This window comes from Candidatus Bathyarchaeia archaeon (assembly GCA_038882715.1).
GTDB lineage: Archaea > Thermoproteota > Bathyarchaeia > Bathyarchaeales > DTEX01 > DTEX01.
On record JAVZNR010000001.1, the window covers coordinates 1 to 57,671 of the forward strand.

Genomic DNA, 57,671 nt, shown 5'->3' on the forward strand with positions numbered 1-57,671 from the left:
AATTGCTGGCGCGATTACCGGGAAAGCTATCAGTTTTGCCTCAGCGGTCTTAGAACCATATAAAGAAAGAGCTGTAATTCCCAATGACTCTTTAATTCTCATTCCGTTTAACAATAAAGAAGAGGCGTATTATGTGGCAGGCATATTAAACTCCTCCGTTTCTCTACTAACAATAGCATCATACACATATGAATTAAGGCAAGAAACACATATAACACAATACATAAGAATTCCTAAATTCGATAAAAACAATGATAAGCACGTAAGGATCTCCGATTTATCTGAGAAAGCCCATATATTAGAAAGACAAATTCGCGAAGGCGCACGAAAAGATTTAAGGGAAAGCTTACGACAGGTTGAAGAGGAAATTGATAAATTAGTTTCTATATTATATGGCATTACTGATGAAGAATTAAGCGCGATTAAAGAATGCTTAGAAATCTTAAAGGAAGGCGAATTAGAAGAAGAAATAGAGGAAGAAACACTAGAACCTATAAATTTGGAGCCAGACGTATCCTTGGATAATCCCGTCATACAAGAAAACACGCCATCAAAACTTGTTATCGTGGTTAAAAATCCATTAGATGAAGCAATTAGCAATGTTAGATTGAAAGTTCAAGCGCTGAGTGAAAAACATGAGTATCTATTCGATAAAATTGAAAAGCAAGAGATATGTGAACTGCAATTGGCCGGGCTAAAGGCTGGAAAATATGAGTTTAGGGTATCAATGGACTATTTTATAAGAGGAGAAAACAAAAAGATTGAGAAAACCTTAACTTTATTCGTGAAAAGTTCGGGTGAAAAGAGGGCTGTTGAAAGGGGAGGAATAGATGATCTTTTCTAGGTGAGCCAAAATGAGTAATATGGATAATGTAAGCGCTAAGCTCAAATACATATATGATCAGGCTGTGGTGAAAAAGGATTTAATTCTCCACGGCCATATCGGAAGGCTCCCAAGATTCATAGCGGAATACTTGATTGCAAAGGTCTGTGGAGACCAAATCACTCCTGAGGGCCTCAAAAAAGTATCGGAACTAGTGGAAAAATACTATAGAGAGCCCCAAGAGAAAGATAGAGTGAAATTCGACCTTGTCAAAAATGGAAAGGTGGACCTTATAGCTGAGCTCAAGGTGGAGAAAGATATTGAGACGGGACTTAACTTTGCAAACCTTCTAAATATCCCAATAGAAGACCCAATAGTAATCCCGGACCATATTGTCGAAGAATATCCTAGGCTCCTAGAAATGGGATTATGGGGGAAAGTCTCGATAGAATATAATCCAAGTCGCGCAATAAAGATGCAGGTCACAGACTTCAAGCCATTCCAAATAGCGAATGTAGACCTAGAAGAATTTGCGAAAGGAAGAAGAGAATTCACAACGCAAGAATGGATAAATATTCTCATAAGCACCATAGGATATAATCCCACAGTTCTACCACAGAGAAAGAAGATAGTAATCTTAACAAGGTTACTCCCACTAGTTGAAGAAAACTTAAATATGATGGAGCTAGGCCCCAGAAACACTGGCAAAACATATGTCTTCAGCAACTCCTCATTTTACGTGAGAATATTCTCTGGCGGAAAGGTGAGCCCAGCGGTACTAATATGGAATCTCCAAAGAGATACGCCCGGGGAAATACCCACAAGGGACTGTGTAGTTTTTGATGAGGTAAGCAAAATAGAATTCATGAATGCGGCGGAAATGATGGGAAAGCTTAAGCATTTTATGGCCTCAGGAGAATATGAAAGAGGGAAGAGAAAAGGAAGCAGCGGCTGCTCACTAGCCTTCCTTGGAAACGTCGACGTGAGCGGAGAGAGACCAATAGAAGAATTCACCTATGTTCTGCCAGAAGATATGAGGGACTCAGCCTTCATAGACAGGCTTCATGGATTTATTCCCGGATGGGAAGTCCCAAAAGTCGGAAGAGCCGACGTATATCTCTCCAGATATTACGGTTTCGCTACAGACTACTTCTCAGAGATAATGCATCAGCTGAGAAAGAAACATGAATTTACAGCCTACATAAGCAGCCGGGTAGAATTACAGAATGTAGACCGGAGGGATCAAATAGCGATAGAACGAGTGGCAAGCGGAATGCTTAAGCTACTGGCGCCTCATGGCGACATAGCCGATGAAGAACTAAAAATTGCCCTAGATATTGCCATCGAATATAGGCAACGCATAGCTGAATGGCTCCATTACATGGCTCCAGGAGAATACCCAATGAAGAAGATAGGCTACAAGGTAAGAGGATGAGACTAAGAATATACACAAATCTAACCCCTGAAAAACCTATTGATAATCCAGCTGATCTTTCTGAGAAAATATTCAACTATCTCGGCCCATCAGTAATAGACTTCACTGGATGGGGGCTACTAAGGCCCGGCCTGCTAAGCAAGCATCTAATAACAGAAGTATGTAGGATCTGGAGAGCTGAAAGAAGGAGAGAATTGATGATCTACGAGAGACCGCAGATGCGTGGAGAGTGGCTATTCTTTGACTATTTATTCTCAAAACCAACGGCCGTAAACCCTATAATAAAGTGCTTAACGGCAGCAGGACTAGCAAAATATGGGGAAACAAAACTAACTAATACCTACCTGACCACAATAGGACTAAATTATAAGCATGGATTGATGCTAATGTTATACCATGGCAAAAACGTTGAAACTCAGCTAGACGATCTAGCATACGTAATATCCCATATTCTTGGATCAGCCAAACCTAAAGTTGCCGAAATAAATAGCCCGCTACTCATTGGCATGGCATCCCATTTAGTGGAATCCCCAAGGTGGCAACTAAGAGGTTGGGTCTCAAAGGAGGGCAGAACAATTGAACTCGACTTAGTGCAGCAGAACCGAGAAGAATATTTAAACAAACTAAAGCGAGGGGAATGGCAGTCCCTCCTCTTCCAAAACAAATACTCAAAGGTTAAACTAACAGTGGGACCTAGGGTAAAAACAATCGACGTGACAATAAAAAAGAAGTACTATACTCCTGGGCCAAAAAGAGATCTAAGACCAATCTTTGAGGAACTTGCAAAAGCAATAAAACCCAACAAATTTAGCGATGCTACGCCAAGCAGTAACGATGAGGCAGGCATATTAAGGGCATACACGGAAAGGAGGGGAATAATAGCCGCCATAAAAATCGAGAGAGAAAAATATGGAAGAGAAGCCATCGACGTCTCCTACAACTTCCAAGGCTACGACATAAAATCAGAAAACCTACTAATCGAGGTTAAAGCCTTCAGAGACACCTCCTATAAACCCATACAGCTAACAGAAAACGAATACCAAACCCTCATCAACGAAGAAAACTACCAAATCTACGTAGTCGAAGAAGCATGGGACAAAATACCAAAAATAAACATAATAGAAAACCCAAAAGAAATACTCTTCATAAAACAAAACAAAGACATTATTGAAACAAAAATATCAACCCAAGAATACTATGAATGCGAAGAGGACAAATGGAGGAATAAAACTACGAAAATAGATCATATAGAACTTATATAGTAGAATCTTCTTGGAAAGAAGCATTCTCACCAAGTCAATACATAATCAGATGCAGATGAGGCTAAAGGTTGAGGGTTAAATAAAAAGTAATTTTATTATGACATGTACTCTGATGAAGTGTTGTTAATTGGAAAAGAAAGAGGAAGAAATGCGTCCCAAACCAAAGATACATAAGCACCATTAAAATGCAAATAAATCCTCGGAAGACGTCATACTCAAAACCGATAAGATATCGAAAAAGTTGATGCCAAGAAGTTTAAAAATAACTTTCCCTTTAGCATATAAAGGGCCCAATTATATATAGATCAATGCGCTCACTACTGGATTGTTTAACGCTACATTTATTTATCACGTAGAAAGGAGATAGACTTAATAATGTTTCTGAGAAACTCACTCTATCGTGCTTATAGCATTACTTTCATTTAAGACTTTAAGAATAAATCTGACGGTTTCCGGTTCAACTTCACTTTTTCCTTGACGCGTCCATATTTTTCCATCAGAAGATAACATCATAACTCTTTCTTCAATGGTTACTCCAAAATAATTTATCCTTCCAGATATTTCGGCATCCCGAACATATTTCTGGTACTCTTCACTTAATTCTAGTAAAATGCCTCTGAGACTTGCAGCATGAACATATATATCTTTAATTTCTTTGACACTGATTTCTCTAATGTTGGAGAAATATTTATTTAACTCATTCTCTTTTCCTTTCAATTTAAAAGTCAGCTTAAGGAGCGGGGAAAACATTATTACCGAGCTTGGAAGACGCCCCTCCTGTCGTCCTTTCTCAGAAATTATCACTTTAAGGGCATATGTTAAAACTGGAACTTTATAACTAGAACCGAAAACAGCTAAAAAATTCGATAAATCTTCTTTCTCGAATAAGCAAACTTTGAATGGAACCGTCTCTTTTATAGTTATAGAGCCTTCCTCTCTATTGGAGACTGTTCTCGGGCAATCTACACAAACATCGATCATTTTTGCCCATTCATCAAAAGTATCTTGAATCTTATCAATGTAAAGAAAAAGATTCTTGCTATCAACCCTACCATATTTATAGCTTCCTACTTTCAGAATGACACTTTTCACTAAATCATCGTATTTGGGATTTACTTTAAAAACTCTACATGTCCAAAACACCAAGCCTCTTCCCTCACACTATAATGTCTATTATCGATCTTAACACCTCAAAATCTCTGAGCGACACTATAATTTGACCAATTTGTTCATTTCCTCTTAAGATTTGTGAAAAATGTATATATGGATTATATGGTAGCTTTAATTTTATGATCTTCTTGAGTAGTTTCATATGAAACTTTTGTGCAAAAGGTAGGTCAGTTTCTATACATATTAGCCTTATGGCTGAGCGAACTTTTAATATAGTTGCGAGATCTTCATCTTCATTTAAGCGCTTCATGATTTCCTCTAATAACCTAAACCCAGATAGGAAAATTTGTTCGATTTCCTTCTTACCATGGCTTTCTTTGTGAAACTGAGGAAAAAACAAAATCTCAAGCAAGGAAATGTATTGTTTAGAGAGCATATATTCGGGTTCAAAGGCTTCAACATCGTTCTCTGTAAAATCTTCGCCTACGAAATCTTCAAGTTCAAAATAAACATTGTAATTGAATATTACATCATCAATTTTTAGCGAATTCGCACCATGCTTAAATTTTAAGATGCAACTTTCTATGGAAGATATTGCATCATCAAACAGTGGATATTCATAAAAAGTGAGCACTAATCCAAATTTTACAAAGATCTTTTGTTTTCTCCTAAAAACCCTCTCTAAAATTATGGGCGCTGTTTCGCTCACAATTTTTTCTATAAAAAATTTTGCAGTCTCTCCGAGAATCGTTTCCATTGTTTTTTATCACACTAATAATAACGATTATTAGTTGCATTTAAAAACTTATCTATACCTCTTGACGGCATCTTTTAGCTCACCAAAGAGCCGGTATCTTTCGGAATATGGAATTCGAATAAATGCCGTAACATTCAACTATTTTAGAAATGGGGACCGAGAATTCATAGCCAGAGTTATGTTAATTCCCAAAAGCGCCGAAGAAGTGCGAAAAACCAAGAGAAGATACTATCTAATGGAGGGAGAATTAAGAAAAATAGCTGAAGACAATGGCGTAGGCGACCTGTATTCTATTCTAACGGGTGGTCTTACATCCCTATTCGACTCGAAAGTAACGACCCTAAGCTCAATCGCTTTTATCGGGAAACAAGATGGAAAGATGAATACTATATTTAGCATAGTGCCGGGCCAAAGCAGTCAGCAGGATGGATTAAAATTCCAAGTATACTTGAAGAGGTTTGCAAAATACTTCAATATATCTGAGACTGAAGCTGAAACTATATTGCCTCAAGCCAAAAAGGAATGGAAATATACCAAAAACGCTCCACCAGAATATACAGGGTATGAAGGCTTCTTCAAAAATAAAGAAGAAGTCGAAAAATTCCTTAAAAAATTACAAGAACTAAAAGCAAAGATTAAGGCCTAGATAAGATATAATACAAAAACTCAATTCTGTCCTCTATACCGAAAAACCGTAAAAGGCTTCCTAACGATTCTTTGAGAACTTTCACCCAGCATAGCAACTAGTTCCCAAAGAGTGTGAAGAAGCGTCTTGAAAGATTGTTGATAACATTAGGCCTGAAAGTGTAAGCGTTATAAGTTATTTCATGACCTATTCCAAAGAATCTAAAAAGAACTCTTGCCAGGGATCTGCGACGTAAAACGGCAGCTTAGATTAATCCGCATATACGGTTCTTAGATAGCATTAACCTTTAATTATTGGGACGACTAAAATATTACTAAGGTGTCCAGATATGAGTAGTAAGTCCATTAGTGAGATGAAGGGCACCAGAACTAGGGGTTCGAATCCCGGCGGCCGCACCAAGACCTTTTTCTTGTCCGTTTTCACCGGTTAAGACTTTTATGAGCCGATTTATGAGTTTATAAAGGTTTTGGCCTTCCGCGGGTACTGTACCATTGGGTTATTAACATAGGAATATGTTTTTGGTTAGACGCTGCTATACGAGCCTACCCTCCTTCCCCCTCTTCCGTAATGGAATGGCTGTGTCTTCATCGCTTTCTTATAGAAATGGGCAGGTTTTCTATCCTTTGAATCAGAGCGGATCTGTTTTCTATCGTTGGGAACTGATGTTTTTGGACATATTTTTCATCCATTGCCCGTAAAAGCGCTCGTATCTTTAAGGCGCCAGCCCCCTCTAAGATTCAGCAAAGGCTGGAGGCCTCATGAAGTAGTGGTTTCTAAATGATGGATAGGAAAATTGTTCATTCGCCCCTGCTTCATAGAAGCCCTTGAACGGTGCTTCGAGTATTTTAGTTAAAAACAGATTTTATGCCAATATGCCTAAAGGGGCTAATCTTAAAAGTTTCTGTTAAAGCGAGCCCTATGCTCAAGAGTAAATAGTAGGGCTGATAGGATTAGCGTGGAGGCCGAGAGCGCGGCGAAAATTATCATGAATGGGATTTTCGGGTTTAGGCTGAATAAGTATCCGACGATTGTTGGGGTTGACAGGTTTACGAGTGAGGATAATGTTACAGATAGCGATAGGGTTTTAGCCTTAGCCCTATCGTCAACTGAGTCGATTTGGTTCACTAGAAATGTTCTGGAGACGGAGAAAGCCGATATTGAGTAGAAGCCGAGTAGGGCTGCTGATAGCATTGCTAGGGGCAAAAATCTTTTAGGCGAATTTATGAAGAGGAATATGGCTAGGGCGCCTAAGCCATGCCCCAATATAAGCGTCTTTAAGCAATCATCTCTAGATCTAAGTTTTGAGACAACGGTCATGGATAACGTTAGGGAAACTATTGAAGAAGCGAATGGAATTAACGAAGCTATATTCTCGTTTAATCCAAGCCCATCCTCATGAATCAAATATAGCGAAAAATAAGCGTAAGAAGAGCTGTAGAATCCGGCTACAATTATTATTATGAGCATGACAAGAATTGCGCGGTCTCTTCTAACTATTGAGAGAGAGCGCAAGTATCCTTTGATCCCCGAGAAGGGGCTCTCCCTCGTAAACCTCCATGTGAGGTTAGGCTCCTGGAGATATATCTGCCTAATTATGAATGCGGGTATTAGGGAGAAGAAAGCTAGCATAAAGAGGGTTCTGCATCCGGCGTCAAGCCCGTAGATCCCTATAATGTATCCGGCGACCGGGGTCATTAATGATCCAATAGTCCAAATTGCCGATATGGAGCCATAAATAATCGATCTAAACTCGTGGTCAGTATCTTCGACAAGTAAACACTCCCAAACAGAGTAGATTGTTGAGACGCAGCTCTCAATAATGTAGGCTAAAACTACGTGCCAAATATTTCGGCTAAAAGCCCATATAATCAGGGATGTCAGCCAGCAGACGCTGTCAAAAAGCATTAAAACGATTTTTCTGCCAAACCTGTCAGCTAAATATCCGCCTAGTAGAGGCATGATGGATGCTAGGGAGTTAAAAATAGTTATTAGGAGCCCTATCTCGGTGGAGGAAAGCCCGATAACTATGCTCAGAAACATGGGTCTATAGAAGAAAACCCAGTTCATGGGTATGCTCCATAATGGCTCAGTTGCTATAAGCACTCTAGCGTTCTTACCGATTTTTCTGTAAACCCTATTTAACATAGTGTTTTAGTTCTCCTTCTCCGTTAAAGTATTATAGCTCATGGACATTAGGGATATTAAAGCATATCTCGCCTAAAGATCTCCATGGAAAACTGCAGGAAAACCGAAGAATATACGCTCCCGGTTGAAAGCGAAGCATTTACTAGTTCCGGAGCTTGGCTCATGGTCACGACTGTACCTGGCTTAGAAGACATAGTTGTAAAGGAAGCGTTTGAAAAGCTCAGCGTTCTTAAGGCTGAGGAAAGATTCTGCAATGTTGGTGGTAGAGTACTATTAAATGTTCCGTCAGATCAAGTTGACAAAGCATTCACTCTAAGAAGCATAGAACACATTATCCATTTAATTAGGGTTTTTGAGGTTGAAAGAGGGGAAAACGGGCTGAATCAAATATATAATGGGGTTTACGGCTGCGAGATCCCTTTAGGCTCAACCTTCAGGGTTACATGCGAGAGAATTGGGGAACACGTGTACACGAGCCTAGATGTACAGAAGGTGGCTGGGCAGGCGATAGTGGACAAGTATCGTCGAAAAGTCGACCTCAAAAATCCAGAGACCATTATTAGGGTTGACGTCGCCCATAACCTCTGCATTGTGGGCATACAGAGAACAAGAACCTCACTTAGGATCCGTTACCCAAGGGCTTTCCAACACTGCTCGGCGTTAAATCCCGTGATTGCTTACGCAATGCTTAGAATAGCGGATGTTAAACCGGGCGATAGGGTTCTAGACGCGTTTTGCGGTGGGGGAACAATAATAATTGAGGCGGCTCAAGCGTGGGATAGCAGCTTAGACCTATTAGGGATCGATATAAGTCCAAAAAGCATTGAGGGAGCTTGGAGGAACGCTGAGGCGGCGGCCGTTAAAGATAAAGTTAAGTTTATTGTGGGCGACGCGCGAAGGCTTGAGAAGATTCTTCCCGCAGATTGGAAGATCGATAAGGCTGTTTCAAACCTTCCCTTCGGTATTAGGAGCGGTAGAATGAAGGCTATACCAAAGATCTACGCTGATTTTTTGAAGTCGCTTAAACAGTTTATGAGGGAAGATTCTAGGGTCTGCTTACTTACGGTTCACAAAGATCTTTTAGAGGGTATTAGTAGAAGCCTAAATCTTAAGGTTGTCAGCAGCAGGCAGATATTTTATGGTGGGCTGCAGGCATGGATAGTCTTATTAAGCCCGGCTTAAATGGTTTTTATTTTGAGGGTTTAATTTAAGCTCATCGTTAAGTGATGGAAAGGTGTAGGACGAATTGAAGATCATAGGTAGAGTTGCCGATGGGGCAACCGAGATAAAAGCCAGGCTTATTTTACTTAAGGGGATGGAGAACAACGTTGTAGCGGAGGAACTTGTCTTAATCAAGAATGGGGGGGAGGATAAACCGGTTAATCAGATACTGGGCGTTCTAAGGGAGGGTTTGGGCAAAAACGAGTTTTTGAGCTATACGTCGTATAGGCCTGAAGTGGCGTACCTAAGGCATGGCGGCGAGCCGTCAGGCGTTAGGGAGGTTTACTCTTTCGCAATAGAAACTATAGGTATCGTGACCGATGGGGGCATAGAGCCCAACAGGATGATAATCCAGCCTAGGTCTCCGGTCTATCTGCTTGAGGATGAAGATAATCCGCTTGAATGGGTTGCCAGGGGGCATGACGTAATATGGTCTGACGCATATGTGGAAGGGCATCCATCATGGAAGGTTCCCTTCGATAAGACATTTCTACCCTATCACGTAGGTGTCTACGGGAGCACCGGGTGTGGAAAATCATGGTTTACTAGGTATATCCTCATACCGCTCTATAGGAGCGCTGGCTACAAGGTAATTGTGCTCGACTGGAGCGGAACCGACTACGCGCCCTTATTGGAAGACAACAAGGTTATTAGGTTAGCTGAGGTAGCCCTCGATGAAGAATCCATATTAAGCTACTTTCATGATAAAACATTTGGGTTTGCTAGAAACGATGTTATTAAAGACTGCTTTGACGAGTTTTTAGAGGGATGGACAACTAAGGTTAAGGAGGCGTACACAGACTCTGAGAACCCAGCCGAATACCTCTATCAGAAATTGAGGACTCATGTTGAGGGCGCAATATCCAGTATAGAGCGAAAAGACTCTAAGGCTGCGGCTCAAAGAGCGTATAGAAGGATATTTAGGAGGCTTAAGCCCTCAGACCTCTACCCGGTTATGGGAGTCATAACAATAGAGGAGCTCTTCCAAGAGCTTGAGCGGAAGGGCATACTGGCGATCGACATGGGCGGAGCGCTAACAGAGGCTAAGCTCGGCTTCTTTCTATCACTATCAAAGCACCTCTACAGCCTAATGGAGACCGGAAGAAACCTTGGCATAGCGCTCATAATAGATGAGGCGCCGCAGTACGCCCCATGGGACGCTCGCGGAATACAAGCAGAAACATGCGAAATGATCAAGAACTTGGCTGCGCTAGGCAGAAAAAGAATGCTGAATCTTACGCTTATAGCTCAGGGCATAAAAGGCGAGATAGGCGTAAACGCGGCTGTCAGAAGAAACCTTAACACCCATTTCTTCGGCAGGATACATCCGCTGGACGCTAGCGGTGAGGGCGGCGCCTCAGAGTGGCTGTCGCCTTACGGTATATCTGCAAGCCATCTGCTTCAGCTTAAGCCGGGAAGATTTTATTTCGCCGGAGCCATGAACCCTTCGCCAGTGCCCTTGCTGATAACATATAGTCCGCCGGGAAGGTGAAGCAGGTTATGGCTAGCGCCGAGGAGCTGCCGGAGTGGATTAAGCTTCCAGTAGATTTGCAGCACGGCTTCTTCCAGCTGGCGGAAAAAGAGGCTAAAGAATTAACGGACACTGTTAACAGAATTAATGGCATATTAAAGATTCTTGAAGCTGAGATATCCCCGCATTTCCACGCTTTTCCAGAGCAGAATAGGAGGTCGATTATCGCGGCGGTCGATAGCTCTAGGTCACCTAGGCTAAGCGAAAGGCTCGGCATAAGATATGGGGTTTACGCTACCGGTGTAGTCTACTTGAGGGGAGCTGAGAGGCTACATGAAAAATTTGAGCCGGGAGCCTTCAGGTGCAGGCAGGCTTTCTCCCGGGAGAACAGCAAGATTCTCTTTGACCTCGAAACATTACTCTCTGAAAGAAGGGTTGCGTTGGAAGCCTTAGATGAATGCGACATACTCTTTATAGACGGAAGCTTCTACAGCTTTGTTTATCAAGCACTAGATCTAAAAAAGAGCGGTCGATGGGAGAAGAGGGAGGAGAATCTCATCAACGAAGTCTTTGATATTACTGAGAGGCTTAGGGAAAGCGGTAAGGTCTTAGGGGTAATCAAGAGGAGCCGCTCTAGGGCTTTAGGAGGCTTCATGTTCAGGGAGTATGGCAATAAAGAGTTCGTGAACCTGCTGGATAAACATATACTCTCTCTAATCATGCCTGAGAAAAACTTCCTTGAGTATAAGGATATTTTGGGTGGTCGGCCAGCATCATTCTACACGAAGATCGCTTATCTGGTTTCCATTGGGCAGTTTAGCGAGGACCCACAGAACTTGGAGAAGATGGCTGAGAGGGGGGTATATGAGCCGTTCGATAAGCTGGGCTTATATAGGGAAGGCTTCAACGACATGAGGAGGGCGCAGATCAGACTCAGCGGTGAAGCCCCTCCCTGCGAAATAGAATACCCATCTAAGATCGATGTTAAGGACGTGCTTTCAGAGGAGGGCTTGTTTAACGAGGACACAAATCTACCCATAGCCCTAGACCTAGTGGATAGCCTAGTGAACATATCATCAAAGTTCACCGAGGAGTTCGTGTCGGAGATTGAGGGAAGAGTGCTGGAAAACATAATTAAGGATGGCGGAAACCTAAAGTCTATAAAGGCGTTCTTCACGTTTTTAAACCCGCAGAAACCATTTTAGCGAAACCATCGTTTTCAGAAAAGCATTATATTGGAAAAGCGTTGTAGCATTATTTTGCGGAGGAGTTTCAATGGATGTCTTTAAAATAATATCGGAGAGAAGAAGTATACGAAAATATAGGAAGGATCCTATACCGGAGGAGATTCTAGAAAGAGTTCTAGAGGCTGGCAGGCTTGCTCCATCAGCAGCCAACAGGCAACCATGGTACTTCATAGTGGTTAAAGACGAAGATACTAAAAGCAGATTAGTTGACGCTTGCAGAGGGCAGAAATTCGTGGGTGAGGCTGGGGCGGTTATAGCTATTTTAGGCGACCCTAACGCCTCAAGGTGGTATAGGCAAGACCCCTTCATAGCGGCAAGCTTCATGACGCTTGAAGCCTATGAGGAGGGGCTGGGCGTATGCTGGATAGGTGCATTCGAGGAGGATAAGGTTAAGCAGATCTTAAGGATTCCCGAAAACCTTTCGGTAATAATACTTTTGACAATAGGTTTCCCAGATGAGAAGCCGCCTCCGAGACCTAGAAAGCCTAGGGAAGAAATATTCTTCCTAGACGCTTACGGCAAGACATATCCATTCAAAACCTAACCGTGAGAAACTAAGCCTTACGCACCCCTCTTCTTTTTAGGAACTCTGATTTTAAGATCCGCTTCCATCTAAGGTATCTTAACATCCGCTTTTCATTTACGCTGAGTCTATTATAGGATCCCCGCAAGCTCTTTCACCTTCATCAGGTTTTCTAGGTCGCTCCTAACACTATTTTTTGGGGTTTCAAGTATTAATGGTAGGCTTGCAAACTTGCTGCGCAGTATACTCCTAAAGCCTTTCTCCCCAATCTTCCCTAAACCTATATGTTCATGGCGATCTATGCGTGAATTTAGGTCGCCGCGAGAATCGTTCAAATGGACTAGTTTGAGTTTAGTGAAGCCTACTGTTCCATCTATCTCCCTTATAACCACCTCTATCTTCTCTTCTGTTCTAAGATCGTAGCCCGCTGCGAAGGCATGGCATGTATCAAAACATATTCCAATTTTATCCGGGTAGGATGAGCGCTCAATTATATATTGGAGGTCGCTTAATCTTCCACCCACACTATTCCTTGATCCAGCCGTATTCTCTAGAAGCAGCATAACTCTTCCGCCAAAGGATGAAAAGGCTTCATCTATGGCTTTAACTATTCTCTCTAAACCTTTTCTGGCGCCCCGCCCAAGGTGGCTTCCCAAATGCGTCACTAAATATGGAATTTTAAGCCTCTCGCATCTACCCATCTCAGTTATGAGCGTTTCAATGGACTTAGTGTAAATCTCGTTTCTGGGGGATGCTAGATTCGACAGGTACGGCATATGGCTAAAAACAGGCCTAATATCGTTTCTTTCAACTTTAATTATAAATGCTTTAATTTCCTCCTCCCTGAGCGGCCTAGCAGTCCAGCCGCGTGGGTTCCTTGTGAATATTTGGAGGGTATTACATCCGATTTCGAGCGCTCTATCGACGGCTTTGTCAACAGAACCATATATCGACATATGAAAACCTATTCTCATCCAGATACGCCTTAAAGACTAAGATTGCCCAGCTGCCTCTTAAAGGGCACGTTGTTTTCAGAAAAAGTTAAGGGAAGTAATGGGCAATAAATCTTTAGTCAATACAGTGCTAATGCCGAGAGGAAACCATATGAAGCTACTCGTTGGAACAGATTTCCACGGTTTTAAACCAGCGTTCGAATTTTTGGCTAAAGAAGCGGATAAGCAGGGCGCTGACGCCATAATTGTATGTGGCGACATAACGAATTTCGGCACATTTGAAAACGCTAAAAGCCTCCTATCCACACTGGCTAACGCAAATATACCGGTCTTCTTCGTCCCGGGGAACTGTGACCCCCCATCAATCACATCTCTAAACCTCGATAACCTGAGATGTATACATGGTGTAGGAGCATCTTTCAGAGATCTGCTACTCTTAGGCGTTGGTGGGAGCCCGATAACGCCTTTCAACACATTTTTCGAGATGAGTGAAGAGGAAATATATAGAGTCTTGCAAACATGTTTAAGCAGCATTGATGATAAAACCAGGCTCTATCATGAAATGCTTATAGTGTCCCATTCGCCTCCGAAAAACACTAGGCTTGATAAAACCGTTTTCGGGCTTCATGTTGGAAGCGAAAGCCTAAGAAAATTCATCGAGGAATATGAACCTCTAGCGGTATTATGCGGCCACATACATGAAGCGAAAGGAGAAGACACCCTCGGCAAAACGCTCATAATTAACCCCGGACCCGCTAGGCACGGCAACTACGCTATCCTACATGCCGAAAAAAATAACGTTAAAGCTGCTTTTCTCGCAATAAAACCTTAACACTCAGATTAAGCAAAACCTTAATAAACAGGTTTATCATTGATGGTTTTAATTCTCCGCTGAGGTGTCTGCTTGCCATTTGAGAAAGGAGACTTCGTACTGATAGATTATGTTGCTAGGGTTGCCGAGACCGGTGAGGTCTTTGACACAACGATCGAGGAGGTTTCACGCAAAGAGGGAATTTATCAGGAAGGCGCGATATATGAGCCTAAGCTCGTCGTGATAGGGGAAGGGTGGATTTTAAAGGCTCTGGAAGAAGCGCTGCTAAACCTTGATGTGGAGAAAACCGCGACAATAGAGATCCCGCCGGAAAAAGGTTTTGGAAACAGGGATCCGGAGAAAATCAAAATGTATCCATTAAGAAAATTCATAGCTCAAGGGATAACTCCGAAGGTCGGCATGAAGGTTGAGGTTAACGGAAAGGTGGCTACTATACGTGCAATAGGCGCTGGAAGAGTTCAATTAGACTTCAATCCTCCATTAGCCGGTAAAACCCTCATATATGAGGTCACCGTGAGAAAGAAGCTCGAAACCATCGAGGAGAAGATTAAGGCGCTGATTCATCGTAGAATCCCGCAGGTAGACATTGAAAAATTCTTGATTGAAATAGGCGAAGACTATGTCTCAATAAATATACCGGAAGAAGCATTCTACGTGGAGGGTTTACAGCTCATTAAGCGCGGGATCTTTATGGACATACAAAAATTCTATCCAGATAAGAAAATTGTACGGTTCGTAGAGGTCTTTAAGAGGGAGGCGCCCTCCTCAGCAGCACCTTCCTCAGCTGTAAATCCTTAGGGCACCCAATGGCCCCGTAAACCTCAACAATTTCGCAGCGATCCCCATCTTTTAAGTATTCTGGCGAACAAAACTCGTAGCTTTCGCAGCCCTGTTTATCGCATTCTTGCGAATGGAAGGTTATTAATGCGCCTACAATTGCCTGTTTAGATGGAATGGCTGCTAAAACCTCCGCTTCGACAACTTCAACTACACGCATTTCAATATCGTAGGCTTCGCATTTTAAAACTTTGTCACGTAAACCAACAACCCTATATATTCGGCCGCACTCCAAGTTTTTAACACAAACATTAAGGTATCTGCATTCACGACATTTTGCGCTAAAACCTTTATGTACAAATAATTCTCCCACTCTAGCTTGGCCTACACCTACCAGAGTGATTATGGGCTTCATGCGCTTCCCGTTTTCTCCGCTCATTTGCCTAATCTATCACCCCGGTTTCTTTAGCTAAAGCCCATGCATCCTTATAATCCAGTTTTTTCTCGCTGAGAATCGTGTACCTTTCAGGTCGGATTTTAGGCGCCATCACTAGAGCCTCAACTATGTATTTTGGCTCTATGCCTATTTCCTCAGCGGTAACAGGGGCCCCAATCTTTTGCAGTGTGCGCCTAATAAGATTCCAGTCTAATCCATGTAGGGAAGCCATCATTATGGTTCCAATGCCACACTGCTCTCCGTGAAGCGCTGGCTTAGGTGCTATCAAGTCTAATGCGTGACTAAATAAGTGTTCTGATCCACTGCACGGTTTGCTGCTTCCAGCTATGCTCATAGCTATGCCGCAGCTGACGAGCGCCTCTAGAAGTATCCTTAACCCTTCCTCAGAGTTAGGTTTAATTAAGTGGGCATTCTCAACAACGTGTTTGGCGCTCATTAATGCGAGGCTAGCCGTATACTGCGCGTAATACTCTTTTATTCTCTCGTGAGCCAGCTTCCAATCGCATGTTGATGTAAACTTCGCTATAACGTCTCCACAGCCGCTCGCAATAAATCGATAGGGCGCCTTCATTATTATCTCCGTGTCAGCTATTACCGCTATTGGAGGCTGAGCCATAACTGAGTACGGCCTATTCAGGCCTTTCAGGGAGGCGAAGGGGCTGGCTATGCCATCGTGAGAGGCCGTTGTTGGAACGCTTATGAACGGTATGCCCTGCCTAGCGGAGCTTAGCTTCGCGATGTCAATTTTCGTTCCTCCACCTACGCCGAGAACAACATGAGGCTTAAGCTTCTTTATCTTCTCCTCAGATAAATCCACGTCTCTAACCGTTGGCACGCTGGAGGATACTATATGCTCCTCAACCTTTAGCCCGCCGCTTTCGAGAATCTCTTTAACCCTCCGCCCAGCCGTTTCAAAGGTTTTCTCCCCAGCAATTATCAGAGCCTTGCCGGTGAAACCCAAATCGCCGCATATTGAGCCAATAGTCTCTAGACTCCCGCTTCCAATGATTATCTCTCTGGGCAACCTCATTCGATGAACTTTAAATTCCAATCCCATCAACCCAGAAGCTAACATTATTTTCCGCCAAACTTCTAGAGATTCCCTTTAATATTTTTCGAACAGTTTAAATCTCAGATCATCACAATAATATTTTAAGTAAATATGCCCCTAATATAAGCGTTTAAATACGAAAGGGCTGTGATAAATTCGTTTGATTGTTAATTATTGCTCAATAATAAGTTTTAAACATGAGGAAATAAGGAAAAGAGGAAGGAGATTTAAAATTGCCGTCGATTGAAAAAAGTAAGGCTGAACTGAGACAAATAATACTAGAGAATATTCCGAAGGAGGCTGAAATAACACGTATAGAGTTTGAAGGGCCAGCGCTAGCCATCTACGCGAGGAAACCTGAAATACTAATAGAGCAAGAGCATATTGTAACAAACATAGTTAACATAATAAAGAAGAGGATAGTGCCGCGCTCAGACCCGTCTGTTAGGCTCCCTGAGAAGGAAGCTGAGAAAATAATATATGAAATAGTGCCCAAGGAGGCTGAAATAACTAACATAACCTTTGACCCCCCGCTAGGTGAAGTGATAATAGAGGCTAAGAAGCCCGGCCTCGTTATAGGTAAGAACGGGTCAACCCTTCAGGAGATAATACTTAGAACTAAATGGAGACCGCGCACCGTGAGGAGACCGCCGAAACAATCAAAGATAATGATGCATTTACAGCACTTATTGTACGCTAGCAGTAAAGAGCGGGAAAGAATTCTCCGCAATGTTGGCGAGAGAATATTTAGACCCATGCTATATGAGGTGGGCGACGTCAGGATAACTATGCTTGGCTCAGCTAGGGAGGTTGGCCGCTCAGCTATCCTCGTCCAAACCAGGGAGAGCCAAATCCTGCTGGATTGCGGAATAAATCCCGGGTCAACAAAGCCTTTTGAAGCGTTCCCGAGACTGGATGCGCCGCAGTTCGATATTGAGTCTTTAGATGCTGTTGTGATAAGCCACGCTCACCTAGACCATTGTGGCTTCTTACCTTACCTGTTTAAGTACGGTTATGATGGGCCGGTTTACTGCTCGGTTCCAAATGTAGGTTTAATGACGTTGCTGCAGCTCGATTACCTAGATGTCTTATCTAGGCAGGGGGCTCCGCTCCCATACGATCAGAAAGATGTTCGTGAAGTGGCATTACACGCTATACCGCTACGATATGGTGTTGTCACGGATATAGCGCCAGACGTGAGATTAACTTTACATAATGCTGGGCACATACTTGGATCATCAATTGTGCATCTGCATGTCGGTGAAGGCTACCATAACATAGTTTACACGGGGGACTTCAAGTATGGTAGAACCATGCTCTTAGAGGCGGCTGCCACAGAGTTCCCAAGGGTTGAAACCATCATAACCGAGAATACGTATAGCGCCCCAACGGACGTTATGCCTTCTAGAGCTGAAGCGGAGAAGAACCTTGTATCGGTGATAAACAGGACGCTTGAAAGGGGTGGAAAAGCTATGATCCCTGTACCGGCGGTCGGCAGAGCTCAGGAGATAATGCTCGTCATAGACGAGTACATGAGGCGCGGTGAGCTTAAGGAGGCTCCGGTATTCATTGAAGGCATGATATCCGAGTCAACGGCGATACATATGGCTTACCCAGAATACCTGTCAAGGGAGGTGCGCAATAAAATAATTAACGAGGGGATAAACCCGTTCGAGTCAGAGTACTTCACAATAGTTGAGCATCCAAGCGCTAGAAGCGAGATAATTGAGGGTGAGCCATGCATAATATTGGCAACATCGGGAATGCTTGAGGGCGGACCTATAATAGACTACTTCCAGAACCTCGCCCACGACGAGCGGAATTCACTGATATTTGTCAGCTACCAGATCGAGGGAACATTAGGCCGAAGAATTCAGAAGGGTGCACGCGAAGTGTCCATTATAGATCAGGATGGGAAGATCAGGGTTATAAAAGTTGGCTTAGAGACTCATACTGTAGAGGGTTTCTCTGGGCATTCCGATAGGCGGCAGATAATAAATTACTTGCGTAGAATAGCGCCGAAACCGGAGAACATAATCATATGCCATGGAGAGAGGAGTAAATGCTTATCTCTTGTAGAGTTCCTTCGAAGAAGATACAAGGTTAATGCTATGGCGCCGGATATACTGGAAACCGTTAAGCTCAGATAGAAGAAGCGTCGGACGCTACCGTCCTCTCCTTCCATATACGAACGTTCTGCGGCGTTAACACTATTCTCTCCTCCCCTAACCGAGCTATATCGCCACCTATAGACTCAATGAATTCGCCTAATTCGCCAATGGCGCGCTTAACATCTTCAACGTTTTTCTCCAGCAGGGGAGTAATCTTAACTATCAATATATTTCCGGATTTAATCTCGCTCTTAATCTTCTCTAGGTCGTTGAGTGAGTGTAAGGATAACGCCTTAAGATATATTATACTTGGTTCTTTCTGAGAAGCCTCTTCGGCTTTAATCTCCCTCTCCTCTTTCTCCTCCACTTCCTCCCTCTTCTCCTTACCAACGATTTTCTCAATCATCTTTCTCAGGTCTGATTTAGCCAAAACTATCCCCTCAAGGATTAGCAGGATAACCTAGCTAAAAATCCACCTTTTAAGTCTTAACTCTTTCGTTTCTGAAAAATATCCATTATCACCCTCCAAGCGGTATCCCCAACATAATGCAAATTCTTCAAAACTTTCCCACTCTCAACTGTTTTCAAACTCCTTGAGTCTAGCAGGGCTCTGGTCACAGCTATCACCCTACCGTGCTTTTCATCCAGAACTAGCACCAGATCACCCTCTCTAAATTCTCCCTCAACCCTAACTATGCCCGGCGCCATTACATCAGCGCCATTGCATATGTGGGGGACAGCGCCCATGTCAACGACAACCTTCGGAAGCCGGTGAATTAAATCCTCGAAAACTAAAGTTGGTATAAACATGCCCTTAGATTCCAATAAAAGTGGCTTACTGTTAACTGCAAAGATTTTACCTTCGGATACCTCTATAACTTCAACCTTAGGCTTAGACCCGAAAAGGCTCTCGTGATTGATGCCGAATTTTCCAGAGACCTCTCTTAAAAACTCTTTTCTCTCGCTTTCCCTTAAAAGGTATCTGCGCTTAACGTGGCTCATATAATCTTAAATTTCAGCATAATACATATAAATTTGCGCTGCATCATAAGGAGATTAGTTAGGTTAACAGATTGGTAAGGCAGGGTTGTTGAGTAAATGGCGACGCAAATACTTGAGGAAAGTCTTGGAAAGATTGTTCTAATAAAGCTTAGGGGCGGAAGGAGCATAAGAGGGCGGCTCCAAGGCTTCGACCAACACCTTAATTTAGTCCTTGAGAAAGCTGAGGATGTCACAGACGCTGAAAACATCAAGGAGTTAGGTCTAATAATAGTTAGAGGAGATAATGTCATAATGATTTCACCACCCCCAAGGTGAAGGATGAATGACGAAGGGTACGGCTTCGTTTGGGAAAAGATCTGGGAAGACGGTTCACATAAGATGTAGAAGATGCGGCCGCAGATCATATCATGTTAGAAAGAAGAGGTGCGCTGCTTGCGGCTACCCGGATCCGAGGATAAGAAGATACTCTTGGCAGACTAAAAGCCTCCAGAGAGAACGATTAATTTAACATGTCTATCGCCATTGAGAGAAAAGAATTTAAATGTGTAGTCTTGAAGAATAAGGAGACTGCGAGGGCGTACACTTGGTAAGAAAAGCTAGAATAAAGCTTACAAGCACGGATTACAGTAAGCTTGATGAGATATGCAGGGAACTTAAGACCATAGCTGAAAAATCAGGGGTGAAGGTTTCAGGCCCGGTTCCACTACCAACAAAAAGGCTTAAGGTGCCCGTGCTCAGAACGCCTTGCGGTGAGGGGACGAAAACATGGGATAGGTGGGAGATGCGGATACATAGGCGTCTAATAGATGTGGATGCCGATGACCGCGTTATGCGTAGAATTATGCGAATGAGGGTTCCGGAAGAAGTTTACATAAGCATAGAATTAATATAGGATTATTAGGTTGACAGCAACCAACATTAATGATGCTAAAAACGTTACAGCCCAAAAGTACTTATTCCACCACAAAATTTTAGCCCCATCTAAAACGCCGAAAGGTATTAAGTTAAATGAAGCCACAAAAGCGTTAATTATGGAACCTTGAGCGAAAACTATCTCAAGCAGCTTGACGCTTGAAACGCTACTTAAAGCCAAGAAGACTACTGCAAGACCCACATTCACCAAAGGCCCAGACAACGATACTTTGCCAATGGTTTTTCGGGTAGCCTCACCTGAAATTATGACCGCTCCTGGGGAGACGATTTTTATCGGGGATAATATTGAGATCAAAGTTATTATTACGCCTATAAGGGATAGTCTGAATTCGGCCCATAAACCATAATATTTGGCTGTAAATTTATGCGCAAGCTCATGTGGTATGAACGCTGAGACAAGTATAAGGGCAAAGAATAATATTGACTGTAAGCTCGGGGAGCCGGCTTCATTTATCGCTATGGATAAGCCGACCAATACCACCATTAATGTGCCTAGAAAAATGTGAATTAGCTCCGTAGAACCGAACAAATTACGAAAACTTTCGAAAAACCTCGAAAAATTCCCTTTGACATGCTTTACCCTAACGCCCTCATCAAATCTCCCCCTCATAAAGTATTCAGGGGGAGAAGCGCCCCTTCTCATGCCTTGGCAAGCATGAAACTCCGGCAACCGGTGGTCGGCGCAAAAATATCCGCCGCAGAAGGGGCATCTAAATGGGAGATCGACATTTAAGCCACAATACTGGCACTTCAACTCTGATCATCTTCCTTTTTTATCGTTAAAGATAATTGGGAAAGAAAATCATAAATCTTATTAAAGAATTATTCAAGATGAACTAGATTGATGCCGCGTAGCCGGGGTGGCCGAGTGGATAAGGCGCAGGCCTTGAGCACTAGGCGTCTAGAAAGCCTGTGGCCCATTATGGGCCGCATGGGTTCGAGTCCCATCCCCGGCGCCAAACCTTTAACGTGAATCCACTATGGTGGATGGCGGCGAAGGGAATCTGGACTCTATTCTATACCTCGATGAGTCCCTCAGATGGTATGAAGATTTTATACCATTTTTCCAGAATCCCCTCGGTGATCACATGTAGCTCCTCATAAATATATGGAATAAGCCCCCTCAAACCTAGCCACATAACGCAACTTATCTTCATCTTTAATGAGAGATTGCAGACTAGGATTTAGCTTCATTAGCTCCCTTATGAGGCGTCTAAGGGAATGCGTCCTCAGGTAAGATCCTACTTTACCAGCAATTTAATACTAAAGACTGATAGATCCCATTCACCCTTCTCAAGTAAATGTTCCGCGTTTCTCAGAAAAGCCTCAGCCCTACGCCTAATAACTTCAGCTTCCTCAAAGGACGTCTTTAACCACCACGCATATCGCATCCTAAGACTAAGAGATACTTCAAAAGCGTGTCCATCTAGATGTCTCTAATTAATGGCGGCGTTTCAAAGCGATCCTCTGTATTCTGTTAAACCTTTTACCACCACATTTTCTTGAGGGGCATTGCTAATATCTCTCTGATTTCAAGCCTCTTGGATTTGTCTCTGCTAAACATGTCGCTGGTCTTGCAGGCTCTGACCACTATGGCTGTATCTGAGCCCCTGCCTGTACCAGCAACGGCTATAACATCTTCCCCGGGGTTTAATGCGCCTAAATCCGAGGCTATTAAAACTATTTCCACGCAGACCTTGAAGCCTTGCCCCAACGTGTAGAAGCTATTTCTAACAGCGTCCATTCCACGCGCATGTAGAGGTAGATGAGTTTTATCTAACGGTTTACCGCCAAGCCTTGAGATCTCCTCCCTATATTCCCGCCTCATTTCCTCATGGGAGACAACTACAACGTTGCATAATCCTTTAAGGGCTTTCGTAAACTTAACCCCTGTCTCTCCGGACGTGCTCGCAACAACAACGGTTTTAATGTCGCCCTCTCTAACCCTCCTATGAACGCAGTCTAGAACAGCGTCGGTGTTCTCCGGCCCCGGCTCCCTAAAATACGTGATCTGTTTTACCACGCTCATAGAGATACGTTGATTCTCCGGCCTTAAAAAGATTTTTCCCCATGCATGTTCTTTAAAGCCTTTTATGCGCGTCTGCAGCATCTTATATTTGGTGAGAACCTTTTATGGATAGGGATGTCTTCAAGATTGCGGAAAACGTTTACTGGGTTGGTGTGAGGGACTGGAACCGTAGGCTATTTGACGCGTTAATTCCTCTGTCTAGGGGAACATCCTACAACGCCTATCTTATCGCGGGCGATGGTGGAAAAGCTTTGATAGACACCGTGAACCCCGGCTTTGAGAAGGATCTCGAAGAGAAGATTCACACCGTTACAGGCCTAGAGGAAATAGATTATGTTGTCATGAACCATGCGGAGCCGGATCATGCTGGCGCAATCCCCTACATAATGGAGAGAGCACCTAAAGCGAAGCTTGTAACCACTAGTAGAGGAGCTAGGATGGCGCAGGTCTACTACCGTGTTCCACAGGAAAGAATAAGGGTTGTTAGCGACAATGAAGCCATAAACCTAGGCGATAAGACTCTCCTCTTCATAGAGGCGCCCATGCTCCATTGGCCTGAAACAATGTTCACATACCTAAAAGAGGACGGCATCCTTTTTCCATGCGACTTCTTCGGCGCCCACTTAGCCGACGGCGTCTACAGCGATGAGGTTGAGGACTATATTGTTCACGCTCAGAGATACTGGGGTGAAATAATGATGCCCTTTAGACTTATGGCGCAGAGAGCTCTCGATAAAATCGCTAATCTAGATATCCGCATTATGGCGCCCAGCCACGGCCCAATCCATAGGAAACCCGAATTCATCTTAAACGCCTATAAGAGGTGGGCTGCTGGTGAAACCCGCCGAAAAGCCGTTATAGCTTATGTGAGCATGTGGGGAAGCACCGATATGATGGTGAAACGGATAGCTGAGACATTAATGGCTGAGGGTGTTGAACTCGCCTTCCACAACCTCGCTGTAGCGGGCGCAGGCGACCTAGCAAAAGACCTCGTAGATTCAAGAGCCATAATTTTAGGCGCGCCAGCAGTCCTAGGAGGGGCTCATCCTCTATCAGTCTACGCCGCTTATCTCTTTAAGGCGCTTCGCCCACCAACAAGGTGGGCTGCCATTTTAAGCTCCTATGGTTGGGGCGGAGGCGCCGTGAAACAGATTCAGGAAATATTTAAAGACTTTAAGATTGAAGTCGTCGGCACATTTGAGATTAATGGTCCGCCAAGAGAGGAAGACATGAAGAAGATCGCTGAGTTGGGCAGATCCCTAGCCGACAAAATTAAGGGGTGAAGCTCAACGGTATACGAAAACTCTCATGTATGGGAGGACGCGCCTTATGGAAGGGAACTATTACGATGTGATAATTGTTGGCGGCGGGCCATCAGGGTTAACCGCCGCAATATATGCTTCCAGAATGGTGTTAAAAACACTTGTTCTAGAAGAGAACATGCCTGGCGGAAGAGCTCTGGAAGCACCGTTAATAGAGAACTTTCCCGGCTTTCCAGATGGGATATCTGGCGCTGAACTTGTTGAGAGAATGCTTAAGCAGGCTGAGCGCTTCGGCGCAGAGATACGGTTTCCGGAAGAGGTTCTCGACATGGATCTTTCGGGGCTGATTAAAAGCGTGGTTACCAGACATAGCAGATATTATGGCTACAGTGTTATAATTGCGACTGGAACGCAGAGAAAAAAGCTAACCGTCCCCGGGGAGGTAGAGTTTCTTGGCCGCGGCGTCTCGTACTGCGCTGTCTGCGATGCGCCATTCTTTAGAGACAGGGTTGTGGCCGTGGTCGGCTTCAATAATGAGGCGCTGGAAGACGCATTGTATATATTGGGCTTCGCAAGTAGAGTTATCATGGTATCTCATGGAGAGAAGACCGCTGTTGAGTGGGCTTTGCTCCAGCAAGCCCGCGAAAAGCGGAATATAGAGTTTATTGATGCAAAAGTTAAATCAATAAATGGCGACGTATATGTTAACTCTATAACCGTAATGGATCAAAAAGGAATTGTGGATATCCCTGTTAACGGGGTCTTCATAGTTTTAGGAAGTGTCCCAGTTACAAGCATCGTTAAGAAAGCCGGCATTATGGTCGATGAGAGGGGATGCATAAAAGTTGATAGAAGCCAATCAACTAACATTGAGGGTGTCTTCGCGGCTGGCGACTGCACATGTGGCGGAATGCAGGTGGCAACAGCCGTGGGCGAAGGGGCAATGGCAGCTTTACAGGCATATAGATATATCAAAAGGGTAAAAATGAAGGGAACGTAAGAAGATACGTCAGCGGTTTAATAGAAAACTTCTGTCCGCTAGATGGAGCTGAAAGATCTATTAATAAGTGGGCGCGGGTCTATAGATTATTAAGGTGGAGGATGGAGCTGCCTCGGACGATATTTCAATTCCATCAGTAAGCTGCTTGCCTGTTGCTTGACACGTCTTCCGATTTAGCTGTTCATCAACTATTTCAATAAGATAACGAGTTGTCTCCGATAATCCGCGTAATTTTAAATAAATTGATGGGTAACCGCATTCGCTTCTTCGAAACGCTAAGACAACGCCAGCACTAAGATCTGGGTCATGAAATTGATAAGTCATCCATGCATCATCAGCGGTGCTGTATGGCGTCAATGGATAGAAATCGCCAAAAAAGAATCGACATATCTCCTTGAACTCCTCGATGAGCGCTTTTGCAAAATCAACGTCGATAGGTTTGTCCGCTCTCCAATCCACATAACGGGGTAGATAACGACTATAGATCTCGTGTGATGCGTTAGGCGACCAAGGAACCCATAAGTTAACACCGCTATTCGCAGCACTCCTAAGCAGATACGCCTTAGGATAGCCGCATCCAGTAGCCGTTGTTGGGAGCCAAAGACTGATACCATACGTATGGCACTGCTGCCCAACCGGTTCAAAATACTGGTAATCGCTACGCCAAAGCACAATACTTCTTGAAATAGTCTCAAGATCAATTCGTCTGCCGCCAGATGCGCAATTATCAATTAGCAGGCCTGGATGCCTCCGCAAAAGCTCGTCCCAAAACTCATATAGTCCCTCAATGTAACGTATCTCCGTGATCCCCTGCCTATCCGGTGGATCGGCGGCACGCCAGAAGGGCAGCGGATCAATGTTAAAGTCATGCCGATAAATACTGATGCCTTCACTCTCAATCATCGCTGAGATATGTTCCGTCAGCCATTTCCGGGCGCTTTCATTACCAAGATTAAGCAGACCATTTGGGTTATCAGGGAGGCGTAAAACCCAGTCTGGATGCTCTCGGTCTATCCATGTGCCTTGAAAAACACGCTCGGGCTCAAACCATAAGATCATCCCTTTCATACCCATCCTTTTCACAGCGTCTGAAATGGGGCGAAGACCATTTGGGAAACCATCCTTACGCGGAAACCAGTTACCGACACCATTAGGCCAGCGCCCCTCAAACCAACCTGCATCAAGCCAAAAATATTCGACGCCATAACGGACAAACTGTGATGCGAAATTAATTTGATTCTGCTCAGTTGCTTGATTCGCTTCATCTGGCGGCCCGCATGATGAGCAGGAGAGAGGAAGCATAACAGATTTGCCATCCTGCTTAGGTGATCGATGCTTGAGAATGAAGCGGCGGAACATGTTTTGCCCGATAAGAAAATCATTGCCGCGCCAGAAGAGTAGCAATACGCGTGGAGTGCGGATCTCTTCGCCGCTATAAAGGCTTAAGCGAGTTAACTCCATACCAGCTTGGACTTTGACGCCATCTCCTTCATGCGTGAATAGTGACGACCATTGGCCAGACCAACCTATTGCAATTATGACTCCGCCCTCATCGGTGGCTTCAAGATTAAAGAAGGGCGATGCAGTTGTGTTTGATGAGCGCCCGCCAATTGGAGCAAAACTAAGTGTGGTGTTTTGTTTTATCTCTTCATGTATCGGCGCGAAATCATTTCGCTGAGCACTACTGCCGAGAGAACGATGGAGAATGAAGCCTTTACTTGACTGAGATATGAATTTCAGATCAAGCGTTTGAATATCCTCGATCAGCGGCGACTTATTGGCGGCACCTTTAAGAAAATTAAACCTTAGGACCCACTCAACAGCTGGGAAATCTGAGAATAATGTGCATTCGCATTTCAATTCAAGGTTTGTTTGCGGGTCACCCCAAGTGAAAAGGCATAGGGATCTTTCATCATCAATTTGTTTCTGCTCGCTCGCAAAATCCCATGAATGAATAAAATACGATGAAGGCTTACCGGCGTAAGTAAATGAGAATGGCGGTATAGTGTTTTGAGCGAAAATCCGCATTACCCAGGTTTTAACCTCTACAGAATCCGCGAGAGACCAAACGAGGGGGAACATGACTGGATATATGGATAAATAGTGTCATAAATCTTTTTAGCGGTGGCTTTAGAGGCGTAAGGAGACACTAAAGAAAAAGTGAATTTAAAGTGACGCTAGATTTGATGCTAAAGTTGCTGGCAAAGATATGCGAGATTTCATTTGTTTTCATTTCAATTTTTCTTCAAGCCTTCTATTAACTTCGTCCCAGTTGACTATGTTCCAGAAGGCTTCGACGAAGTCCGCTCTCCTATTCTTGTAGTCTATGTAGTAGGCGTGTTCGAAGACGTCTAGGACCATTAGGATTGGGAAGGTCGGATATATGTTAGTATTATGCTTCTCTATCTGCATAATTATTAGGCGTCCGGTCTGCCCGCATATTGTCAGCGCAGCCCAACCGGAACCCTCAACGCTGACAGCAGCCTGAGTAAACTCCTTCCTAAACCTCTCAAAGCTCCCGAACTCGCCCTCGATGAGACTGGCTAGTTTTCCGCCAGGTTTGCCGCCGCCCTTACCTGGAGGAGCAAGGTTCCTCCAGAACAACGAGTGCAGCAAGTGCCCTCCAATGTTCCATGAGAACTCCTTTAAAGCCGCCTTCACATCTATATCCGCGTTCTCTCTTCGGGCGCTGTCCAGCCTCCTAAGTATAGCATTAGCCCCATTAACATAGGCTTGGTGATGAACCGTGTGATGAACTCGCAGCTGCTCCTCAGACATATATGGCGCTAAATCACCATAACCGTAGGGCAGCTGAGGCAAAACATATAATTTAGCGGTCTCCAACAAGAAACCTCCCTAAACAATATATTCTTTATTACGACATTTATATTTATTTTAACCTATTCTCCTGAACATGTTTTTTGAGGCCCCGCATATTGGGCAAACCCAGTTGTCCGGCAACTCCTTGAATGGTGTTCCCGGCGCTATATTTTGGGTTGAGTCGCCTATCTCTGGGTCGTAGATGTAGCCGCAGATCCGGCACTCCCACTTATCCAATTTTCAGCCCCCAATCTAGGTTATAACATGCTTTAGAATTTCTTTATTTTATCCCTAGTGGCGCCGCATATTGGGCATCTGTCAAGTTCTTCTTCCGACGTGTAGCCGCACACGCTACATATGTATATTGCTTCCAGCGATATGTCTTTGCCGCTTTCAACGGATTGCTTAGCCCTCTGATACATTGCCGCATGGATCTTCTCCGCCTGCAGAGCCCACTTAGTCGTCCTCTGGGCGCCCCTCTCATCCTGTAGCTTAGCAACAGCGTTATACGCCGGATACATTTCGTTAACCTCATAGGTTTCTCCGTTTATAGCCTCCTGAAGGTTATCCGCTGTACTGCGAATCATTCCCAAAACACTGTAATGGTTAGCGGCGTGAACCTGCTCAGCGTACGCTATGGCCCTAAATAGCCTAGCAACATTCCTAAACCCATCTTCCTCAGCCTTCTCTGCGAAAATCAGGTAACGCATATGCGCTTGGCTTTCCCCGGCGAAAGCGCTCTTTAAATTATCTTCAGTCATCTTTCTCATGTATATAATTCCTCCATAACCTCACAATAAATTTATTATTCTGTATTAAATTTAAAAGTTTTATGTGTGTTTTTCGGATAAAAAATAGTTAAATAATGAATTAAGGTGAAGGAAAGTATGGTGGATAATACTGATTTAGCAATCCTAAAGATCTTGCAGAAAGATGCTAGCGTATCTTTCACTGAGATTGCTCATCAGCTTAAGGTAAGTGAGTCCACTGTTAGAAAGAGAGTGGAGAAGATGAGGCAGGAAGGTGTTATAAAGAGGTTCACGGTTATAGTTGAGCCCTCTAAGATAGGTTTTAACGTTATTGCGATAGTTGGCATAGACGTTGAGCCTTCAAAGATTCTAGAGGTGTCCCAGAAGCTATGTGAGCTGCCCGAGACAAGATATGTGGCTACTTCCACAGGAGACCACATGATTATGGTTGAGGTGTGGGCTAAAGATACAAGGGATTTAATGAGAATAATATCGGAGCGAATAGGCGCAATAGACGGCGTTAAAAGAGTTTGCCCCTCAATAATATCGGAGAAACTTAAAGAATAGTTAGCGGAACGCTAATATTGTAGTCTAAGACTCTATTATTGTTTATCGTCCCGTAGCGGAGGACAGTTGGTGGAAAATTTGACCGTGAAAGATGATTTGCTGGATTTTATTAGGAAACAGATCACTGTTGAGAATGAAATTGTGAAGTCTCTCAACGAAGCCCTACAGGATATGCAAAACCCGGCCGTTAAAGGGGTTTTGAGGGGGATATCCCTAGACTCCGCTAAGCACACAGACATGTATGCCTCAGCCCTAACGCTTTTAACAACAGCGCCGCAGGCCCTTTCGCAGGAGCAGCTTGATAGGCATAGAATGGTTGTGGAGAAGCATATACGGATAGAGGCCGAGCTAATAGAGAAGATTAACAGCATTCTACCTACTGTGGAGAACGAGAAGGTTAAGCTACTCCTAACAGCTATATTAGAGGATGAGAAAAGGCATCACGCACTCCTAAAACAGGTTCTGGAGATCATTGTTCGCGGAGAAACAATAACTGAAGACGAGTGGTGGGATATAGTGTGGAAAAGCACACCATTTCATGGAGCCCCCGGAGGATAGGATGAAAATAATCCGGGAGTTGATGTAAAGTATTTAAGCGAATACATAAATATATTTAAGGTAAAGGAGGTAAAAATTTGGCTTCCAAAGAACTTCTGGATTTATTGAATGATGCTATAGCGCGCGAACTTCAGGTATCCATACAATACATATGGCAGCACGTCCAGTGGAGCGGCGTTAAGGGCTTCGCCGTCCAAGAGGAGTTGAAGAAGATAGCCATAACCGAGATGAAGCATGCTGAAGCTATAGCGGAAAGGCTTGTCTATTTAGGCGGCACCCCAACAACTAAGCCTTCAGAAATATTTGTGGGGAAGACGCTGAAAGAGATGATTGAGCGGGACGTGAAAGACGAGGAGAACGCGATAAAACTCTATAAAATAATAATAGAGAAGGCTCGCAAAGAAAACGATGTAACAACGGCAGTTCTATTCGAAGGAATACTAAAGGATGAAGAAGAACACCACGACTTCTTCACAACACTCCTAGAAGAAATCTAAAATAGATTCCCGTCAAACTCAATCCAATTTTTTCCTCTTATTCTCAAAATTATTGTAAGGCTTAAATTAACAGTTTTCCTTAAAAGGTATTGTGGTGAAATTATGGCGAGCGTGCTGGATGTTGATGCTGAGGACTGGGAAAGAGAGGTTTTACAGTCCGACATATTAACCGTTGTGGATTTCTGGCATGAGAGGTGCCCATGGTGCATTAGGCTGAACCCGGTCTTCGAGGAGGTTGCTGAGGAGTATAGGGATAGGGCAAAATTCGTGAGATTCAACGTGCTTAAGAGCCCTAGGAATAGGGATATAGCGATTAGAAACGGCGTTATGGGTACGCCCACAATCGCCTTCTACTGCAGCGGCAGACATATCAGCTCAATAGTCGGCTTTGTTCCAAAAGCCCACCTAAAACATGTTATTGAGGATATAATGGAGCGCTATAGAGAATGCGTCAAACAAAGCACGAAACTAGAGTAACTTGATACGACTCCTATAACATTAGCCTTTTTTTATTGATGAGATGGAAACCATGATGTATCTCCCAGACGCGCTATCTAAGCTATTATTGCAGAAATAGTTTCGTGATTAATTTTAATGGATACAAAAGCATCAACATGACGCTGCGCTGTTAAGAGAGGCTGCTGTTCATCTCATAAACCTTTTCATAATGGTCTCTAATATTTTCTCGGCGCATTCCTCTGGGCTGATCTTATCCGAGTCAACCGTGACCTCCGGGTCTAACGGCTCCTCATATGGTGCCCCTAACCCCGGAACAGTTTTGCTCTCGCCCTTAAAGGCTTTAGCGTAAACCTCTCTAGGCGCTCCATAGGCGTCCGCTTTACGCTTAGACTCCCTCTCAATGCAGACCTCTAGGGGGCATCTTAAGTAGGCTTCCATAAATGATGGTATCTGGCGCCTAGCGTTATCGCGGTACCTACGCCTATTGCCAGTAGCATCAATAATAACGTTCACACCGTTCTCCGTTAGAATCTTAGCGATGTAGACGAGCGCGCCGTAAACAATGTCGCGTTCCTCCTCAGTGTATTTGGGGTTAGGCGTTATAACCCTACGTAGAGCATCCGAAGAAAGAACATAAGCGTGTACGCCCATTGCCTTAAGCTTATCGGCCAATAGATGTGCGACAGTGGACTTGCCGCTGCCGGGCAAACCGGTAACCCAAACGCACCAGCCACTGTTAAACATTTTCACCCTTTCCTTCGGCGCGTAACTATTAGTCCATATATCCCATGATAGCCTATTAGTAGACCCGCAAATGATGACGTGAACGCGGCTATCGATAGAACATACGATTTCTCTAGAATCCCGATGACCATGAGAAACGATATTAAGAAGCTTACTACTAGCATTATTCCCCCGATGATTATTTCAATATGTTCTTTTCGCATGTTAACCATAAAGCCAACACTTCACATAATGCCCTCTACTGGCTTCTATTAATGGGGGCTCCTTAACGTCACATACCCCTTTCATGAAGTTTGGGCATCTTGGATTAAAGCGGCAGCCTGTCGGCGGATTTATTAGGTTGGGTGGTTCACCCACCGGCACATCTCTAATTATAAGGCGGTTTGCCGGGTCAGGATCCGGTATAACGTTCAGTAAAGCTTTAGTATACGGATGTAACGGGTTGACCAATATTTCCCTTGTTTCAGCAACCTCAAAAATATGGGCTGCATACATTATACAAATTTTCTCCGAGAAGTATTTTGTGGTGGAAAGGTCGTGTGTTATATATATTATGCTCAGACTATATTTCTGCTGCAATTCTTGGAGCAGATTTAAAATCTCTATTCTAACTGATGCATCTAGCATGGAGACGGGCTCATCGGCAACTATCATCCTTGGCTCTAGGATTGTAGCTCTGGCTATAACCAGCCTCTGCTGCTGCCCCCCACTCAACATATGCGGATACTTATTGATGAAGTCTTCAACTGGTATCAGCTTAACCCTCTCTAAGGCCCTATAAATTCTCTCTTCTTTATCCTTCTTACTTTCTATTCCATTAATTATCAGCGGCTCCTCCAATATCCTCTTCACGGTCATGAATGGCGGTAACGCACCAAAAGGATCCTGCTGGACTAAGCCTGTCTCACGTCTATACCACTTTAAATCTTTCCACTTTAAATGAGTTATATCTTTTCCATCAAATATTATTCTTCCATCGGTTGGCTCATACAGCCTAAGTATTGTTTTGCCGAGAGTTGTCTTTCCACAGCCGCTCTCACCGACCACCGCGACAGCTTCCCCTCTATTTAATGTTAGGTTCACATTATCGACAGCCTTTAGATAGAGTTTCCTGCCGAATAAACCTCTTTTTATCTCAAAATACTTTTTCAGGTTTTCGACCATCAATAATGGTGTGCTCATACTCCTACTCCTTCGCATAAAGCCAACATTTAACATAAAAATCTTCATTCAAATAGGTTATAGGAGGATCCTCAATGCATTTACCGAAGGCAAATGGGCATCTTTCAGCGAACCTACATCCCCTAGGCGGATTTAAGAGGCTAGGCGGCGAGCCGGGTATGAAACCTAGCTTCTTATCGGTTCTAAGCGTCGGGACGCTCTCCATTAACTTTTGGGAGTATGGGTGCTTCGGATCGCCATAAAATTTTTCCGTCGTATTAAACTCAACTATTTGGCCAGCGTACATCACCGCAATTTTATCCGCTAATTCGCTTGAGAGCCCGATGTCATGGGTTATAAATATCATACTTAACCCTACATCTCTCTTAATGCTCTTTAAAAGGTTCATGATGCTAGCTTGAGTTAACACGTCCAGGGAGGAGGTAGGCTCATCTAGAATCATCAGTTCCGGGTTTGTAAGGAGAGCCATCGCTATTATTATTCGCTGCTTCATTCCACCGCTTAACTCAAATGGATAGCACTCTATGAAGCTTTCACTTATGCCAACTTTTCTTAATGCTTCAACAGCCTTCTTAAGTGCTTCCCTTTTATCCATCTTATGGATTAGGATGAGGGGCTCTATCATCTGCTCTCCAACCTTAACTACAGGGTTCAAGGAATTCAGCGCTGCCTGCGGGACATACGTAATCTTACTCCATCTAATTCTCTTCCTGAATTCTTCTTCGTCTAAACCCGCTATGTTTGTGCCGTTAAACATGATCACACCCTTGTATACAGAAACATTTCTGGGCAGCAACCTTATTATTGACTTTGCTAGTGAACTCTTTCCGCAGCCAGATTCACCTATTATGGCGATCGTTTCCCCTTTAGATAATGAAAAGGACACGTCATCGACCGCTCTAACTTCGCCCCTCATCGTCCTGTAATACATCACTAAATTCTTTACGTTCAAGTGTTCCCCGACCATTTACATCTCCTTTAACCTTGGATTAAATATTTTATCTAGTGCGAAGCCCAGCATCGCGAAGCTTAGCGAGGTCAAAGCTAACATTACTGACGGTTGTAAAACCCAGTAATATAACCCTTTATATAATGCTCCCTGCGTATATGCGTCATCAATTATTTTCCCCCATGTAGGGGCTAACGGGTCACCTAAGCCAAGTATCGCCAACGCGGCCTCAAGGAAGACGAAGTCTGCAACCGAGATAACTATTGATGGAATCATTGTTGGGAGAACCTTCGGGATCAAATAAAACATTATTATTCTAAGGTTACCAGCCCCGTAGGCTCTAGCAGCCTCCACGTATGGAAATTCCTTGACCTGTAGGAAAATTGCTCTATAATTTTTAACACCACTGCCGAACACCGTGAGCGCTATGACAACTGCTAAAAGAACCCATATATTGAACTTATAGAACGTGGATATCATTATTAGTAGCGGTAGGAATGGAAGAATCATAAAGACTTCGGTAACCCTTTGTAGAACAGTATCCGCCTTCCCTCCAAACCAGGCGCTAATGGCTCCGATAAACATCTGTATTAAAGCTATTGTGACCGAAGCGGTTACGCCGAAGGAGAGCGCTATAGGCGTGCCCCATAAGAGCGCTATGCTTAGATCCCTTCTATAATGATCTGTACCAGCCAATCCATAAACCTTGCCATACACTACTAATTTAGCATTCAGATCCGCATTAGACTCGAAGGCGATACCATCTATTAGAAGCTCATATGTTCCCTTCATAACTTTAACCGTGTCAGGGTTCAAAATACTGGCATCCTCCTGCGCAAAGAGCAGAATTGTGACCGGTGTCTCATATTCTATAGTAACGTTGATCTTCTTTGAAATATATCTCCTAAGATCCTTAGCCACATCCTCGTCGCCTGACACATAATATCTATCTTCCCTCGATACTAAAAGCGTCTTTAGATTTATTTGGTCCCCATTGGGTTTAACCCAGTAAATTGTCAAATAGGGGCTAGATTCGTTAAATTTCGCCTTAAAAAACAGGTTTATTTCGCTTGGAAAATCATCATATTCATAGTTAAATGAAAACTTAATCTTAATAATACTGAACTTTTCAGTGGGAACTATCGCCTTAGAGACGCCTACTTGAGCTTTCTCCGTGGTTAAAACTATTGTTTCTGGAAGCCTTTTCTGTGAAAAAATGTTCATCCATGATGGTAGGGCGTTACGTGGGTTATCCAGCCAATACTGTTCGCCAGCTCTCCAGAGCCGCGTAGCTTCCTCATAGGGTAGGGTTATGATCGTATAAATAGAGACCCCGACTAGAAACAGGATGATGATTGATCCAATGAGCGCAGACTTGTAAAGCAGTAATTGACTTAAGGCTTGCTTAACCTTCGACAATTTTTATGTCCCTCCAGCCCTGATCCTCGGATCTAAGAGCACATAAACGAATTCAAGAACGAACACCGTTGCTGCGAGGAGGTAAGCGTAAATGACTACGAGCCCTACGAGTACAGGTGTATCAAATATCACGGATGCCGCGTAGAATAGGCTTCCTATCCCAGGCCAGTTGAACACCCTCTCGGTTATTATTGCTCCCATCCATGAGCCGATCAATGTTAATGAGAAGTCTGTTATTATTGGTGGTAGTGTTGGTCTAAGTATATATCTCCTCTGTATTAGGGAGTCCGGTAAACCCTTAGCCTTTGCAAACTCCACATAATCCTCGCTTGAAAACATTAGGAAGAATGTTCTCCTCACATAGACGTTTATGAACGAGTAAGCTATTAGCCAAGATAAGACCGGTAGAATCATATGTTTTAGGACGCTTAAAGCGTAAGCCAATCTATCCGTCGGCGGCGGGATATCAACCATTCCCCCATATGGCAATAGCCTTAGGAATGAGGCAAAAATTAATATGAGGAATATTCCGTAAAACCACCCGGGTAGGGATGAGAGGGGGGCAAGTAAGACTGAGAGCCTATCCAGAAAACTTCCATATCTCCTTGAGAGGAATAGCCCGAGAAACAATCCTATAAAGAATAGTATCATCTGCGTTGTTGTAAATAGGAGAACGGTGTTTGGCAGCCTTTCAAGAATTATTATCCGGACATTCTTCGACCCGCTGTCGCTGCTTAAGAATAGTGCTCTTCCAAGACTGAGAGTTATGGCATCCCTCAAATAAATGAAGCTTCTATATATGAACGGTTTGTCAAAACCTATTTTCTTCAGCTCATTATCATAAATTTCATTTATTATTTTCATTATTTGGGTCTCATTTAATCCCCTATACAGAGGGTTTTGCCGAACGCTCTGCGAAACTGAGAGGAGTATATCGCTCTTAATTATTTCATCGACGTATCCGCCCATGTTTGCAATCCAAATTGTTACATAGACTGCAATAACTACAGTCACTAAAAGCGTGACAGCGCGCTTCAATATATACTTCGCTACTCTTGTAAACATTCGCTCCTTCCTCGTGATCTAGAGAAAAAATAGGTGAAAAGGATAAATAAAAAAGTAGTGGTTTTTCTTTACTTCTTTCTTAGCATTGGTAGTATTATCGCTACTACGGAGAGTATTATGGCTATTACGCCAACGTACATGGCTGTTGTGGCTGCACCCACCATACCTCTCAGCTCATCAATCCTCGCATTAAGCTCATTGATTTTGCCTTCCAGCCCAGACTTTAGATCAGACATCTTTATTTCGTAGTCGGCTTTAGCCTTCGCCAACTCGCTCATAAGATATTCTGTTTCACTCATAACGATAGCTGACCCGCTCGCAGATACTGGCATGCCAACTAGTTTAGACACAGCTATCACATCTATGCTGGCCGCCCCGGCAGCCAACATTGACGTCTCCTCCGGCTTAAGTTTAATAACCCATTCGCCGTCCGCTACCGGTTCAGCGGTGCCGATAAGCGTTATTGTTGGACTGGTAACAATATACTTGACATAGCTCATATCTGCCGCACCGTATGGTTTGCCCTCAAATGTTACTGAAACCCTAATCTCCGCTGAGAGACCAGGCACAATTTTAGGTGCAGCGGCAATTTTAACCTCCGGTATCATAGGCTTAGAGAATTTAAGCCACTTGTCGGCTGAGTCTATGAATTCTCTGTTAGCCTTCAACACCACTATTCTAGCTGTTGGGTCGACTCTATCTAGGTAGAATGGCCCATGACCGATGAGGAAGTGGCCCTTCGCCTCATACCACCTCTTCAAGTTATTATATCTTTCTAGAGCTTCTGCCTCGCTAACATATTTGCCTAGCACGTTCTTGTAGGGTATGAATTTCTCTGAAATGGCTTTGTCTAAGGATTCGGCAAGTATTGGTATTGATGGACCAGCAATATAGCTCATCCACTCAACTTTAAGGCTCTCAGCCTTATCGGCTGAGAATGCCAGCTTATTATCCGCCTCAGCAAGCCAGCCGATGGCAACCATATGCCATGGGGCCGGGCCATACGTGTACTCTGGGTAGAATGCTGTTGCAGCAGCCCACGCTATCCACTCAGCGTCAAGGTACAGTTGATCCGAATAGTATTCTATGACCAATGGATTAGTGCTCAATATCTTAAAGCCCTTAAAGTACTCTCTAAAAGCCTCAAATGTGGGAACATATGATTCATCGTAAACCGGGCTTTCAGACTTAGCTCTATCAAAAGTCAATATATAGGCGAACACAAAGTCTGCCAGCGAGAGTTTACTGCCATCATGGAACTTTATGTTAAATAAGTTATCGTCGTAGTAGACTACGGTCTTCGTTTTGGCTTTTGTTCCTGAAGGAGCATAAACTATCTCCTGCTTCTCCGGGTTCCAATCATACCATGCGTCCGTTGGCACCGCTATTTCGTCAACAAATTTTAGAGACACCCAGTCTAGGGTGACGTCCACAGGCAATCCTTTTTCGACATAGACCTCTGCTTTTTTAACCCTCTGTGGCCAGTAGAGTCCGGTGAACGGGTCTGGCATAACGGCTGGGTCAGATAAAGCCCTATAGAACATGGCATCATATATCCAGTCGCTTCCACTAACAGGATTTATAGGGTCTACGAGTAGATCTGTAGACATTATTCTAACCGTGCCGCCAACCTTATCAATGTATCTAATAGTGTATGGCCATAACCTTGCGCCAGAGAAACCTGCTGCCAAGTCATACGTTAGCGATACCTCTTTTCTAGCTGGCCAAGGAGCTGTCTGACTAACCAGCCACACTCTCACGGAATCCTTCATTGAAAGCGTTAGGGCTTTCCTCATGAGATCGTCTCTTTCTTCAATGGTTCTATAGTCTCTAGTCCATAATCTACCAGCTACGTAGTCGAATTCTGGTGCTGGCTTATAAGCGCTCCATAGGGGCCCTAAACCAGCCCTCGGCGTATAGAAGAAGCCAAAGTTATCCGCTTCGTCCCTAGAGACAAGGGTTGTTATCCATCCACCCGTATAGACGTGCCATTTTCCATCCGCTGGGTTGCCTCTAATCCATATGGGCGCTGCCTCCCTACTGGTCTTATATTGCCTGTCAACTGTGAAACCCAGCTTCTCAAGCTGCGAGGCCACATAATCGCCTATTGCTCTCCTCTGGTCTTCAACCCTAATAATGAATATTATTGTAACCGGCTCATCCTTATAATGCCATTTTCCGCCAACGAGCTGGGCGCCGAGCTTAATCATCTCCTCAGTAATTATCTCCCTAGCCTTCTCAAAATTGTAACTGTACTCCCTCTCGATCTCCTTGACTACGTCTGCGTATCTCGCATAGTCTGGGAAGGCTGGCGTCAGGGTCGTGTATCTCGGCACGCCCATTCCGGCCATTATCTCATCACAGATATATTTTCTATCAACTAGGTAGTTCATCGCTTCCCTTATCTGCGGGACAGAGAAAGGATTCAATTTACCAGTTGCAGGAAACTCTGGCCCCACAGGGTTAAATGTCAATTCAAAGTATAATCCATAAGATGTAACGTACCAGAGATCCGGTGAAGCCTTTATCTTCTTGAACAACTCTGGATCCCTTATATCCCTAAAGTACACTTGTATCTCGTTTTTAAGCAACATATCCACGGTCTTCGCTTCATCTGTTTCCACAGAGAATACGACTTCGTCAACCCATGGACCCTTGGGGGCAGCTTGAGCTGAAGCCGCAGGAACATTTGCTAACACTATGCTAAGAGCAAAGGTTGTCAGAAGGAATGCTGCTAATATATTTGTTTTAAATTTCATATCAGACATCACTCCTAAGAGATATATGAGGCCCCATCTTGTTAATAAAATTTTTCAATCAAATATGAAAAGAAGGTATCAGAAGCCTTGAAAATTTATCATGCCTTAGTTTAGGGAAACAAGAGATTTATATTTTTCACGTCAACCTTTTCGATTTCCAAGATGTCTCTTATGAACCCGAATATTTTCATCCTCGTCTCCCTTGCTAGGTTTGGATACCATATTGGTGACGCTATTACTAAGCCTCTCCACGCATAGTATGGTTGTACAACTGTTAGGATTTCTTCGTCCCCAGTCTTGTTCAAGTAGTTTTCCCAGAATAGATCGAACAGCCTCTTAAACGGGTCTTTTATTTCGCCGTATGCCTGCAACGAGTAGAATAGATAGTTTATCGTCATGGCTGCTAAGTCGTCTGCCGGTTCACCCCACTCGCCGCGACTGCGGTCTAAGGCTGTGAAGTCTGTACCCTCGCGGAACAATATGTTCCATGGGTGGAAGTCTCCGTGAACCCTAGCGCACCTATAGGCCTTCTTCTTCAGCCTCCAGCGCCAATCGACGCATTTACGCTCAATCTCCATCAACGTCTTCTCGCCAGCGTAATCCAGCCCCGGCGGATAGCTGTCTATTAAGCCCATTATGCATTCCCCATGCCCAACAAGATCCCTAACACGCCTAACATAAAGCGGTTCCAGCCCAGCACCCTTAACCGAGTGAACTTCAACGAGGTAGTCTGATAAAGCCAGGCAACGCTCAACGTCTAGGCTTGTTAATTCACCCCTAGATTTTATCGCCTCTAAATCTAGATAGTAGGGTTTACCCTCAACAAACTCCGTCAATATGAAGAACTCCCTGCAGTCTCCAAGCGATTTTAGCGCTCCGCCCGCCGTGAACGCGCCAACATCAATGGATCTCACATGCTTTGGTAGGTTGTTGAAGGCTGAGTACTGCCATAAAAGTATCTGGGCTCTATCCGAAAAATGCTCGTGTCCGAAGCCGCCCGGCCTAATAGTCTCCAAAACAACCCTCTTAACCTCATCGTTAACTGAGATCTCAATTAAATATGGGACGCCGTAGCCGAACCCCTTAAGCTCCTCGCCGCTTTTCTCCTTTCCGGAAGCCATCTCTAAAACCCTCAGAACATCAGCCTTAGGCCCATAAACCTCACGAAAATACTTTCTTAAACTCTCTAAGCCCGATAAGGCTATCTCCATTAAGCATCCTCCGTAAACCAATTATAATAACGCTGGGGCCATATTTAAAAATCCTATTGCGGACGAAGCTTCAAGCGTTCACGAGGCAAGGTCAGGGTTAATAATTTAGGGTTTCAGTAGCTCTTATTTATATTGAGCTATTTAAAAGTAAGTTTTGGAGGATGTTTTCATGGATCTCATAATACTTGGCGGAACAATCGTTACGATGGGGGATAAAGGCGTTATACGTGATGGAGCTATCGTGGTGGAGGGCGACACCATAGTTGATGTTGGAAGAAGCGATGAGATTAAACACAAGTATTCAGGGTATGAGAAGATTGATGCGAGCGGAAAGATTGTGATGCCCGGCTTGATTAACGCACATCAGCATGCGGCCATGAGCCTGCTGAGAGGGTACGTTGACGATTATCCGCTTAAGGAGTGGCTTGAGAGGTGGGTTTGGCCCTTCGAGAGACACATGACTGGCTACGATATTTATGTTGGCGCGCTTCTGACGGCTGTTGAATCTGTTATGGGCGGGACAACAACCATTAACACAATGTATCATTATGCTGAGGAGTATAATGAGGCTATGGCTCTAGCCGAAGTCGGATTACGCGGGGTTGTTGGACATGTCTGCTTCTCATGGCGCAAAGAGCAGGACATAAAAGCCCTAAAAGACTCTGCAAGAAAATGGCATAAAGGAGCCGATGGAAGGATACGCGTCAGCGTTGATCCCCACGCCCCATACACCGTTGACCCAGAATACATGAGGGAGCTAAGAGCCATAACACGTGATTTAAACGAGAAGTATGCCTCAGCCAGCGCGCCTATAATATGGCATACTCATCTGGCTGAGACCGAGGATGAGGCGCAGAAGATTAAGGATTCATTCGGCATCTCCGTATCTAACGGCGTCGTGGATTACGTGGATTCGCTAGGCGTTCTAGGTGGGGACGTTGTCGCAGCGCACTGCGTTCATTTAACGCCGAGAGACATAGAGGTCTTAAGCTTAAGAGGGGTTAAGGTTGCCCATAACCCCATCTCGAACATGAAGCTGGCTTCAGGGGTTAGCCCCATCCCTAAGCTTTTGAAAGCTGGTGTAACCGTGGCCCTTGGAACAGATAGCCCGTGCTCAAACAACTCGGCGGATATGTTTGAGGTCATGAAGTTCACCGCGCTTCTACATAAAGGCGTTAACCGTGATCCGACACTGTTGCCGGCTGAAACGGTTCTCAGGATGGCGACTGTTGATGGCGCTAGGGCGCTCCTATGGGATAGAGAAATAGGGTCCATTGAGGTGGGCAAGAAAGCCGACATAATCATAGTTGATTTTCAGAGGCCGCATCTATGGCCGCTCTACAGTGAGGTGAGCCATCTGGTTTACGCGGCTAAGGCGTCGGACGTTGAGACCGTTATCGTTAGTGGCCGCATAATTATGGAGCGCAGAGAGCTAAAAACCATTAAAGTCGAGGAGGTCATGGAAAAAGCCAAGAAGGTTCAGGAGAGATTGCTTGAACGCGTAGGTGCAAGATGATTCTCCTTGTGGGAGGGGTTTATTATCGAGCCGATCTCGTTTGGATTGGTTGGTGTAGGGGGTTATGCCGCAGTCTATCTAAGGGTTTTAAGGGCTCTAGAGGATGAAGGCTTAGCTAAGATTTCAGCTGTGGTTATAAGAAGCCCGTGGAAATACGTTAGGGAGGTGGAATATTTTAGGGGTAGGTCTACGGCTATTTATGGTAGCTTTGAGGAAATGGTTGAGGCTGAGCGTGGCAGAATAGATATTGTCGCCCTGCCCACAGCTATATATGAGCACAAAGACATGGCTGTGAAAGCCCTTAAAAGCGGGTTCAACGTTATCCTCGAGAAGCCTCCTGCCGTGACGGTACAGGACTTGGATGAGATGATTGAGGCTGAGCGGGCTTCGGGCAAGTTCTGCGCAGTGGGCTTTCAACTACAATCGAAGACTGTTGTCCGCAGGATTAAGGAGGCTGTTTGCGAGGGAAAAATAGGTGAAGTGAAGTACGTTTTGAGTAAGGGGAAGTGGAAGAGGCTTGACTCCTATTATGAGAGGAACGCTTGGGCTGGCAAATTCATGTATGAGGGAAAGTATGTTTTGGATGGAACTGTCAGTAACCCCTTATCCCATTATTTAATGAGCTCGCTGTTCTTTGCGAGTGGGGAGGAGGGGCGAGCTGCCTATCCGGTAGGGGTTAGGGCTGAGCTCTATAGGGGTCATAAAATAGAGGGTGAAGATACATCGTGCCTTGAGGCTGAGGTTGATGGCGGTGCACGGGTCTTCTTTTTCGCCACGCTTTGCAGTCCACATCAAAGTAGCCCATCTCAGCGGATAATTGGGACTAGAGGCTTGATCGACTGGACTTTTGGGGATAACGCCTACATAAGGTATGCTGATGGAGGCGTTGAAACAATAGAGGAGGACGGAAAGAATGAGCGCATCGAGCTCTTTCGGAACGCCATCAGATATTTAAGGGAGTTGGACGAGAGTATCAACTGCACCCTCGAATTAACCAGACCCTTCGTCCTAACGCTAAATGGGGCATATGAGTCAGCTAGGCGGATAAAGGATATTCCAAACGAATTCATAATTAGGAGGGCGGAGGAGGATTCTATAGCCACAGTAATCATAGGCATCGACGATATAATTGATAAAGCCTTCGAAGCGAAGCAATTGTTCTCGGATCTCGGCGTTGAATGGGCCTATAAAACGGAGTATTTCCCACTTGAAAATTATAGGCGCTTCAACCTAGTATTATAACTGTGGGATGCCCATGAAAATCTGCATAGTTACCGATGAAGTGAGCTCCGATCCCGAGACCGCCATGGAGCTCATCTCCGACTGGGGAGTGAGGCACATTGAGATAAGAAGCGTTTGGGGTAAGAGGGTTCCAGATATTGAGCCTTTTGAGCAAGAACGCTTGAAAGAGCTGGTTTCAATGTACAATTTGGGGGTTGCTGCAATCTCGCCCGGCATTTTTAAATGCAGGATCAATGACGAAGCGACGGTTATGAATCATTTGAATGAAAGGCTTCCACGCTCCATTGATCTTGCGAGGAGTTTAGGGACGAATACTGTGATAGTGTTTGGCTTTTTATGCGATGACCCCCATAATATAAAGTACTTTGACTATGCTGTAAGAATTTTGAGGAAGGCTTCAGACTATGCCGCTGAAAGGGGGGTTCTCCTAGCCCTTGAAAACGAACCGTCAAGTCTGGCGGATACTGGTGAGAGAACCGCCAACCTCGTTAAATCTATTGGAATAGAGAGTCTGCGAGTAAACTGGGATCCGTGCAACGCATATGTTGCTGGCGAACAACATTCTAGAGGCTACGAGCACGTGAGGGGTTTAGTGGCACATGTCCATCTAAAGGATGTCACCATGGACAGCAAGTCCGGTAGAAGGGTTTATGTGCCCTTTGGGGATGGGGAGGTAGGGGTCTTCAGCCAAGTGAGGCATCTTGTAAACGATGGCTATAGGGGCTTCTTCTCAATCGAGACCCATGTGAGCCAAAACCGCGTGAAAAGCACCCTCAAGTGTTTAAGGAGACTCCAAAATTTCATCGAGGAGTTGGGTGAGAAACTTGAATAGAGCCCTTATACCCGCCCATATTCTTTTATGAGCCTTAAGCACATGTCTAAAACTTTTCTGGCGGACTCTAGAGCATCCTCAGCATCCATTAGACTATATAATTGGTCTGGTGGCGTGCCAGTCTCCTCGTCGCCATACATGCTTGGCTCCCTTTCACGCCTAAGCCTCCTCGAGATCGAAGCGATCTCATCAATATCTTCTCTAAACCATTCGGGAAAAAGATGCTTGTTTCTTTTAATTATTGGTCCAACGTCATGCCATTTCGGAGGCTCTATAGCCAGTAGTCTTAGCGCACCTTTTAGGGCTAGTTCGACGGTCTCTTGGCTCTGGCGTATCGTGAACGCATAGTTTCCCGTCTTTATAGCCTCTTCGGCATGCTTAACCCTCTCTTCAGCCTGCCTTAAATATGATTTAGCCATCTCAACGTTATTCAATCTCAACAACCTCGCCGAACCTTATGTCGGGCTTAAGAACCCAATACCATTTATCGCCAACCCAAACTCTTTTCGCGCCCAGCTCCTCAAGCCTTTTCCTCAGCCTATCCATGATATTCTTAAAGAAACCGTTTCTATCATAGAGTATTATTGAGTCTTCGACCATGTCTAAGTAAATTGGCCTGATCCTAGAGGCTTCTTCCAAAGATAGGATTATGGGCGAGAAATCCACATGGAAGCCCTTATCCCAGAGATCGTCTATAAGCGGCTCAAGAGGCTCCTCAATTAAAAGGAATAGTTTTTGTCGCATCATGCGGCTTTTAGGCAGAGTCTCGGCAACTATTAAGATGTCTATGTCGCTGTCTTTACGTGTGGATCCACGCGCAACGCTACCGTAAACGATCACTGATACAAGTTTATCGCCTAGCTTGGCGAACAGCGAGTTAAGAAGTTTTTCAATCAGGGATCTATACGGTTCCTTAATCTTCTCTAGGCTCAAATCTCGGTATCCCACAAAACTAAATATTTATGCGATTGCTTAAATAGGCTACCTTAAAGAAATGCTCAAGATAATTTTTACTCATATTGGAATTCACCGTATTGGCTTTTTATGGTCAGCCTGTTTTTTCCATCGCTTCTCTCGCACCTTCCAATTATCTTCGCCTCCAGGTTAAACTTCTCTGATATGCTGATTATGTCGTCGGCGGCTTCCGGCTTCGCTATAACCTCGAAGCCGACGCCCATATTATAATTTTCAAACATCGCTCTCCAAGACTCGTTGGACTCACGTTGTATGAGGATGAAGATCGGATCTGGGTTAAAAAGATTATCTTTAATGTAATGGATGTTTCTGCCAACGCGTAGGCATTTCGTTTGGCCGCCGCCGGTATTATGAACTAGGCCGGAAATATGGTCGCCGAGATCATCAATTATTTTCAGTATGACTGGCGCGTAGAACCTCGTTGGCGAAAGTATGGCTTCACCGACGGTCATGCCGAGATCATCAATATAATCGTCAAATCTAAATCTCCCATAGTAAGATCTCTTACCATCTCCGCCCTCAAGGATCTCAGGGTACTTCTCTTGATAGTCTCTATGAATAAGGCATAGCCGGGCCAGCGTTATGCCATTACACATTATCCCGCTATTCTCCCTCTTCTCATATTTTGTTTTTCCCCCACTTCTAAAACCTATGATGACATCGCCCGGCTCAATCCTGCCGCCGGATAAAACTTTAGAGAGGTTTACACGTCCATTCATCATCACAGCTATGTCCAGAGTCCTAAGCTGATCCGGCAGATCAGCCGTCTCGCCACCAGAGAACATGATCTTAACATCTAAGCCCTCCAGCGTACTCATGCATTCTCTGAAGCCAGCGCTTAAAGCCTTGAGTAAGCCGACCTTATCAACTTTAAGGGGGTTTACCGCCACGTAATCTACAAAGTTTATTGGCGTAGCGCCCACGCAAATAATGTCGTCTATATTCATGGCTAAAGCATCTTGGGCTAAACCCATAAACCAGCTTATGTCCCCGGTCTCCCTCCAATGGAGATACGCTTGAACCGGCTTGCTGCCAGCGCCATCAACATGGGTCACGATGCCGAAGCCGGGTAGATCAGGGTCTTCGCTTACGACGCAGAAGGCTTCTGGAAACAAATCATTTATTACGCCCTTAAAGAATTCTACACCCCTCTTCTTAACATCTACCCCCGACTCAGCATACTTAGATGACAAGGACGTGATCACCCGGTGAAATTACCATATCGTGTAGCCGCCGTCCACCACTAAATCGTGTCCAGTTATATAGTCTGCGGCTCCAGAAGCCAAAAAGATAACCGCGCCCACTATGTCAGCTGGCTCAGCGAATCTTCCGAGAGGTATTAGAGCGCGCCACTGATCAGCGTACTCCGGCTGGCACTTTAGCAAGTTTTCAACCAGCGGAGTCAATGTGTATCCGGGGCTGACACAATTAACGTTCACTCCGTATTTAGCCCATTCAGCCGCCAAGCTCTTCGTTAGCATGATTACCCCAGCCTTTGAAGCATTATAATGGGCTTGCGGCTGAGGCCTATTGACGATCCTGCCGGACATAGACGCTATATTTATTATCTTACCGCTTCCCCTCCCTATCATGTGCCGGCCAACCACCTGGCACATTATGAAGACCCCGGTAAGATTAACATTTATCATCTTGTTCCAGTCTTCATCGGTCATGTTCTCGAAGGAAACCCATTGCCCAATGCCATGGCTATTCACTAATACGTCTATTTGCCCAAAATTTTTCAGAACCAGGTTAACGGCTTCCTCAACTTGATCACGGTTGCACACATCCACCCGCATAGCAAGAACCTTAACCGGAAATCTTCGCTCTAGAATCTCTTTTAGATCCGCTATTTTCTCTGAATCTAGGTCGAATAACGCTACATCGGCTCCGAGCCCCGCAAGAGCGTACGCTATTGCTCTTCCGATGCCCCCGCCAGCGCCGGTAACTATAGCTTTTCTACCATTCAGCATGAACATTTCTTTAATGGACTTAAACTTGCTTAAACTCAAATCCGCACACCATAAACTACTTATAGAGCTCCTCCACGATTTTCATTCTCCACTTCTCGCTCTCAAGAGTTCTAAGCCTATAAACCTCCTCTTCCGGCAGTAGCACCGGGCCCCCTAGGATCTTGGCTATCAGCAGCATTCTAGCGAAATCTTCAAGGGTCTCGGCTCTTTGGAAAGCTTGCTCAAGGTTGGCGCCCAGAGTTATTATACCATGGTTCTTCATTAGGAGGGCGTTTGCCTCCTTAAGGTGTTCAGCGACCTTCCTCGCGTACTCCATTGTTGTTGGCGTCGCATAATCCATTAGCGGTATCCTGCCGACTTGTATTATAACTTCGGTGAATGTCGGCACGTCTAAAGAGACTCCGGCGCAGGCGAACCCACCACATATTGGCGGATGGACATGAACTATTGCGTTAACGTCAGCTCTTGCGGCATATATCATTAGATGCCACGGGGCGTCGGTTGAGGGCGGATACTTACCCTCTAAAACCTCCCCCTTCAAATTCATCTTGACAATATGTTCCGGCCGCATATCCGCCAAGGAGAAGCCGCTCGGCTTAATTAAAACCTCGTTTCCAGGAGCCCTAACGCTTATGCTTCCGCCAGCTCCGCTCGTTAAATGCCTCTCATAGAGCCTCCTTCCAATCCTGCATAGTTCCTCCTTAAGCTTCCATTCTTCACTAACTTCGCTCAAGGTCTCACTCCACCATTAAAGCGATCGGATGGTCGATCAAGGTTGTAGAGCTCCCTATATAGACTCTTGTTCGCCTCGTAGAGCTTCAGATACAGCCCATAATATTTATCGTAGATCTCAGATGTTTTAGGATCAGGCTCCTGCACCTCAGCCGCCTTAACCCAATCCTTTATAACCTCATAGCCCTTAAGTACGCGGGTTCCAACGCCGCTCAGAAGCGCGTCTCCCAGCGGCGTCCCAGGGTGCTCAGCGATATACACTAGCGGAAACTTCGTTACATCAGCAAATATCTTCCTCCACAACGGGGATTTCGCCCCGCCATCAACTATCCCCATACTAGGCTTTAGCGGAATATTGTTGGCTTTAGCGGTCTCAACATTGTGCCGCAGCGCGTAGGCTGCACCCTCCATTAAAGCCCTAAATATATGTGCCCTAGTATGGGTCAGCGTTAAGCCTATTATCAGCCCCTTTGAGTACGGATCCCATATGGGAGTCCGCTCACCCATAAAATACGGTAAAACTATTAGGCCATCTGAGCCCGGCGGAACCCTTTCAGCCTCCAGATCTAGGATTTTGTATGGGCTTAATCCAACCTGTTTTCCAAGAGAGACCTCAACCTGCCCAAACTGGTCTCTAAACCATCTTAGCATGCCTCCTGAGGTCGCTGAGCCGCCGAACGTGTAGATCTTCTGTCTATCGTAGGCTACATGTGGATAATTAATTAGCTTAGGCGTTAACCTCAGCTCATCCTGTATGACGCTCCAGCATGTTGATGTCCCAACCATAGCTGAGTGGTCGCCGTCCTCTAGGCATCCTAGGCTTAAGGCGGCTACAGGTGCATCCACGCCTCCAGCGCAGACTGGTGTCCCCTTCTTTAAGCCGCATAGTTTGCTCCCCTCCTCCGTTATCTCGCCGACAACAGTCTTTGACTCAACAATCTTCTCGGGGAAGAAGCTTCTCGGTATTCCCATCTCCTCCATTAGCTCCTCAGACCAGTCTCTTTTATGTATATCGAATATGCCGCCATAGTTTCCAGCTGAAGAATAATCTATGCACACGACGCCGGTTAAACGATAAACGCAATACCCGTAAGTCGTCACAAGCTGCCTCGTCTTCTCCCAAGTCTTAGGCTCCTTAAACTTGATCCAAAGCATCTTTGTGAAACCAAAGTATGTATCTATAGTGTTTCCAGTAACCTTAAAAACCTCCTCCTCACCTATATTTTTCCTAACCCATTCAACCTCATCAACTGCCCGCCTATCCATCCATATGAGGCAGGGTCTTATAGGCTCCATGTTCTCATCACACGGTACTCCTGAACCGCTATACAACCCGCTTATAGTTAAGCCGCCAACCTCAGCTGGGTCAATCTTAGACTTCGATAGAACCTCACGGATCGTATTGCATACAGCGTTAAGCCAAACCTGAGGCCATTGCTCAGCCCAAAGTGGCCTAAGCGATATAATATCCGTCTCCTGAAAAGCCTCCGCAATTATCCTTCCATCAGCATCGACCAGAACAGACTTTGTGCCGAATGTTCCAATATCAGTCCCTATAAGAAAGTTCCCCTCAGCCAACCAACTTCACCCTCCACTCATATATCTTACACTAATTCACGCAGAAGAATATAAATTATTAAAAGAACACTCACAGAAACAGCAACCGTAAAACAACGAGCACTTCAAGAGATAAATTTTTAAATAAGACTCGATTTATAATAATCCTGAAAAATACATAAAACACTATTTAGAGAAGCGGGGTGGGGTAGCCAGGTTAACCCGCTGGGCTCATAACCCAGAGATCGGTCGTTCAAATCGACCCCCCGCTACCATGTCTTTTGCGAGAGGTCGTACAACCCCAAAACTAAGCCTTTTCAGACTTCTCTTCAAGTTGCTTAAGTTTTTCACGTGTCTTTTCCAGTCTCTCTGCAATCTGCCTCTTTTTCGTTTCCTGTTTTGCCTTTTCTCTTACTGCTTTGATGTTCTCTTCTAATGCTATATACCATGCCTGTTTTTTGATGCTTTCAAAGCTGAATAATTCGAAGAGCTGCTTTTCAGTCTCCTTTATGTCTAAGCTTTCCCGCTTGAATGGTAGGTCCGCGTTCATCAAAAACGCTATTAAGAGTTGTTGTAAATATGGTATCAACCAATCTCGTATATGCCCATAAAGCTTTTCGTTCGCGATCTCACCTATTTTTATCGCTTCCCTCAACATTTCTTCCGCGCTCTTTTTGTCTCCCTCCTCCACAACCCCAGCCTCCTTGAACGCGGAGAAGACAGAGTCCCAAAAGAAGTAGAGTAACATTTGTTTGATGCCAGCCATATTGAAGTCAATGAAATTAATGAAAGCAGCCGTTCTCTTTTCTGTGTTATCGATTGCTGTGATCTCCAAACCGAAAAACGGAATCCTAACAAGAAAGCGCTTAAACATTCTCTTTCCGTTGTCGAGCTTCTCAAGCGGTCGGAAAACTTGAGGTAGACGGTATTTTCCCTCCTCCCGAAACAACACACCCTCCTTCTCCAAATTATACAGATACTCGCTCAATGACGGAGAAGACAAACCGGTTGCCTTCTTTAGCTCAGTAAACGTTAACCCATCCTTGGCCCCAGCAAGGACAAGCAATATTTTCATCTCGCCCGGCTTAAACATACATTCTCACCTAACTTAGTTAACCAACTAACTTATATATAACCTTTTCCTATCATTAAGTTAGGTAGGTGACTAACAAATGATCAGGTCAATCTACATACCTGATGGGGTTGCCAAGCTCATTGATGAGGCAGCCAGAAAACTCGGCATGAGCCATTCCCGATTCATTCAATATTGTGTGCTCCATGTGCTTGGGGAAATAAACATGCTGACCGCGAAAGTGCATGAGGAGGATTCAGAAAATGGAGTCTATCCCTGGTGAGTGTTTCGGATTCTTTGGCATGCCCGCATGGCCCAATGAATGTGAAAAATGCGAAGCTAAAGAGCTCTGCAAATACACAGCTAAGCACTTTGTCCCAAAGAAAAAGTTGCAACCTATATTTCAACGCCTGCTTGCGCTTGAAAAAAGTATGGGGGAGAGGATCATTGATGAGCTTTTGCGGGGGCTTGCTGATTTGTGTGCTTCTCTCGAAGAGTCTTTTAAGCAATTTCGAGAGAAGGTAGCCGCGCTTGCCCTTGAGGCAACCGCATGGAAAACCCTTCTCGCACCATCTCCAATCGATCCCAACGACCGCGCTTTTCGCTGGCTGATTGAGAAGTGTTTGCCGGAGGTCGCCCGGAAGCACCCTGAAGTGCGATGGGACTTGATCAAAACCGAGAACGGCAAGATTGCGGGGTTGCGGTATTTCTGTCAAGACCAAGAAACGGAAAATGACATAGTCAAGCCAACCACTTGGAGTTTCGAGGTTGCATGCAATCGGCCCTTAGCCGATAGCAAAAACAAAAAGTAAGGGGGCACTTTATGCAGATCGAGCGATACGAGGATTTTTGGCGGCTTTGCGAGAACTGTCCCAACTTCCATTTTGGTTGCGCTTTGAAATGCGAGCTTAGAATCCGTTTGAAGCTGCCCCCGCACGGACCGAAATACATCTTTAGCGGGAGCGTGAGCGAGGATGAAATGTCTTAGATGTCTGGCCGATGTTCCTGATGGCGCGGCAGTCTGTCCTAAATGCGGGGGAACCGTTTTCTCTGGCTCTGAAAGCGGGGAGCCTCTCCGTAATGTTGTGCAGCTTTACAGCACCCCCCTCCCCTTTTATGTTAAGGCAAAGACACCTATTGTTGTTAATGGCGAGTTAAAAGGATTCGAGGTTGAATGGAAACTATTCCGCGCGCGCCTACAGTTGAATGCCCCAAGCATATTTCTCTGGGACCGGGACGGCTACCTGCCCGGGAAGCAGGAAGCAGCCCTCCACCTCGTTGAAGGAGAGGACCTAATGCAGATTCTTCAGACTTTACCAAAGAAGAAAATAGAGGAAATATTAAGGGTTTTACGGGAAGAATGGGGCGTTGTAGCTGATGACAAGAATAATCCTATTGAAGTTATAGCATCCTATCCCCTCTTCTTCCAGCCGGTTCCAAAGCTCCGTGATCCAAGCATTTTGGAACGCATGGACTGGCGAGAATATATTTATCGTCTCGCCTGCCCCAAGCCTGGGAAGGATGAAACTTTAATAAAGGTTCACCTAGCGAAAATCCTGCAGCCGTTAGCGATGCAGTATGCCCCGCATAGCATTGAAGTTACTAATTCAGGCACCGGGAAAACTCGGTTCTATGATGCCGCGGGCATCAAGATTGACAAGGCTACGAGGCGGGCTGTTTTAGGCTTCGCGAAAAGCCCCACGGAAGTTTATCCCGGAACCGTGCATGGCTCCACTTTGCCTACAGCCTTCGATCAGATTGAAGCGCAAGATAGTCTTGAACTGGCGAAATATATGCTCGATTTGATGGAAATTGGACGTGCTTTAGTGGATTCTGGCGGCGTCAGGTTTGTTGTTGAAACCGGTTCCAGCTTCGCATACCTAGGGAACCCGATCGCTAAAGATGCTAAGGCGGTGGAGGGCTTCAAAACGCTTCTAACCCATATTTGTGCTAACCCAGCTATGGGCCGGAGATTCGGACTAATCATCTTCTCAACCAATCTTAAGGCAATTCAGGGGCAGGCGCGGATGACCCTCAAAGAGCTGGAAGAATGGAAAAGAAGTTTTGTTTTGTTCCGTGCTGTGGAGGAATACGCCCAGCCCAGGCTCAGGCGCTTGATACGTGATCCAAAGGTTGCGGAGTGGCTTCACCAGCCGATCAAAGGCTATAGGGAAACAATTTATATCATTGCAGGTAGTTTCCGGGTGATGGATAGTTTTTCTATCCATCTATTTGAGGAGCTTCTCGAATGCCTTGCGTATCTCGCTTATCTGCCTCTTTATCTCAGTTATTTCGTCTCTAAGAGACTTGTTCTCTTCCTCAAGCTGGCTTATCCGCTCCCTTGCCTCATGGTTCATTATTTTAACGGCTGGGACCTCTTTGAGGAAAGTTACGGTTGGCAGGACCTTGAGGTATTCGCTTCTCAGCCACTCAATGTTGCTTATGCAGAAGTCGTAGAGGCTTTCAACCCCAAACTTCGTTAGGCTGTGGCCCAGAAAAGCTTCGCTCGCCATTCTGTCAACCCCGCTTATGCTACACGCCGTCTTGAAGAACTTCCTCAGGGAGTGGATGCGCGTGTTGTAACGAACCGCGTTATTATTCACGCTTTTTCCTCCAGCAACCTTATGGATGCCTTTTATTGGAACCGGCCGCATGTCAAGTCCCGCTTTATTGCATAGCTCACGCCAAATGTTCTCAAACCTCTTGCCTGTCAGAGCCCGCCCTCCCCTTTCAGCCGCAAAGATAGGTGTTTCAGCCGTTATCTGCTCTCCCCTCCCCTGCCTCATGATCAGGTGTGTTCTAATGTAGTCTGCCGCCTCCGCGGAGATGAACGTCACATACGGCTCCCTCTCCTTATTCAGGTTCTCAGGGATCTCGACGGCATAGCACGGCAAATCTATGTTGAAGACATCATCCCGAAAATGCTTTAGGCGGAGCCCGAGGCATGTGCTTAACCTGAAGCCTCCGCTCGCCATAGCACATATAATCGCCCTCTCCCTAAGCTCAGCCACCTTGAGAAGCCTAACAATCTCCTCTTTACTCACAACATCGCGTTTAAGGAGGGGTTTAACCGAACCGAACTTCCGCTTAAACTCCCTCGCAATCTCCCTGCTAACCCTATCAACGCCTCGAACTCCATTCTCAACCAGCCAGGCCTTTATGCCTGGAAGCCAACCCCAAGCGCTTTTGGGAGCCACACGATCCTTAGCCCAGGCAAAGAAGCCGCTAAACTCCTCAACAATCTCATCCTCATTAAGCCTCTTAAAACGCTCAAGAACCTCAGAAGGCCTGAGACCATAATATTCGCAAAAGAACTTTAAGCCTTTAACATAGTTTTTCGGAGTCTCCCCGCTTAGACTCCTCTTTGAGAGCATAACCTGCACGGTTGGATCGGAGAGAATATCCTTTATAATTATTTTAGGCTTCTCAGACATTTCGGATCACAAATAATAATATGGAGAAACATATTTATATATCTTACGACCTCCCGCAATCCTAATACTTATGGGTAGTCGTTCAAATCCCCCGCTACCATATAAACTTTTTCGTACAACCGACCGCAACTTTTAGAAAGCCCGTTCCTTTTTCCCAGATATACTCACAAGCGGGCGCGTTACTTCTACCATGAAATTCATAGGATTTAAATCAACATATATGCCGATCGGAGCAAAATATTTTTAAGCGTGTTGAGAGAACAAGAGTTGGGTGTTGAGGTTGCCTTTTTGTAGGCAGTGTGGGAGAGAGGTTTCTCAGGATGCTAGGTTTTGCCCTTATTGTGGTGCGGATCAAACCTCTTATGCGTCGCCTTACTCGCCTTCGGTTCAGGCCGGGTTGGAGACTAAGAATACGGGTTTAGCGGCGGTTTTAGCTTTAGTGTTCGGTGTCTTTGGGCTGTGGGGCGTGGGGCATATATATGTTGGAAAGATAGGTAGAGGATTAGCTATACTTGTGCTAGGCATTATACTTCAATGGGTTCTCGGCTTCTTCATATTCTTCGGAATAATATTCGGCGGAATATACGGGGGGCGCCCATTTGGATTATCCCTGTTACTTGGAGGCTTTGCCGGGTTAATTATTTGGGCGCTGGTAACCATCGCTCTCTTCATTTGGCAGATCTACGACGCATATAAACTAGCTAAATATTATAACGACCATGTTCGACAGCATGGCAAGGCGCCTTGGTAAATCTGGAGAAAAAGCATGGAGGCGAAACATACTCGTTTTCGAAATAAGGTCTGTTAAGATTATTTAAACCATAATTCTTTTAAATTCCCCTAAAGAATAATGGTTTATGTCTGAGAAAAGTGGAAATGGGAGTTCGAAGAGAAGGCTTTGGCATTCTGTGTCCGGTGGGGTCTTCCTGATAGGTCTCGCTGTTCTCTTCTACGTTGGGTTCTGGCCCTGGATACTTGTATTATTGGGTTTAATGGCGATAATCGAGGGCGTCGGCGAATACTATTCTAGGAAAACTGAGAAGAAAGATTAACTGGTTTTCTAGGCCTATCAGCCACTCTGTTACATATGCCATAGAAGAGTAGCCTACCCACTAAACGTGTATTTTTCGCTGCTTCTAAGCCTAGCTCCTCGCAGAGCTCATCTGTGCATCTCTTAACCTCTCTCATAACGTCTTTCTTACTAAAATTTTGGAAAGAAGACTCTCACAGAACCTGAATATTTTCTCAGCATAATACTTAATTAGCCTCTCAGCCTTCCTACGAGTACATCTTCCTCGTGGCGATGAGGATGGATGAGCATTTGGGTATTAGAAGGGCTAAGTATTCTTCTCTCAAGGCTTTTAATAATTGATTTTTAGGCGATAGTTTTAAGTCTTCACATGCATCGGTTACTTATGGGTGGAAAGGCTTATGGAGATTGTAAGCATGGAGACGGTTCTTCTTTCCTGCCCTGTCCCAAAGGAGCAGCAGTTGAATTGGGATGGGGCTGCTTTCGGTCAGAGGGTCATAAAGAACGATATGATGATTATTAAGCTTAGGAGCGATGAGGGCATCGAGGGCATAGGCGAGCCGAGCGTTTACGGCGACGTAAAATTCATGGATTCTTGGCTAAGGGAGCGTAAATCAATGTTTATAGGCAGAGACCCATATGATGCCCTGAAAAACACTCAGCCGCAAGTGTACTATGATTGGCGGGTAAACTGCGCTTTAGCGGGCGTAAACCAAGCCTTATGGGATATTATTGGGAAGGCTAATAGGGTGCCTGTCTATAAGCTTCTCGGCGGAAGGCAGACTGATAGAATTATGGTTTATGCCAGCGCGGGACAGCTTGGAAGAAAACCTGAAGATATAAGGCGGGAAGCCGAGGCTTTCAGGGAGCAGGGTTTCTTGGGCTATAAGTTACGGGTTACTCTTAGCGACTATAGGGAAAAGGTTAAGGCAGCCAGAGAAGGTCTTGGAAAAGACCTTCACCTAATGGTTGAGTGGAATGAGCGGATACCGAACGCTAGGGTGGCGGCTAACGCCATAAGGAACATAGAGAGGTATGAGATCACGTGGATTGAGGAGCCTCTTAGAAAAACGGATATTGAGGGGTACGCTGAGCTGAGGAGGCTCGTTGATACACTAGTATCTGGCGGAGAAAGCCTGGCAACAAGGTGGGAGTTCAAGGAGAGGCTTGAGAAGGGATGCTACAGCATAGTTCAGCCGGATTGTAATGTTGCGGGCATAAGCGAGGCGAGAATAATAGCATTGATGGCGAGCCTAGACGAAGTCCTGCTATGCCCCCACAACTGGCACAACGCGATAAACACGGCGGCCAACTTACAGGTTATGGCTGCGTCGCCAAACCAGTTCTTCCTAGAAATAAACAAGACTTGGAACAACAGCTGCCCAGAATTCCAACAGGAAATAATAAAAGACCCATTAGTGCCCAAAAACGGCTACATCGAGGTCCCTGGTAAGCCCGGATTAGGCGTAGAGCTGGATGAGGAGGCGTTGAAAGAGTTCCCGTACCTAGATATTAAGCGCGCGGAGCCAATATAATGCGGCATGACGCGATAATAGGGGACTATGGGTGGCGTATTTTGAGATGCGGAGGCATGTTGTCGGCGTAATTGGGTGCGGATGGGCTGGCGAAAAACATGTGAAAGCATACTTGGCGTTGAGCAATGTTAGGGTTAAGGCTGTCGCAGACATAGACGAGGAGAAAGCTAGGAGACTGGGCTCATCGATAGGCGCATCGTGGCATAGAGATTATCAGCAGATACTAGGGGATCCTGAGATAAACGCTGTGAGCGTCTGCCTGCCGCACTATTTGCATGTTAGGGTTTCCATAGAAGCTATGGAGGCTGGAAAGCATGTTTTATGCGAGAAGCCTATGGCTACATCGCTGGAGGAGGCGGACGCCATGATAAGGTCGGCTAGGAAGATGGGAGTCACATTAATGATAGCTGAAAACGTGAGATTCCATTCCTTCAACCTTAAAATGAAGGAGTTGATAGATCAAGGTTTAATTGGGGAAGTCTTCCTGGCAAGAATATTCAGGGACCATGAGATGCACGATTACCTTAAAAGTAGACCATGGTTCCTAAGCCTAAAGGAGGCGGGCGGCGGAATATGGATCTCCGGCGGTATCCACGACGTTGATGCATTGAGAATGCTTATTGGCGAGCCGGAGGAGATTAGCCTATTTCAATCTAGAAAAGTTCTTCGAGAGATGGAGGGAGACGACACTGTTGTCGCAGTGCTAAGGTTCAGCGATGGGGCGCTAGGCGTTGTCACGGAGAGCTTCTCAACGAAGATCTTTAGGAGAAGTTCGCCGCTTGGATGCCCGTCTATAATTAATGGGAGCCTAGGGACAATTGTCTCCACGCCGAATGGATTAGAGGTTTACAGTGAAAACTTGAAGAGCAAAAGCAGGAGTATGGTTATGAGAGTAAGGCTGAAGGAGAACGATACTTTCCTCGAGGAGATAAAGCACTTCATAGAGTGCATAGAGCATGGAAAAGAACCTATAACATCGGGTGAAGAAGAGAGAAAAACATTAGCGGTTATATGCGCAGGCTACGAGTCCCTTAAAAACGGAGGAAAGCCGGTGAAGATAAAATATTAGGCGACTATGTGCGCAGCCATGTTATATATCCGTAAACCGGGCTGTTCGGGCTATAGTAGCCTTCGCATTTAATGGAGACTAAGAGTTATAAGGGGATATCGCTGAACTTTGATTTGGGTGGCATACTATGCCAGTTGTGATAGTTGAGATGTGGGCTGGCAGAACAGAGGAGCAGAAAGCCGCCGTCATAAGGGGTATAACAAAAGCCTTCGAGGAGATCGGGATCAAGCCCGAGCATGTTCAAGTGATAATTCATGAGATCCCAAGGAGCAATTGGGGTATAGGCGGGGAACAAGCGTCAAAACTCTTCCCGTAAACGAAGCCCTTGATGGCGCCTAAAAATCCCCTCTCCTCCATTTTTTGTGATTAGTATATGGTTAGACCGGAAACACTATATTTTTATCTGTGTTAAGGTGCTCTTTCAAGTAATCCGTGACCCCCTATGAAGCGCGAAGAGAGCGGTCTGGCGTTAACATTTACTTTAGCCTCATCATTCCTAGTCCAAATGGTTGTTGGGATAACTGGGATAATTGTGCCCCTATTCGCCAAGCATATGGGCGCAACGCCGCTGCTCTTAGGTTTCATAGGGGCCGCTGGCGGATTAACATACACCTTCATGCCGCTCATATCCGGAATGCTATCAGACAAGTTTAAGAGGAAGACTTTCATCACCTTGTC

63 protein-coding genes and 2 tRNA genes (1 of these 65 running past the window's edge) are annotated in these 57,671 nt (G+C 44.9%); 33 read left to right on the forward strand and 32 right to left on the reverse strand.

The window, feature by feature from the left end:
- From QXR61_00005 to QXR61_00015, 3 genes are all read left to right on the forward strand, one after another.
- Positions 1–844, forward strand: an 844-nt coding sequence (locus QXR61_00005) for a hypothetical protein (GenBank protein ID MEM3756337.1), incomplete at its 5' end; no start/stop codon positions are given.
- 10 nt (positions 845–854) lie between these two features.
- Entirely contained in the window at positions 855–2,258 is a 1,404-nt protein-coding gene (gene brxL / locus QXR61_00010) for a BREX system Lon protease-like protein BrxL (GenBank protein ID MEM3756338.1), read from the forward strand.
- A complete protein-coding gene (locus QXR61_00015; GenBank protein MEM3756339.1) occupies positions 2,255–3,520 on the forward strand; it encodes a hypothetical protein in 1,266 nt (421 codons plus the stop codon). The genes brxL and QXR61_00015 overlap by 4 nt, the downstream gene beginning before the upstream one ends.
- 390 nt (positions 3,521–3,910) lie before the next feature.
- Here QXR61_00015 and QXR61_00020 read toward each other — a convergent pair whose 3' ends face one another.
- Together QXR61_00020 and QXR61_00025 are read right to left on the reverse strand one after the other, a co-directional pair.
- Positions 3,911–4,666 (reverse strand): hypothetical protein, encoded by a 756-nt coding sequence (locus tag QXR61_00020; protein MEM3756340.1) that lies wholly within the window; start codon positions 4,664–4,666, stop codon positions 3,911–3,913.
- Positions 4,667–4,676: 10 nt separating this feature from the next.
- Entirely contained in the window at positions 4,677–5,387 is a 711-nt protein-coding gene (locus tag QXR61_00025) for a hypothetical protein (protein MEM3756341.1), read from the reverse strand.
- Between the two features lie 235 nt (positions 5,388–5,622).
- Between QXR61_00025 and QXR61_00030 the strand changes: the two genes are divergently transcribed.
- Positions 5,623–6,033, forward strand: coding sequence for a hypothetical protein (locus tag QXR61_00030; GenBank protein MEM3756342.1), 411 nt, complete (start codon positions 5,623–5,625; stop codon positions 6,031–6,033).
- An 891-nt stretch (positions 6,034–6,924) separates the two neighbouring features.
- Here QXR61_00030 and QXR61_00035 read toward each other — a convergent pair.
- Positions 6,925–8,178: an MFS transporter gene (locus tag QXR61_00035; protein ID MEM3756343.1), complete on the reverse strand. Its 1,254-nt coding sequence runs from the start codon at positions 8,176–8,178 to the stop codon at positions 6,925–6,927.
- 84 nt (positions 8,179–8,262) lie between these two features.
- Between QXR61_00035 and QXR61_00040 the strand changes: the two genes are divergently transcribed.
- The 4 genes from QXR61_00040 to QXR61_00055 all read left to right on the forward strand — a co-directional run bounded on the left by QXR61_00040 (position 8,263) and on the right by QXR61_00055 (position 12,661).
- Positions 8,263–9,360, forward strand: coding sequence for a THUMP domain-containing protein (locus QXR61_00040; protein ID MEM3756344.1), 1,098 nt, complete (start codon positions 8,263–8,265; stop codon positions 9,358–9,360).
- A 64-nt stretch (positions 9,361–9,424) separates the two neighbouring features.
- Complete coding sequence (locus QXR61_00045; protein ID MEM3756345.1) at positions 9,425–10,891, forward strand: ATP-binding protein; 1,467 nt, start codon at positions 9,425–9,427, stop codon at positions 10,889–10,891.
- Between the two features lie 8 nt (positions 10,892–10,899).
- The gene (locus QXR61_00050; protein ID MEM3756346.1) at positions 10,900–12,075 is read left to right on the forward strand and encodes a DNA double-strand break repair nuclease NurA; all 1,176 of its coding nucleotides are present in this window, start codon (positions 10,900–10,902) and stop codon (positions 12,073–12,075) included.
- 70 nt (positions 12,076–12,145) lie between these two features.
- Entirely contained in the window at positions 12,146–12,661 is a 516-nt protein-coding gene (locus tag QXR61_00055; protein MEM3756347.1) for a nitroreductase family protein, read from the forward strand.
- Between the two features lie 110 nt (positions 12,662–12,771).
- Here QXR61_00055 and QXR61_00060 read toward each other — a convergent pair whose 3' ends face one another.
- Complete coding sequence (locus QXR61_00060; protein ID MEM3756348.1) at positions 12,772–13,614, reverse strand: deoxyribonuclease IV; 843 nt, start codon at positions 13,612–13,614, stop codon at positions 12,772–12,774.
- A 130-nt stretch (positions 13,615–13,744) separates the two neighbouring features.
- On the opposite strand from QXR61_00060, the gene QXR61_00065 reads away from it, so the two are divergent.
- Entirely contained in the window at positions 13,745–14,425 is a 681-nt protein-coding gene (locus QXR61_00065) for a metallophosphoesterase (GenBank protein MEM3756349.1), read from the forward strand.
- A gap of 72 nt (positions 14,426–14,497) precedes the next feature.
- Complete coding sequence (locus tag QXR61_00070; GenBank protein MEM3756350.1) at positions 14,498–15,223, forward strand: FKBP-type peptidyl-prolyl cis-trans isomerase; 726 nt, start codon at positions 14,498–14,500, stop codon at positions 15,221–15,223.
- On the opposite strand, the gene QXR61_00075 is transcribed toward QXR61_00070, so the two are convergent.
- Both QXR61_00075 and QXR61_00080 read right to left on the reverse strand, forming a co-directional pair.
- On the reverse strand, positions 15,171–15,641 hold the full coding sequence (locus QXR61_00075; protein ID MEM3756351.1) for a UPF0179 family protein: 471 nt from the start codon (positions 15,639–15,641) through the stop codon (positions 15,171–15,173). The two genes, QXR61_00070 and QXR61_00075, sit on opposite strands and share 53 nt — an antisense overlap.
- A 4-nt stretch (positions 15,642–15,645) precedes the next feature.
- Positions 15,646–16,734: an NAD(P)-dependent glycerol-1-phosphate dehydrogenase gene (locus QXR61_00080; GenBank protein ID MEM3756352.1), complete on the reverse strand. Its 1,089-nt coding sequence runs from the start codon at positions 16,732–16,734 to the stop codon at positions 15,646–15,648.
- Between the two features lie 209 nt (positions 16,735–16,943).
- Between QXR61_00080 and QXR61_00085 the strand changes: the two genes are divergently transcribed.
- Entirely contained in the window at positions 16,944–18,860 is a 1,917-nt protein-coding gene (locus tag QXR61_00085; protein MEM3756353.1) for a beta-CASP ribonuclease aCPSF1, read from the forward strand.
- On the opposite strand, the gene sepF is transcribed toward QXR61_00085, so the two are convergent.
- Positions 18,853–19,251 carry a cell division protein SepF gene (sepF, locus tag QXR61_00090; GenBank protein MEM3756354.1) on the reverse strand — a complete coding sequence of 133 codons (399 nt, stop codon included), beginning with the start codon at positions 19,249–19,251 and terminating at the stop codon, positions 18,853–18,855. The two genes, QXR61_00085 and sepF, sit on opposite strands and share 8 nt — an antisense overlap.
- A gap of 56 nt (positions 19,252–19,307) precedes the next feature.
- On the reverse strand, positions 19,308–19,823 hold the full coding sequence (locus QXR61_00095) for a DUF1947 domain-containing protein (protein ID MEM3756355.1): 516 nt from the start codon (positions 19,821–19,823) through the stop codon (positions 19,308–19,310).
- 96 nt (positions 19,824–19,919) lie between these two features.
- Between QXR61_00095 and QXR61_00100 the strand changes: the two genes are divergently transcribed.
- The 3 genes from QXR61_00100 (at position 19,920) to rpsJ (ending at position 20,715) form a co-directional block, all read left to right on the forward strand.
- Positions 19,920–20,138: an LSm family protein gene (locus QXR61_00100; protein MEM3756356.1), complete on the forward strand. Its 219-nt coding sequence runs from the start codon at positions 19,920–19,922 to the stop codon at positions 20,136–20,138.
- A gap of 7 nt (positions 20,139–20,145) precedes the next feature.
- Complete coding sequence (locus tag QXR61_00105; protein MEM3756357.1) at positions 20,146–20,331, forward strand: 50S ribosomal protein L37e; 186 nt, start codon at positions 20,146–20,148, stop codon at positions 20,329–20,331.
- A gap of 75 nt (positions 20,332–20,406) precedes the next feature.
- Positions 20,407–20,715 carry a 30S ribosomal protein S10 gene (gene rpsJ / locus QXR61_00110; protein ID MEM3756358.1) on the forward strand — a complete coding sequence of 103 codons (309 nt, stop codon included), beginning with the start codon at positions 20,407–20,409 and terminating at the stop codon, positions 20,713–20,715.
- Here the strand turns inward: rpsJ and QXR61_00115 are convergent.
- Positions 20,707–21,510: an AN1-type zinc finger domain-containing protein gene (locus QXR61_00115; protein ID MEM3756359.1), complete on the reverse strand. Its 804-nt coding sequence runs from the start codon at positions 21,508–21,510 to the stop codon at positions 20,707–20,709. The two genes, rpsJ and QXR61_00115, sit on opposite strands and share 9 nt — an antisense overlap.
- Positions 21,511–21,610: 100 nt before the next feature.
- Between QXR61_00115 and QXR61_00120 the strand changes: the two genes are divergently transcribed.
- Positions 21,611–21,715 (forward strand) — tRNA-Ser (locus QXR61_00120).
- A 282-nt stretch (positions 21,716–21,997) separates the two neighbouring features.
- Here the strand turns inward: QXR61_00120 and QXR61_00125 are convergent.
- Positions 21,998–22,147: a HEPN domain-containing protein gene (locus QXR61_00125; GenBank protein ID MEM3756360.1), complete on the reverse strand. Its 150-nt coding sequence runs from the start codon at positions 22,145–22,147 to the stop codon at positions 21,998–22,000.
- A 95-nt stretch (positions 22,148–22,242) separates the two neighbouring features.
- Positions 22,243–22,785: a pyruvate kinase alpha/beta domain-containing protein gene (locus QXR61_00130; GenBank protein MEM3756361.1), complete on the reverse strand. Its 543-nt coding sequence runs from the start codon at positions 22,783–22,785 to the stop codon at positions 22,243–22,245.
- Positions 22,786–22,889: 104 nt separating this feature from the next.
- Here QXR61_00130 and QXR61_00135 point away from each other — a divergent pair, with 104 nt between their 5' ends.
- A complete protein-coding gene (locus tag QXR61_00135) occupies positions 22,890–24,068 on the forward strand; it encodes an FprA family A-type flavoprotein (GenBank protein ID MEM3756362.1) in 1,179 nt (392 codons plus the stop codon).
- Between the two features lie 46 nt (positions 24,069–24,114).
- Entirely contained in the window at positions 24,115–25,047 is a 933-nt protein-coding gene (locus QXR61_00140; GenBank protein ID MEM3756363.1) for an FAD-dependent oxidoreductase, read from the forward strand.
- Positions 25,048–25,107: 60 nt separating this feature from the next.
- On the opposite strand, the gene QXR61_00145 is transcribed toward QXR61_00140, so the two are convergent.
- From QXR61_00145 to QXR61_00160, 4 genes are all read right to left on the reverse strand, one after another.
- The gene (locus tag QXR61_00145) at positions 25,108–27,075 is read right to left on the reverse strand and encodes an alpha-galactosidase (protein ID MEM3756364.1); all 1,968 of its coding nucleotides are present in this window, start codon (positions 27,073–27,075) and stop codon (positions 25,108–25,110) included.
- 201 nt (positions 27,076–27,276) lie between these two features.
- Positions 27,277–27,891 (reverse strand): superoxide dismutase, encoded by a 615-nt coding sequence (locus QXR61_00150; GenBank protein ID MEM3756365.1) that lies wholly within the window; start codon positions 27,889–27,891, stop codon positions 27,277–27,279.
- 51 nt (positions 27,892–27,942) lie between these two features.
- Complete coding sequence (locus QXR61_00155; GenBank protein ID MEM3756366.1) at positions 27,943–28,104, reverse strand: rubredoxin; 162 nt, start codon at positions 28,102–28,104, stop codon at positions 27,943–27,945.
- A gap of 32 nt (positions 28,105–28,136) precedes the next feature.
- Positions 28,137–28,637, reverse strand: a complete 501-nt coding sequence (locus tag QXR61_00160; GenBank protein MEM3756367.1) for a rubrerythrin family protein — start codon at positions 28,635–28,637, stop codon at positions 28,137–28,139.
- Positions 28,638–28,754: 117 nt separating this feature from the next.
- On the opposite strand from QXR61_00160, the gene QXR61_00165 reads away from it, so the two are divergent.
- The 4 genes from QXR61_00165 (at position 28,755) to QXR61_00180 (ending at position 30,715) form a co-directional block, all read left to right on the forward strand.
- Complete coding sequence (locus QXR61_00165; protein ID MEM3756368.1) at positions 28,755–29,183, forward strand: Lrp/AsnC family transcriptional regulator; 429 nt, start codon at positions 28,755–28,757, stop codon at positions 29,181–29,183.
- Positions 29,184–29,261: 78 nt separating this feature from the next.
- Positions 29,262–29,741, forward strand: coding sequence for a hypothetical protein (locus QXR61_00170; protein ID MEM3756369.1), 480 nt, complete (start codon positions 29,262–29,264; stop codon positions 29,739–29,741).
- A gap of 77 nt (positions 29,742–29,818) precedes the next feature.
- Complete coding sequence (locus QXR61_00175) at positions 29,819–30,238, forward strand: ferritin-like domain-containing protein (GenBank protein ID MEM3756370.1); 420 nt, start codon at positions 29,819–29,821, stop codon at positions 30,236–30,238.
- 102 nt (positions 30,239–30,340) lie between these two features.
- A complete protein-coding gene (locus QXR61_00180) occupies positions 30,341–30,715 on the forward strand; it encodes a thioredoxin domain-containing protein (GenBank protein ID MEM3756371.1) in 375 nt (124 codons plus the stop codon).
- Positions 30,716–30,883: 168 nt separating this feature from the next.
- Here the strand turns inward: QXR61_00180 and QXR61_00185 are convergent, their stop codons facing one another.
- From QXR61_00185 to QXR61_00220, 8 genes are all read right to left on the reverse strand, one after another.
- Positions 30,884–31,441, reverse strand: coding sequence for an adenylyl-sulfate kinase (locus QXR61_00185; GenBank protein ID MEM3756372.1), 558 nt, complete (start codon positions 31,439–31,441; stop codon positions 30,884–30,886).
- 2 nt (positions 31,442–31,443) lie between these two features.
- Entirely contained in the window at positions 31,444–31,653 is a 210-nt protein-coding gene (locus QXR61_00190) for a hypothetical protein (GenBank protein MEM3756373.1), read from the reverse strand.
- Positions 31,646–32,623 (reverse strand): ABC transporter ATP-binding protein, encoded by a 978-nt coding sequence (locus QXR61_00195; protein ID MEM3756374.1) that lies wholly within the window; start codon positions 32,621–32,623, stop codon positions 31,646–31,648. The genes QXR61_00190 and QXR61_00195 overlap by 8 nt, the downstream gene beginning before the upstream one ends.
- Positions 32,624–32,627: 4 nt before the next feature.
- Complete coding sequence (locus QXR61_00200; protein MEM3756375.1) at positions 32,628–33,590, reverse strand: ABC transporter ATP-binding protein; 963 nt, start codon at positions 33,588–33,590, stop codon at positions 32,628–32,630.
- The gene (locus tag QXR61_00205) at positions 33,591–34,991 is read right to left on the reverse strand and encodes an ABC transporter permease (GenBank protein ID MEM3756376.1); all 1,401 of its coding nucleotides are present in this window, start codon (positions 34,989–34,991) and stop codon (positions 33,591–33,593) included.
- Between the two features lie 3 nt (positions 34,992–34,994).
- A complete protein-coding gene (locus QXR61_00210) occupies positions 34,995–36,056 on the reverse strand; it encodes an ABC transporter permease (GenBank protein MEM3756377.1) in 1,062 nt (353 codons plus the stop codon).
- A gap of 68 nt (positions 36,057–36,124) precedes the next feature.
- Positions 36,125–38,815, reverse strand: coding sequence for an ABC transporter substrate-binding protein (locus QXR61_00215; GenBank protein MEM3756378.1), 2,691 nt, complete (start codon positions 38,813–38,815; stop codon positions 36,125–36,127).
- 110 nt (positions 38,816–38,925) lie between these two features.
- A complete protein-coding gene (locus tag QXR61_00220) occupies positions 38,926–40,026 on the reverse strand; it encodes a phosphotransferase (protein ID MEM3756379.1) in 1,101 nt (366 codons plus the stop codon).
- 169 nt (positions 40,027–40,195) lie between these two features.
- On the opposite strand from QXR61_00220, the gene QXR61_00225 reads away from it, so the two are divergent.
- Genes QXR61_00225 through QXR61_00235 form a run of 3 tightly spaced genes read left to right on the forward strand, consistent with a single transcriptional unit; the run spans position 40,196 to position 43,616 of the window.
- The gene (locus tag QXR61_00225) at positions 40,196–41,542 is read left to right on the forward strand and encodes an amidohydrolase (protein MEM3756380.1); all 1,347 of its coding nucleotides are present in this window, start codon (positions 40,196–40,198) and stop codon (positions 41,540–41,542) included.
- Between the two features lie 6 nt (positions 41,543–41,548).
- Positions 41,549–42,784: a Gfo/Idh/MocA family oxidoreductase gene (locus tag QXR61_00230; protein MEM3756381.1), complete on the forward strand. Its 1,236-nt coding sequence runs from the start codon at positions 41,549–41,551 to the stop codon at positions 42,782–42,784.
- A gap of 13 nt (positions 42,785–42,797) precedes the next feature.
- Complete coding sequence (locus QXR61_00235; protein MEM3756382.1) at positions 42,798–43,616, forward strand: sugar phosphate isomerase/epimerase family protein; 819 nt, start codon at positions 42,798–42,800, stop codon at positions 43,614–43,616.
- Between the two features lie 5 nt (positions 43,617–43,621).
- Here the strand turns inward: QXR61_00235 and QXR61_00240 are convergent, their stop codons facing one another.
- From QXR61_00240 to QXR61_00265, 6 genes are all read right to left on the reverse strand, one after another.
- A complete protein-coding gene (locus tag QXR61_00240) occupies positions 43,622–44,050 on the reverse strand; it encodes a HEPN domain-containing protein (protein MEM3756383.1) in 429 nt (142 codons plus the stop codon).
- Entirely contained in the window at positions 44,043–44,549 is a 507-nt protein-coding gene (locus tag QXR61_00245) for a nucleotidyltransferase domain-containing protein (protein MEM3756384.1), read from the reverse strand. The genes QXR61_00240 and QXR61_00245 overlap by 8 nt, the downstream gene beginning before the upstream one ends.
- A 77-nt stretch (positions 44,550–44,626) precedes the next feature.
- Positions 44,627–45,784, reverse strand: a complete 1,158-nt coding sequence (locus QXR61_00250; GenBank protein ID MEM3756385.1) for an AIR synthase related protein — start codon at positions 45,782–45,784, stop codon at positions 44,627–44,629.
- A gap of 21 nt (positions 45,785–45,805) precedes the next feature.
- Positions 45,806–46,603 carry an SDR family oxidoreductase gene (locus QXR61_00255; GenBank protein MEM3756386.1) on the reverse strand — a complete coding sequence of 266 codons (798 nt, stop codon included), beginning with the start codon at positions 46,601–46,603 and terminating at the stop codon, positions 45,806–45,808.
- Positions 46,604–46,619: 16 nt separating this feature from the next.
- Positions 46,620–47,297 carry a class II aldolase/adducin family protein gene (locus QXR61_00260; GenBank protein ID MEM3756387.1) on the reverse strand — a complete coding sequence of 226 codons (678 nt, stop codon included), beginning with the start codon at positions 47,295–47,297 and terminating at the stop codon, positions 46,620–46,622.
- Positions 47,294–48,874, reverse strand: a complete 1,581-nt coding sequence (locus QXR61_00265; GenBank protein MEM3756388.1) for an FGGY-family carbohydrate kinase — start codon at positions 48,872–48,874, stop codon at positions 47,294–47,296. The genes QXR61_00260 and QXR61_00265 overlap by 4 nt, the downstream gene beginning before the upstream one ends.
- Before the next feature lie 176 nt (positions 48,875–49,050).
- Here QXR61_00265 and QXR61_00270 point away from each other — a divergent pair.
- Positions 49,051–49,128 (forward strand) — tRNA-Met (locus tag QXR61_00270).
- Positions 49,129–49,160: 32 nt separating this feature from the next.
- On the opposite strand, the gene QXR61_00275 is transcribed toward QXR61_00270, so the two are convergent.
- The gene (locus QXR61_00275; protein ID MEM3756389.1) at positions 49,161–49,946 is read right to left on the reverse strand and encodes a helix-turn-helix domain-containing protein; all 786 of its coding nucleotides are present in this window, start codon (positions 49,944–49,946) and stop codon (positions 49,161–49,163) included.
- Positions 49,947–50,025: 79 nt separating this feature from the next.
- Between QXR61_00275 and QXR61_00280 the strand changes: the two genes are divergently transcribed.
- Together QXR61_00280 and QXR61_00285 are read left to right on the forward strand one after the other, a co-directional pair.
- Complete coding sequence (locus QXR61_00280) at positions 50,026–50,208, forward strand: hypothetical protein (GenBank protein ID MEM3756390.1); 183 nt, start codon at positions 50,026–50,028, stop codon at positions 50,206–50,208.
- Positions 50,189–50,737 (forward strand): hypothetical protein, encoded by a 549-nt coding sequence (locus QXR61_00285; protein ID MEM3756391.1) that lies wholly within the window; start codon positions 50,189–50,191, stop codon positions 50,735–50,737. The genes QXR61_00280 and QXR61_00285 overlap by 20 nt, the downstream gene beginning before the upstream one ends.
- A 1,416-nt stretch (positions 50,738–52,153) precedes the next feature.
- Here QXR61_00285 and QXR61_00290 read toward each other — a convergent pair.
- Complete coding sequence (locus QXR61_00290) at positions 52,154–53,359, reverse strand: tyrosine-type recombinase/integrase (GenBank protein MEM3756392.1); 1,206 nt, start codon at positions 53,357–53,359, stop codon at positions 52,154–52,156.
- 280 nt (positions 53,360–53,639) lie between these two features.
- Here QXR61_00290 and QXR61_00295 point away from each other — a divergent pair, with 280 nt between their 5' ends.
- Both QXR61_00295 and QXR61_00300 read left to right on the forward strand, forming a co-directional pair.
- Complete coding sequence (locus QXR61_00295; GenBank protein MEM3756393.1) at positions 53,640–54,110, forward strand: zinc-ribbon domain-containing protein; 471 nt, start codon at positions 53,640–53,642, stop codon at positions 54,108–54,110.
- Between the two features lie 106 nt (positions 54,111–54,216).
- The gene (locus tag QXR61_00300) at positions 54,217–54,411 is read left to right on the forward strand and encodes a hypothetical protein (GenBank protein ID MEM3756394.1); all 195 of its coding nucleotides are present in this window, start codon (positions 54,217–54,219) and stop codon (positions 54,409–54,411) included.
- On the opposite strand, the gene QXR61_00305 is transcribed toward QXR61_00300, so the two are convergent.
- The gene (locus QXR61_00305) at positions 54,386–54,547 is read right to left on the reverse strand and encodes a hypothetical protein (protein MEM3756395.1); all 162 of its coding nucleotides are present in this window, start codon (positions 54,545–54,547) and stop codon (positions 54,386–54,388) included. The two genes, QXR61_00300 and QXR61_00305, sit on opposite strands and share 26 nt — an antisense overlap.
- A 243-nt stretch (positions 54,548–54,790) precedes the next feature.
- Here QXR61_00305 and QXR61_00310 point away from each other — a divergent pair, with 243 nt between their 5' ends.
- From QXR61_00310 to QXR61_00325, 4 genes are all read left to right on the forward strand, one after another.
- Entirely contained in the window at positions 54,791–55,924 is a 1,134-nt protein-coding gene (locus QXR61_00310) for a mandelate racemase/muconate lactonizing enzyme family protein (GenBank protein ID MEM3756396.1), read from the forward strand.
- Between the two features lie 31 nt (positions 55,925–55,955).
- Positions 55,956–56,993, forward strand: a complete 1,038-nt coding sequence (locus tag QXR61_00315) for a Gfo/Idh/MocA family oxidoreductase (GenBank protein MEM3756397.1) — start codon at positions 55,956–55,958, stop codon at positions 56,991–56,993.
- Positions 56,994–57,120: 127 nt separating this feature from the next.
- Positions 57,121–57,309, forward strand: coding sequence for a 2-hydroxymuconate tautomerase family protein (locus tag QXR61_00320; protein MEM3756398.1), 189 nt, complete (start codon positions 57,121–57,123; stop codon positions 57,307–57,309).
- Between the two features lie 126 nt (positions 57,310–57,435).
- Positions 57,436–57,671: the 5' end (the start) of an MFS transporter gene (locus QXR61_00325; GenBank protein ID MEM3756399.1), read on the forward strand. The gene runs 952 nt beyond the window's last position; 236 of the gene's 1,188 nt are visible here — the first part of the coding sequence; its start codon is at positions 57,436–57,438; its stop codon lies off the right edge, out of view.

Coding starts and splice junctions, on each gene's coding strand:
- QXR61_00125 (MEM3756360.1), bottom strand. CDS start 22,147: ATGCGATATGCGTGGTGGTTAAAGACGTCCTTTGAGGAAGCTGAAGTT.
- QXR61_00100 (MEM3756356.1), top strand. CDS start 19,920: ATGGCGACGCAAATACTTGAGGAAAGTCTTGGAAAGATTGTTCTAATA.
- QXR61_00220 (MEM3756379.1), bottom strand. CDS start 40,026: ATGGAGATAGCCTTATCGGGCTTAGAGAGTTTAAGAAAGTATTTTCGT.
- QXR61_00015 (MEM3756339.1), top strand. CDS start 2,255: ATGAGACTAAGAATATACACAAATCTAACCCCTGAAAAACCTATTGAT.
- QXR61_00165 (MEM3756368.1), top strand. CDS start 28,755: ATGGTGGATAATACTGATTTAGCAATCCTAAAGATCTTGCAGAAAGAT.
- QXR61_00210 (MEM3756377.1), bottom strand. CDS start 36,056: ATGTTTACAAGAGTAGCGAAGTATATATTGAAGCGCGCTGTCACGCTT.
- QXR61_00190 (MEM3756373.1), bottom strand. CDS start 31,653: ATGGTTAACATGCGAAAAGAACATATTGAAATAATCATCGGGGGAATA.
- QXR61_00145 (MEM3756364.1), bottom strand. CDS start 27,075: ATGCGGATTTTCGCTCAAAACACTATACCGCCATTCTCATTTACTTAC.
- QXR61_00080 (MEM3756352.1), bottom strand. CDS start 16,734: ATGTTAGCTTCTGGGTTGATGGGATTGGAATTTAAAGTTCATCGAATG.
- QXR61_00095 (MEM3756355.1), bottom strand. CDS start 19,823: ATGAGCCACGTTAAGCGCAGATACCTTTTAAGGGAAAGCGAGAGAAAA.
- QXR61_00280 (MEM3756390.1), top strand. CDS start 50,026: ATGATCAGGTCAATCTACATACCTGATGGGGTTGCCAAGCTCATTGAT.
- QXR61_00200 (MEM3756375.1), bottom strand. CDS start 33,590: ATGGTCGGGGAACACTTGAACGTAAAGAATTTAGTGATGTATTACAGG.
- QXR61_00050 (MEM3756346.1), top strand. CDS start 10,900: ATGGCTAGCGCCGAGGAGCTGCCGGAGTGGATTAAGCTTCCAGTAGAT.
- QXR61_00300 (MEM3756394.1), top strand. CDS start 54,217: ATGTCTGAGAAAAGTGGAAATGGGAGTTCGAAGAGAAGGCTTTGGCAT.
- QXR61_00160 (MEM3756367.1), bottom strand. CDS start 28,637: ATGAGAAAGATGACTGAAGATAATTTAAAGAGCGCTTTCGCCGGGGAA.
- QXR61_00180 (MEM3756371.1), top strand. CDS start 30,341: ATGGCGAGCGTGCTGGATGTTGATGCTGAGGACTGGGAAAGAGAGGTT.
- brxL (MEM3756338.1), top strand. CDS start 855: ATGAGTAATATGGATAATGTAAGCGCTAAGCTCAAATACATATATGAT.
- QXR61_00310 (MEM3756396.1), top strand. CDS start 54,791: ATGGAGATTGTAAGCATGGAGACGGTTCTTCTTTCCTGCCCTGTCCCA.
- QXR61_00055 (MEM3756347.1), top strand. CDS start 12,146: ATGGATGTCTTTAAAATAATATCGGAGAGAAGAAGTATACGAAAATAT.
- QXR61_00305 (MEM3756395.1), bottom strand. CDS start 54,547: ATGAGAGAGGTTAAGAGATGCACAGATGAGCTCTGCGAGGAGCTAGGC.
- QXR61_00235 (MEM3756382.1), top strand. CDS start 42,798: ATGAAAATCTGCATAGTTACCGATGAAGTGAGCTCCGATCCCGAGACC.
- QXR61_00135 (MEM3756362.1), top strand. CDS start 22,890: ATGGATAGGGATGTCTTCAAGATTGCGGAAAACGTTTACTGGGTTGGT.
- QXR61_00320 (MEM3756398.1), top strand. CDS start 57,121: ATGCCAGTTGTGATAGTTGAGATGTGGGCTGGCAGAACAGAGGAGCAG.
- QXR61_00040 (MEM3756344.1), top strand. CDS start 8,263: ATGGAAAACTGCAGGAAAACCGAAGAATATACGCTCCCGGTTGAAAGC.
- QXR61_00225 (MEM3756380.1), top strand. CDS start 40,196: ATGGATCTCATAATACTTGGCGGAACAATCGTTACGATGGGGGATAAA.
- QXR61_00130 (MEM3756361.1), bottom strand. CDS start 22,785: ATGAGCGTGGTAAAACAGATCACGTATTTTAGGGAGCCGGGGCCGGAG.
- QXR61_00185 (MEM3756372.1), bottom strand. CDS start 31,441: ATGTTTAACAGTGGCTGGTGCGTTTGGGTTACCGGTTTGCCCGGCAGC.
- QXR61_00060 (MEM3756348.1), bottom strand. CDS start 13,614: ATGAGAATAGGTTTTCATATGTCGATATATGGTTCTGTTGACAAAGCC.
- QXR61_00075 (MEM3756351.1), bottom strand. CDS start 15,641: ATGAGCGGAGAAAACGGGAAGCGCATGAAGCCCATAATCACTCTGGTA.
- QXR61_00215 (MEM3756378.1), bottom strand. CDS start 38,815: ATGAAATTTAAAACAAATATATTAGCAGCATTCCTTCTGACAACCTTT.
- QXR61_00285 (MEM3756391.1), top strand. CDS start 50,189: ATGGAGTCTATCCCTGGTGAGTGTTTCGGATTCTTTGGCATGCCCGCA.
- QXR61_00290 (MEM3756392.1), bottom strand. CDS start 53,359: ATGTCTGAGAAGCCTAAAATAATTATAAAGGATATTCTCTCCGATCCA.
- QXR61_00275 (MEM3756389.1), bottom strand. CDS start 49,946: ATGTTTAAGCCGGGCGAGATGAAAATATTGCTTGTCCTTGCTGGGGCC.
- QXR61_00025 (MEM3756341.1), bottom strand. CDS start 5,387: ATGGAAACGATTCTCGGAGAGACTGCAAAATTTTTTATAGAAAAAATT.
- QXR61_00195 (MEM3756374.1), bottom strand. CDS start 32,623: ATGAGCACACCATTATTGATGGTCGAAAACCTGAAAAAGTATTTTGAG.
- QXR61_00140 (MEM3756363.1), top strand. CDS start 24,115: ATGGAAGGGAACTATTACGATGTGATAATTGTTGGCGGCGGGCCATCA.
- QXR61_00105 (MEM3756357.1), top strand. CDS start 20,146: ATGACGAAGGGTACGGCTTCGTTTGGGAAAAGATCTGGGAAGACGGTT.
- QXR61_00035 (MEM3756343.1), bottom strand. CDS start 8,178: ATGTTAAATAGGGTTTACAGAAAAATCGGTAAGAACGCTAGAGTGCTT.
- QXR61_00065 (MEM3756349.1), top strand. CDS start 13,745: ATGAAGCTACTCGTTGGAACAGATTTCCACGGTTTTAAACCAGCGTTC.
- QXR61_00030 (MEM3756342.1), top strand. CDS start 5,623: ATGGAGGGAGAATTAAGAAAAATAGCTGAAGACAATGGCGTAGGCGAC.